This is a genomic window from Veillonella sp. R32, assembly GCF_010093125.1.
GTDB lineage: Bacteria > Bacillota > Negativicutes > Veillonellales > Veillonellaceae > Veillonella_A.
Genome location: NZ_NMZQ01000043.1, coordinates 1 through 43,973 on the forward strand (window position 1 = coordinate 1; position 43,973 = coordinate 43,973).

General features: G+C 38.2%; 52 protein-coding genes and 5 tRNA genes. 47 read left to right on the forward strand and 10 right to left on the reverse strand.

Annotated features, from left to right (window positions below; translation table 11 throughout):
- Positions 1-124: 124 nt before the first annotated feature.
- The 3 genes from VER_RS08470 to VER_RS08480 all read right to left on the reverse strand — a co-directional run bounded on the left by VER_RS08470 (position 125) and on the right by VER_RS08480 (position 2,048).
- On the reverse strand, positions 125-355 hold the full coding sequence (locus VER_RS08470) for a hypothetical protein (protein WP_162100402.1): 231 nt from the start codon (positions 353-355) through the stop codon (positions 125-127).
- Positions 356-376: 21 nt separating this feature from the next.
- Positions 377-1,153 (reverse strand): metallophosphoesterase, encoded by a 777-nt coding sequence (locus tag VER_RS08475; RefSeq protein WP_162100403.1) that lies wholly within the window; start codon positions 1,151-1,153, stop codon positions 377-379.
- 127 nt (positions 1,154-1,280) lie between these two features.
- A complete protein-coding gene (locus VER_RS08480; RefSeq protein ID WP_162100404.1) occupies positions 1,281-2,048 on the reverse strand; it encodes a DUF4931 domain-containing protein in 768 nt (255 codons plus the stop codon).
- A gap of 175 nt (positions 2,049-2,223) precedes the next feature.
- On the opposite strand from VER_RS08480, the gene VER_RS08485 reads away from it, so the two are divergent.
- From VER_RS08485 to VER_RS08530, 10 genes are all read left to right on the forward strand, one after another.
- Positions 2,224-2,754 carry an 8-oxo-dGTP diphosphatase gene (locus tag VER_RS08485; protein WP_162100405.1) on the forward strand — a complete coding sequence of 177 codons (531 nt, stop codon included), beginning with the start codon at positions 2,224-2,226 and terminating at the stop codon, positions 2,752-2,754.
- Positions 2,754-3,893 (forward strand): A/G-specific adenine glycosylase, encoded by a 1,140-nt coding sequence (gene mutY, locus VER_RS08490; protein ID WP_238390194.1) that lies wholly within the window; start codon positions 2,754-2,756, stop codon positions 3,891-3,893. The genes VER_RS08485 and mutY overlap by 1 nt, the downstream gene beginning before the upstream one ends.
- Before the next feature lie 57 nt (positions 3,894-3,950).
- Positions 3,951-5,138: a metallophosphoesterase gene (locus VER_RS08495; RefSeq protein WP_162100406.1), complete on the forward strand. Its 1,188-nt coding sequence runs from the start codon at positions 3,951-3,953 to the stop codon at positions 5,136-5,138.
- A gap of 177 nt (positions 5,139-5,315) precedes the next feature.
- Entirely contained in the window at positions 5,316-6,113 is a 798-nt protein-coding gene (locus tag VER_RS08500; protein ID WP_162100407.1) for an undecaprenyl-diphosphate phosphatase, read from the forward strand.
- Positions 6,114-6,421: 308 nt separating this feature from the next.
- Positions 6,422-6,497, forward strand: a tRNA-Thr gene (locus tag VER_RS08505).
- 11 nt (positions 6,498-6,508) lie between these two features.
- A tRNA-Tyr gene (locus VER_RS08510) sits at positions 6,509-6,593 on the forward strand.
- 5 nt (positions 6,594-6,598) lie between these two features.
- Positions 6,599-6,674: transfer RNA gene (locus tag VER_RS08515), tRNA-Met, on the forward strand.
- 14 nt (positions 6,675-6,688) lie between these two features.
- A tRNA-Thr gene (locus VER_RS08520) sits at positions 6,689-6,764 on the forward strand.
- A gap of 9 nt (positions 6,765-6,773) precedes the next feature.
- A tRNA-Met gene (locus VER_RS08525) sits at positions 6,774-6,850 on the forward strand.
- 80 nt (positions 6,851-6,930) lie between these two features.
- Complete coding sequence (locus VER_RS08530; protein ID WP_162100408.1) at positions 6,931-8,292, forward strand: amino acid permease; 1,362 nt, start codon at positions 6,931-6,933, stop codon at positions 8,290-8,292.
- Between the two features lie 166 nt (positions 8,293-8,458).
- Here the strand turns inward: VER_RS08530 and VER_RS08535 are convergent, their stop codons facing one another.
- The 5 genes from VER_RS08535 to VER_RS08555 form a co-directional block, all read right to left on the reverse strand.
- The gene (locus VER_RS08535; RefSeq protein WP_162100409.1) at positions 8,459-9,529 is read right to left on the reverse strand and encodes a site-specific integrase; all 1,071 of its coding nucleotides are present in this window, start codon (positions 9,527-9,529) and stop codon (positions 8,459-8,461) included.
- Positions 9,530-9,677: 148 nt separating this feature from the next.
- Entirely contained in the window at positions 9,678-10,958 is a 1,281-nt protein-coding gene (locus VER_RS08540) for an STAS-like domain-containing protein (RefSeq protein WP_162100410.1), read from the reverse strand.
- A 173-nt stretch (positions 10,959-11,131) separates the two neighbouring features.
- Positions 11,132-11,584 carry a hypothetical protein gene (locus VER_RS08545; RefSeq protein ID WP_162100411.1) on the reverse strand — a complete coding sequence of 151 codons (453 nt, stop codon included), beginning with the start codon at positions 11,582-11,584 and terminating at the stop codon, positions 11,132-11,134.
- A gap of 43 nt (positions 11,585-11,627) precedes the next feature.
- Positions 11,628-11,894, reverse strand: a complete 267-nt coding sequence (locus VER_RS08550) for an ImmA/IrrE family metallo-endopeptidase (RefSeq protein WP_238390195.1) — start codon at positions 11,892-11,894, stop codon at positions 11,628-11,630.
- Between the two features lie 6 nt (positions 11,895-11,900).
- Complete coding sequence (locus VER_RS08555) at positions 11,901-12,317, reverse strand: helix-turn-helix domain-containing protein (RefSeq protein ID WP_162100412.1); 417 nt, start codon at positions 12,315-12,317, stop codon at positions 11,901-11,903.
- 122 nt (positions 12,318-12,439) lie between these two features.
- On the opposite strand from VER_RS08555, the gene VER_RS08560 reads away from it, so the two are divergent.
- A complete protein-coding gene (locus tag VER_RS08560) occupies positions 12,440-12,631 on the forward strand; it encodes a helix-turn-helix transcriptional regulator (RefSeq protein ID WP_162100413.1) in 192 nt (63 codons plus the stop codon).
- 233 nt (positions 12,632-12,864) lie between these two features.
- Here VER_RS08560 and VER_RS08565 read toward each other — a convergent pair whose 3' ends face one another.
- Positions 12,865-13,155: a hypothetical protein gene (locus VER_RS08565; RefSeq protein WP_162100414.1), complete on the reverse strand. Its 291-nt coding sequence runs from the start codon at positions 13,153-13,155 to the stop codon at positions 12,865-12,867.
- A 51-nt stretch (positions 13,156-13,206) separates the two neighbouring features.
- On the opposite strand from VER_RS08565, the gene VER_RS08570 reads away from it, so the two are divergent.
- From VER_RS08570 to tuf, 36 genes are all read left to right on the forward strand, one after another.
- On the forward strand, positions 13,207-13,509 hold the full coding sequence (locus VER_RS08570) for a helix-turn-helix domain-containing protein (RefSeq protein ID WP_162100415.1): 303 nt from the start codon (positions 13,207-13,209) through the stop codon (positions 13,507-13,509).
- Between the two features lie 22 nt (positions 13,510-13,531).
- Complete coding sequence (locus tag VER_RS08575; RefSeq protein WP_238390197.1) at positions 13,532-13,693, forward strand: hypothetical protein; 162 nt, start codon at positions 13,532-13,534, stop codon at positions 13,691-13,693.
- Between the two features lie 80 nt (positions 13,694-13,773).
- Positions 13,774-14,715, forward strand: a complete 942-nt coding sequence (locus VER_RS08580; RefSeq protein WP_162100417.1) for a YqaJ viral recombinase family protein — start codon at positions 13,774-13,776, stop codon at positions 14,713-14,715.
- A 3-nt stretch (positions 14,716-14,718) separates the two neighbouring features.
- Positions 14,719-15,588, forward strand: a complete 870-nt coding sequence (locus tag VER_RS08585) for a recombinase RecT (RefSeq protein WP_162100418.1) — start codon at positions 14,719-14,721, stop codon at positions 15,586-15,588.
- 70 nt (positions 15,589-15,658) lie between these two features.
- Positions 15,659-16,561, forward strand: a complete 903-nt coding sequence (locus tag VER_RS08590) for a Lin1244/Lin1753 domain-containing protein (protein WP_162100419.1) — start codon at positions 15,659-15,661, stop codon at positions 16,559-16,561.
- On the forward strand, positions 16,542-17,150 hold the full coding sequence (locus VER_RS08595) for an ATP-binding protein (protein WP_162100420.1): 609 nt from the start codon (positions 16,542-16,544) through the stop codon (positions 17,148-17,150). Before VER_RS08590 ends, VER_RS08595 begins: the two co-directional genes overlap by 20 nt.
- Positions 17,147-17,533 (forward strand): single-stranded DNA-binding protein, encoded by a 387-nt coding sequence (locus VER_RS08600; RefSeq protein WP_162100421.1) that lies wholly within the window; start codon positions 17,147-17,149, stop codon positions 17,531-17,533. The genes VER_RS08595 and VER_RS08600 overlap by 4 nt, the downstream gene beginning before the upstream one ends.
- A 12-nt stretch (positions 17,534-17,545) precedes the next feature.
- Positions 17,546-17,884, forward strand: coding sequence for a hypothetical protein (locus VER_RS08605; protein ID WP_202922152.1), 339 nt, complete (start codon positions 17,546-17,548; stop codon positions 17,882-17,884).
- Between the two features lie 3 nt (positions 17,885-17,887).
- Positions 17,888-18,148 carry a hypothetical protein gene (locus VER_RS08610; RefSeq protein WP_162100422.1) on the forward strand — a complete coding sequence of 87 codons (261 nt, stop codon included), beginning with the start codon at positions 17,888-17,890 and terminating at the stop codon, positions 18,146-18,148.
- Complete coding sequence (locus VER_RS08615; RefSeq protein WP_162100423.1) at positions 18,129-18,329, forward strand: hypothetical protein; 201 nt, start codon at positions 18,129-18,131, stop codon at positions 18,327-18,329. The genes VER_RS08610 and VER_RS08615 overlap by 20 nt, the downstream gene beginning before the upstream one ends.
- Positions 18,326-18,745, forward strand: coding sequence for a dUTP diphosphatase (locus VER_RS08620; protein ID WP_162100424.1), 420 nt, complete (start codon positions 18,326-18,328; stop codon positions 18,743-18,745). The genes VER_RS08615 and VER_RS08620 overlap by 4 nt, the downstream gene beginning before the upstream one ends.
- A gap of 16 nt (positions 18,746-18,761) precedes the next feature.
- Positions 18,762-19,052 carry a hypothetical protein gene (locus tag VER_RS08625; RefSeq protein WP_162100425.1) on the forward strand — a complete coding sequence of 97 codons (291 nt, stop codon included), beginning with the start codon at positions 18,762-18,764 and terminating at the stop codon, positions 19,050-19,052.
- Between the two features lie 59 nt (positions 19,053-19,111).
- Positions 19,112-19,561 (forward strand): DUF3310 domain-containing protein, encoded by a 450-nt coding sequence (locus VER_RS08630; RefSeq protein WP_162100426.1) that lies wholly within the window; start codon positions 19,112-19,114, stop codon positions 19,559-19,561.
- A gap of 3 nt (positions 19,562-19,564) precedes the next feature.
- Complete coding sequence (locus tag VER_RS08635) at positions 19,565-19,990, forward strand: hypothetical protein (protein WP_162100427.1); 426 nt, start codon at positions 19,565-19,567, stop codon at positions 19,988-19,990.
- Positions 19,991-20,074: 84 nt separating this feature from the next.
- Positions 20,075-20,386, forward strand: a complete 312-nt coding sequence (locus VER_RS08640) for a hypothetical protein (protein ID WP_162100428.1) — start codon at positions 20,075-20,077, stop codon at positions 20,384-20,386.
- A 261-nt stretch (positions 20,387-20,647) separates the two neighbouring features.
- Entirely contained in the window at positions 20,648-21,103 is a 456-nt protein-coding gene (locus tag VER_RS08645; protein WP_162100429.1) for a helix-turn-helix domain-containing protein, read from the forward strand.
- Positions 21,104-21,431: 328 nt separating this feature from the next.
- Complete coding sequence (locus VER_RS08650; RefSeq protein ID WP_162100430.1) at positions 21,432-22,451, forward strand: hypothetical protein; 1,020 nt, start codon at positions 21,432-21,434, stop codon at positions 22,449-22,451.
- On the forward strand, positions 22,439-22,642 hold the full coding sequence (locus VER_RS08655; RefSeq protein WP_162100431.1) for a hypothetical protein: 204 nt from the start codon (positions 22,439-22,441) through the stop codon (positions 22,640-22,642). Before VER_RS08650 ends, VER_RS08655 begins: the two co-directional genes overlap by 13 nt.
- Before the next feature lie 247 nt (positions 22,643-22,889).
- A complete protein-coding gene (locus VER_RS08660) occupies positions 22,890-24,665 on the forward strand; it encodes a hypothetical protein (RefSeq protein WP_162100432.1) in 1,776 nt (591 codons plus the stop codon).
- Positions 24,666-24,867: 202 nt separating this feature from the next.
- Positions 24,868-25,770: a hypothetical protein gene (locus tag VER_RS08665; RefSeq protein ID WP_162100433.1), complete on the forward strand. Its 903-nt coding sequence runs from the start codon at positions 24,868-24,870 to the stop codon at positions 25,768-25,770.
- Between the two features lie 13 nt (positions 25,771-25,783).
- A complete protein-coding gene (locus VER_RS08670) occupies positions 25,784-26,764 on the forward strand; it encodes a N4-gp56 family major capsid protein (RefSeq protein ID WP_162100434.1) in 981 nt (326 codons plus the stop codon).
- A gap of 59 nt (positions 26,765-26,823) precedes the next feature.
- Positions 26,824-27,378, forward strand: a complete 555-nt coding sequence (locus tag VER_RS08675; RefSeq protein ID WP_162100435.1) for a hypothetical protein — start codon at positions 26,824-26,826, stop codon at positions 27,376-27,378.
- Positions 27,347-27,817: a hypothetical protein gene (locus VER_RS08680; protein WP_162100436.1), complete on the forward strand. Its 471-nt coding sequence runs from the start codon at positions 27,347-27,349 to the stop codon at positions 27,815-27,817. Before VER_RS08675 ends, VER_RS08680 begins: the two co-directional genes overlap by 32 nt.
- A gap of 1 nt (position 27,818) precedes the next feature.
- Positions 27,819-29,243: a hypothetical protein gene (locus VER_RS08685; RefSeq protein ID WP_162100437.1), complete on the forward strand. Its 1,425-nt coding sequence runs from the start codon at positions 27,819-27,821 to the stop codon at positions 29,241-29,243.
- A complete protein-coding gene (locus VER_RS08690) occupies positions 29,244-30,521 on the forward strand; it encodes a hypothetical protein (RefSeq protein WP_162100438.1) in 1,278 nt (425 codons plus the stop codon). It abuts the gene before it with no gap.
- A complete protein-coding gene (locus VER_RS08695) occupies positions 30,521-30,931 on the forward strand; it encodes a hypothetical protein (protein WP_162100439.1) in 411 nt (136 codons plus the stop codon). The genes VER_RS08690 and VER_RS08695 overlap by 1 nt, the downstream gene beginning before the upstream one ends.
- Before the next feature lie 12 nt (positions 30,932-30,943).
- Positions 30,944-32,494, forward strand: a complete 1,551-nt coding sequence (locus tag VER_RS08700) for a Hint domain-containing protein (protein WP_162100440.1) — start codon at positions 30,944-30,946, stop codon at positions 32,492-32,494.
- A gap of 2 nt (positions 32,495-32,496) precedes the next feature.
- On the forward strand, positions 32,497-34,098 hold the full coding sequence (locus VER_RS08705) for a hypothetical protein (RefSeq protein ID WP_162100441.1): 1,602 nt from the start codon (positions 32,497-32,499) through the stop codon (positions 34,096-34,098).
- A 12-nt stretch (positions 34,099-34,110) separates the two neighbouring features.
- Entirely contained in the window at positions 34,111-39,426 is a 5,316-nt protein-coding gene (locus VER_RS08710; RefSeq protein WP_162100442.1) for a phage tail tip lysozyme, read from the forward strand.
- A 10-nt stretch (positions 39,427-39,436) separates the two neighbouring features.
- Entirely contained in the window at positions 39,437-39,772 is a 336-nt protein-coding gene (locus VER_RS08715; protein ID WP_162100443.1) for a hypothetical protein, read from the forward strand.
- A complete protein-coding gene (locus VER_RS08720) occupies positions 39,769-40,086 on the forward strand; it encodes a hypothetical protein (RefSeq protein ID WP_162100444.1) in 318 nt (105 codons plus the stop codon). The genes VER_RS08715 and VER_RS08720 overlap by 4 nt, the downstream gene beginning before the upstream one ends.
- Positions 40,086-40,673 (forward strand): GH25 family lysozyme, encoded by a 588-nt coding sequence (locus tag VER_RS08725; RefSeq protein ID WP_162100445.1) that lies wholly within the window; start codon positions 40,086-40,088, stop codon positions 40,671-40,673. The genes VER_RS08720 and VER_RS08725 overlap by 1 nt, the downstream gene beginning before the upstream one ends.
- Before the next feature lie 9 nt (positions 40,674-40,682).
- Positions 40,683-41,255 carry a hypothetical protein gene (locus VER_RS08730; RefSeq protein WP_238390198.1) on the forward strand — a complete coding sequence of 191 codons (573 nt, stop codon included), beginning with the start codon at positions 40,683-40,685 and terminating at the stop codon, positions 41,253-41,255.
- Positions 41,256-41,336: 81 nt separating this feature from the next.
- Positions 41,337-41,561, forward strand: coding sequence for a hypothetical protein (locus VER_RS08735; protein WP_162100446.1), 225 nt, complete (start codon positions 41,337-41,339; stop codon positions 41,559-41,561).
- Positions 41,548-41,955 carry a DUF2335 domain-containing protein gene (locus VER_RS08740; protein ID WP_162100447.1) on the forward strand — a complete coding sequence of 136 codons (408 nt, stop codon included), beginning with the start codon at positions 41,548-41,550 and terminating at the stop codon, positions 41,953-41,955. Before VER_RS08735 ends, VER_RS08740 begins: the two co-directional genes overlap by 14 nt.
- A gap of 271 nt (positions 41,956-42,226) precedes the next feature.
- On the forward strand, positions 42,227-43,417 hold the full coding sequence (gene tuf / locus VER_RS08745; RefSeq protein WP_162100224.1) for an elongation factor Tu: 1,191 nt from the start codon (positions 42,227-42,229) through the stop codon (positions 43,415-43,417).
- 140 nt (positions 43,418-43,557) lie between these two features.
- Here the strand turns inward: tuf and VER_RS08750 are convergent.
- Positions 43,558-43,973, reverse strand: a 416-nt coding sequence (locus tag VER_RS08750; RefSeq protein ID WP_162100448.1) for a transposase, incomplete at its 5' end; no start/stop codon positions are given.

Below are 43,973 nucleotides of genomic sequence, written 5' to 3' on the forward strand. Positions count from 1 at the left end.
CATGGAATGAACTTCATCGGAGCACAGAATTTCCTACTTATTGGGATTAAAAACCAACACGTTTTGTCCTATAACCCTTTATTGTAAACACTTTGTGTTTATTTTTTGTTGGTTTCTGTTGTTTTTAAAAAGACCGTTTGCCTAATTTGGGATGGCTACAAGGCTTTAAGGTCAAGCGGTCGATAAGATGGGCCGCTTCGTCTAAATCTACGTCTTCATAGCTACCTTGCCGTTCTAGGACACACATAGGATGGTCCACACCGACTTCGCCGGCTGGCAGGTAGACATATTCTTCATTAGCAGTATCGCCAAAGATATAGCCTGCTTGCAAATGTTCTTTATGGATTCGACTCATACTTGGTTGCTCCTTGTAAGATTAGATAATTTGTTTCAATTTAAAATTCATAAAATCAGCCGATACTAAGTGTAATTGCGTAGCCCCAACGTGATCTGGAATACGTTCGAACGAAGATTTATCATGTAAATGACCAAAAATACAATGATCCACTTCGTATTTGGCTAATAAATCGGTGAAACCACTGGCTTCATTTTTATCATTGAAGGGTGGATAGTGCAATAATAAAATCCGTGTAGGCTTTGTTATTGACGAGCTGGGTAGGGATTCTATTGCTGGTAAGGCTGGTGAGGTTGAGGTTGGTAAGGCTATTGCCGTTTTTGGCAACGCCGCTTCCATTTCCTGCAAAGCTGCTTCCGTGCGCAGTAGTTCACGCGCATAAATAGAGGTATCCTTTGCTTCGTCAAAGGCTGTGTCGCGGGGACACAAATAGCCACGCGTACCGCCGAAGGCAATGTTGTTAATGGCGGTGCCATGACCTTGCAAAAAGGTTAGGCTATGTTGCATGGCCTGATTCATCTTGTTAGCACTGCTCCACCAGTAATCGTGATTGCCACGAATTAAGTAAATTTGCCCTGGTAAGTCAGCGATTGTTTGTAAATCAGGAAGGGCATCAGCTAATTTTAAAGCCCAGGAAATATCGCCCACAACAAAGACGATATCTTCTGGGCTTACTTGTTCACGCCAAGCTGAAATAATACGCTGGCGGTGATTCTGCCAATGGGCACCAAATACATCCATTGGCTTAGTAGGCGGTTCGCCTGAAAAATGAAGATCGCCAATGGCAAAAATTTTCATGGTATCTCCTTAACATAACTATTATAGGATATGGTTAAAACTCGTTACTAACAAACGGGTATTAGCGTTTATTGACTCACGCTACGTATTGCAAGCTTTTCATTTGAAGCGAGCCTTTTAAATTCCCTTATTTGAAAAAGTCTTGGTTTAACTCTTGCTTAACTTGTTCAATGCGCTCTTTATTGCTAATTTGACTAATTGTGTAGCCCACATAAAGTGGGGAAGTAATGTAACGAGGTACTATTTTAACATACTGTGAACTAGTATGTAAATCATAGAAAAATAAGTTGTAAGAGCCACTATGTTTTGAAAAGTCAGTCAAAATATAGCGCAATACTTGTTGAATACGACGACTTAATAAGGCCAAGGAGGTATCCTTGTTAAATTTCATATTAAATTCGAAAAAGCCGATAATGGGCTTATCTGACAAGGTAATGAGTAAGTTGTCCTCCTCTTTTAAAGTAAGACCTTCAAAATGCGCTTCTTTAATATCTTGGCGATAGTCATAGTCATATAGTCCGATGATTTGGCTATGGGGATGGCGAATAGAGCCACCAGACATAGGTCCAAAATTTTTAAAATATAAAACGGATTTGAAATCCTTACGGGCCATAGTTTCACGCCATTTGCGCAAAGAAAATTCGAGCACCTTTTCCGCTTGTTCAGGACTATACCGGGAAAATTCACTAAAACAATCATGCGTTTCAATGATGACGGTAGGCCAAGTGCGGTCCAGTACAGGGTATTTATTCATAAGCCAAATGATGTCGCCTTCGGTATCTAAAATATTAGTTAACTCATCGACAGCACAGAAGGGACAGGCTACTTCACGGTGGCGAATATTTTCAGGTTTACTCCGGCCCATAGCTATATTAAATGTTAGTGGTTCGTTCATAAGTACACCTCTCTTATTTAATACTATCACAGGTTGGACCTTTTGGGCAGTATGATATAATTAATTAGTGTAGATAATTTTAAAAAATTCTATATAGGAATATTATTGTTAAACATAGTCATAGAAATAGATACGGGCGTTGAAATAGATGGGGAGCGCCGAATAAGGAGTTTGTATGAAACCGACAACCTTGTGCTTAATTATAAATGATAAACATGAGATTTTATTAGGCCGGAAGAAGCGTGGCTTTGGAGCTGGCAAATATAACGGCTTTGGTGGCAAGAAACAGGATCAGGAAACCTTTCGTGAGTGTGCTGTACGGGAAGTGTTCGAAGAAGTATCCCTTGTGGTGAAACCAGAAGATTTAATTCCCGTCGGAATTATGAATTTCCAATTTCCTTATGAAGAAGCACTTAATCACTTGAATTATACATATATTATTAAGAACTACGAAGGGTTACCTATGGAAAGTGAAGAAATGGAGCCCCATTGGTTTGCTTTTGAAGATATTCCCTTTGAAATGATGTGGAAAGGCGACGATATGTGGATTCCGGAGGTATTGCAGGGCAAATTACTCCATACCTTGCTCATCTTTGGTAAGGATAATGATGAAGTGAAATTAGCTGAAAATACGTATGTGGCTAAGATTGAAGAGTTTGAAACGGTAGCGGACATAATGACTTGTTTGCGAAAGGAAACGAATTAGTGAGTGAGATAAAAATAGATGCGAACGCGTCTAAGTGGACGACTGAGTTATTACATTGGTATGATTTGAATAAGCGTGATTTGCCTTGGCGACAGACGAAAGATCCCTATTGTATTTGGGTTTCTGAAATTATGTCACAGCAAACTCGAATTGAAGCGATGAAGCCCTATTACGAAAATTGGATGATGCAATTTCCTACTAAAGAAGCGTTAGCTACGGCCGATGAAGATACGGTAGTGAAAGCGTGGCAGGGCTTAGGTTATTATTCAAGAGCTCGTAACTTGCGGTTAGGCGTGCAAGAAGTAATGACAAAATATGGTGGAGAAATACCCCGCACTCGTAAAGAAGTAGAAAGCCTAAAGGGCGTTGGTGCTTATACAGCGGGGGCTATTTTATCTGTTGCATTTAACCAGCGAGAAGCGGCTATAGATGGTAATGTGTTACGCGTCTATGCCAGATTGTATGCTATACAAGAGGATATAATGCGAACAGCTGGAAAAAAAGCGATTGCTGCTTTAGTGGAAGCTACGATGCCTTATGACCGGCCAGGCGATTTTAACCAAGCTTTAATGGACTTTGGCGCCCGCATATGCATTCCTAAGGCCCCACGTTGTGAAGGATGCCCGTTACGTCAGTGGTGCAAGGCTGATGCCTTAGGTATAGCTGCTGAGTTACCAGTGCGAATTGTCAAAAAAGCGATACCTATTATTTCCGTGATTACTGGATGTATTCAAAATGACGAAGGGGCCTATTTATTGCATCGCCGGCCCGCTAAGGGTTTGCTCCATTCTATGTGGGAGTTCCCTAATGTTGAAATTCCGCGCCATGCGTTAGTGCAAGATAAAAAGGAATTACCGTTAATCGGTGTGGCGCCATTAGTTTCACATTGGCAAGAACAAGGGGCGGTTATTAAGTGGCAAGAGGCTTGTATAACGACTTTGCGCCATGTATCTTCACATCGCTGTTGGGATATGGAAGCCTATGTGGGGCGGTGGGAGACTACCACTGATACAGTTAGCGTGGCGCTGGCTAGAGAGCTAGTAAATAATCCTGAGCAATGGCGCTGGGTAAAACCAGCGGATTTTGCAGAGTTACCCTGGGCAGGCCCACATGGCAAATTGACAGTATTTTGTAAGTAGTCATTGAATTGGTAAGATGTAATTAAACTAGCGAGTATTAGATAGGCAGGTGAGAGAATGTCCGCACGTTTTATGTTTTTGGCTATGACAACGCTCATTGTGCTACTGATTGTATTTGTAAATTCGTATTTAATTGTGCGAGTGACAAAAGTAGCTAAGCGTGCGTTATGGTTTTGGGGGTTAGTGGCAGCTCAAGTAGTGGCTATTGGCGGCACTACTTATTATCAGCTGGCGCAGGTACAAATTTTTGATACAGCCTTATATAGCTTCTGGAAAAGTTGGGCCATCGGTTCTTATGGCTTGCTACTAGGCCTAGGTGTTTGCTTTGCTATTATGATAGCCTTAGCGTTGGTAGTGGCGGCTGTTAATTGGAAGGCCCATACAACGACTGAGACTGAACAGCATAGTCGGCGCCAATTTTTACGGAATGCCTTATGGGCCGTGCCCGCAGTCACTGCTGGCGGTGGTGTAGTGCGAGCCTATGAAGGAGCTAAAGAACTTGAGGTTAATCATATTGATTTAGTATTTCGTAGTTTGCCGGAATATTTAAAAGGTTATAAATTGGCACAAATTAGTGATGTGCATATTGGTCCCTTTATAGATTTGCATGATTTTGATAAGATTACAGAAGCCGTGTTAGCTGAAAAGCCAGATCGTTTGGTAATTACAGGCGATTTAATTGATGAATTAGATTGGTTAAATCCCTTGTGTGGGCGTTTAGAAGAATTATTTCCTAAAATCCCTGATGGCATTGACTATATTTTAGGAAATCACGAGTATTTTAAAAACTTGCCCCTCGTATTAGAAGCATTTAGTAAAATTTCTATGCGCATGCATCGCAACTCGTCCTTGCGTTTAAGCGGCGGTTCGTGGCCGGTGTATTTAGCGGGGGTTGAATATTCCTTTGACCGTACTGGTGAACAGCGGGAAGTGTATCTAAAAGAGGCCTTAGCCAATGTTCCTTCGGAAGCCTTTGTTATTTTACTGGCGCATCATCCTGATTTTATTGAAAATGCCTTTGCCCATGACATTCCTGTGACTTTGTCAGGTCATACCCATGGCGGGCAGATTGTAGTGGGGGATACGCCATTAGTACCGGTTGGAACTCAGTACTTTAAAGGAATGTATCGTGACTCTTGGAAATATGGCTATGTGAACAATGGTACGGGCCATTGGTTTCCCGTTCGTTATAACTGTCCTCGTGAAATTACGATTTTCACCTTTAAAGAAGGCAAAGAGGCATAAAAACGGCGAAAAGGTAAACTTTTTTTAAATTATTGACCGTAAAATACAAATTAGCATTGTGAAAATCTAGTAAAAAGTCTATAATGAATGAGTTATCGCACAGCTATCCGTGTGATAAGCCAGGCCTTAGGTTAGGGCCTATGTATTGACTAACGATTTGGTAGTTGAGGTGAAATAATGGATCAAAATATTATTGCCTTTATACTTGGTATTGTAGAAGGGGCAACCGAATTTTTACCAGTCTCTAGTACTGGGCATATGATTTTAGTAGGCGACTTTTTAGGGTTTACTGGGGAACGAGCTAGCGTATTTGAAGTATTCATTCAGTTAGGTGCTATTTTATCGGTATTTATTTTTTACCGTGAAAAGTTTATGACTATGTTGCGCCGTGAAAACTGGGTGCGCACCAATGGCTTATCCTTAGCGCATATTTTCTTTGGTATGCTGCCAGCCATGGGGATTGGTTATTTAGGTCATTCTTTTATTAAAAATAACTTATTTTCACCAGGCACGGTTATTATTGGTTTAATTATCGGTGGTTTATTTATGTTGCTAGCAGAAAAATATCACCGCCCTATTAAAATCCACAATGTAGATAATTTGAGCATGTATCAATGTTTGTTGATTGGTTTATTCCAAGTCTTGTCCTTATGGCCTGGTTTTTCCCGTTCTGGTTCGACCATTGCAGGGGGCTTAATTTTAGGAGTTAGTCGTAAAGCAGCTGCTGATTTCTCTTTTATTATGGCCGTGCCAATCATGTTGATTGCATGTATTTATGATTTGTTAAAAATCATCGACCAGCTATATTGGTCAGACTTTATTATGTTCTTTATTGGCTTCGTAACGGCGTTCGTGTTTGCTTACTTGTCCATCGTATGGTTCTTGAAATTCTTGAACAAATCCTCTTTGGCAGGCTTTGCTTATTATCGTTTTGCTGTAGCTGTAGTGGCGTTGATCTATTTCTTCGTGTTCTAGAGGCTAGAAGCTAGCTTGAAAAAATAATAAGTTGCATCACATTAAGTTTTTGCTGAATGTAATGGCAATTGATTTAGTACAAATGACAGCTACTTACTTTGTTGTAAGTGGCTGTTCTTTGTTTTTTAGAAAGTTTATGATAAATTTTGAAATTTTATGAAAAAAGTACTTGCGCAAATATACGGCGTATGCTATTATAATAAAGCGCTATACGGTGAACGTAAGCGTGAACAAATTGTCAAACTGAGCTGAAAAAAATCTATTGACAAGATGTTCTGGAATATGTATAATATTCCTTGTCGTGGTACGCTGGCGTAGCTCAATCGGTAGAGCAGCTGACTTGTAATCAGCAGGTTGTGGGTTCAATTCCTATCGCCAGCTCCATTTTTATTCGTGGAGGGATTCCCGAGCGGCCAAAGGGAGCAGACTGTAAATCTGCCGTCTTCGACTTCGAAGGTTCGAATCCTTCTCCCTCCACCATTCATCGCGGGGTGGAGCAGTTGGTAGCTCGTCGGGCTCATAACCCGAAGGTCGCAGGTTCAAGTCCTGTCCCCGCAACCATCTTTTATACGTATGCTGGTGTAGCTCAGTCGGCAGAGCGTATCCTTGGTAAGGATAAGGTCACCGGTTCAATCCCGGTCACTAGCTCCATATACACATGGCGGCATAGCTCAGTTGGCTAGAGCAATCGGTTCATACCCGGTGTGTCCGCGGTTCAAATCCGTGTGCCGCCACCACTAACTTTTTGTTAGATACTCACATTTAAAATGTGGGTTATTTTTTTAAACTTTTTCGTATTTAGGAGGTGGACATTTGTATGTCTGAGAAAAAGGAGTTAGCTAGGGGGCTGAAAAATCGTCACGTGCAGTTATTGGCTATAGGGGGCGCCATCGGGACGGGTTTATTTTTAGGATCAGGTCGATCTATTCACTTGGCTGGTCCATCTATTTTATTTGCGTACATCATTACCGGGCTTATTTCCTTTTTCATGATGCGTGCGTTAGGGGAATTATTACTATCAAATACTGAGCATCATTCCTTTGTAGATTTTGTGCATGAGTATTTAGGGCCAGGGGCCGCGTTTCTTACAGGCTGGACTTATTGGTTTTGTTGGGTATCGTTAGCCATGGCTGACGTTACAGCCGCTGGGGTGTATATGCAATACTGGATTCCCAATGTGGAACCGTGGATACCCAGCTTATGCATTCTATTAATCTTATTTGCTTCCAATTTAATGGCTGTTAAGATTTTCGGGGAGTTAGAATTTTGGTTTGCTTTAATTAAAGTTATTGCCATTTTAGGTCTTATTATTGGTGGTTTGTATTTAGTATTTATTGGCTATCAAACGGATGTGGGGGCTGTAGGTTTTGCTAATTTATGGACTAACGGAGGCTGGTTCCCTAATGGTTGGGAAGGCTTTGCGTTATCCTTCCAAATGGTTGTTTTCGCTTTTACTGGGATTGAATTGGTTGGTTTAACTGCTGGTGAAACGGAAAATCCAAAGAAAGTTATTCCTCAAGCTATTAATAATATTCCAATTCGTATTATTATCTTCTATGTAGGCGCGTTGGCAATTATTATGAGCATCTATCCTTGGACTGCTGTAAATCCTAGTGCGAGTCCCTTTGTTCAAGTATTCAAAGCGGCTGGTATCGTTGCGGCGGCTGCCATCGTAAACTTTATCGTATTAACTTCGGCAGCCTCTGCTTGTAATAGTGGTCTTTTCAGTACTAGCCGTATGGTATATACCTTGGCTCGTGAAGGGAATGCGCCACGTCGTATGTTCCGCCTACGTTCCAATCAAGTGCCAGTTAATGCTGTAGTATTCTCGGCGCTCGTTATTTTTATGGCCGTTATTATGCAGTATATTATGCCTGAAAACGTATTTATTATTATTACAAGTGTATCTACGTTCTGCTTTATTTTCATTTGGGCTATCATTTTGGTATGCCATATGAAATATCGTAAATTGCATCCAGAACAAGTTAAGGTAAATCCATTTAAAATGCCTTTATATCCAGCTATGAATTACATTATTTTGGCATTCTATGCCTTTGTATTAGCTTCTTTGGCCTTTAATGAAGAAACCTTAATTGCGCTTCTATTTACGCCAGTTTGGTTCGGTATGCTATGGTGTTTCTATAAATTGCAGACTATTAAACAGAATTATGGTAACTAATTCAAAGGTAAATCACCAAAATCTCTTGTAGATTTTGGTGATTTTGCTATATATATTCTTTTCATTACTGATTTTTTGTATTATAATGGGCGTTTATAGGCTATAAGGCTACAAATGGCTTAATACTGTATTATTTTGCTTTAACGGCAAATATTCGTCAAAAAAATTAACCAAAAATATTAGCAACGTCATTAGCTGCCTTTTGTCTCATCTCGTCTGTATAGTGGATGTAATTTTTAATAACTGTTTGTACCGTATCGCCTAATAAGGCTGCTACAGTTTTTATATCGACTTTATTAGCGATAAGTTTGGTTGCATAGGTGTGCCTTAGGTCATGAAATGACTTGTTTTTTATAAATCGTCGTATTATCCTATTAATTGGCGCTGTATTTGACGATTTTTGCATAAACAGGAGTTGCATATCATTAACAGGGGCTAACGGGGCATACAGGCTCAATATGGCACTTAAAATAGGGGGTATTGGTATAGTGCGTATGCTGTTAGCAGTTTTTGTATCCTGTAATTTATATTTATTTTTGTCGTATTGGGCTAATTGCCGTTTTACAGTTAAGGTATTGCTAGTTAAATCTATATCAGCCCATGATAATCCCAAAACCTCTCCGTAGCGTAATCCAGTATAAGCACCTATAGCGCATTGTACATAGTATCTTAGATACTTTGGTTTTAGGCTACATAGTAAGAGTTCGATTTCTTGGTCTGTATATACTCTTAAATCTTTTTTTGTTCGTTGTTTATTGATTTTAATATCTATTAACGGATTAACAGCGATAATATTATATGGTTTAACAGCATAAGATAAGATTGTTTTTAACATTGATAGATATAATGTTTGGGTAGTGGTAGCTGATTTAGAGGATGTAAATTTTTGAGATATTTGTAATGCCGTTATCTCTTGTAAGGGGGTCTCTGCTATATCGCCTATAAATTTTATCGCGCTATCTACAGCTTGTAGTGAGTTATAGGTGAGCCTAGATTTATTATCACCCTTGTATATGTCGGTAAATTGTTTTAACGTAATACCTTTGTAGTCCGTGTTAAGTGCTGGCTCGTTTTTTATTTGCGCTATTAGATCGTCACCGTAGTTTTTAGCTACCCACTTTTCGGCAAACCCTTGTTTGGACTTTTGACGCCATTTACCAGAGGAGGTTTTATAGCTAATAATTACTTGCCAACCGTTGTCCTTTTTACGTAAGGTTTTATTATATTTTAGCTGCATAAAAAATCACGCTCCTGTCTAAAAATAGGTATGGTTAATAGACTTAGAGCGTGTTATAATTTAATTATCGAGATTATGGCGCTCTAAGTGCTGTATGATTGTGCCTCATCTGTTGGCGCAGGTGGGGGATTTTTTTAGGTTTTTAGATTTAGTCTCCAGTATAACTATCGAATATAAAGTCGATTGTTGAACGTATAGTTGAGTTAGCACCCACAATTTTAATCATTTTATAAGCTTTAATGCCAGTGTTACAAATAGGGGTAGCCAATAGAGCTACTAAAAAACTATGCGTTGCGGTTTCCGTATTAGTGAAATCGAGTATAACTGTTTTACCTTCAGCAAGAGCAGGTAAAATTTGCTTGTCTCTACGCTTTATAGCTTCATATTTTACTTCACAATTACTGCCAAAGTAGTTATACATATTGATAGTAACTTCTTGTGATACGGTTTTATCAGAACGGGCCTTGACTTCTGCTTTTGCGCGTTGGCGTAGGCGCTCCAATTCTTCGTTAATATCAAAGGTTTTGAACTTATCAAAACCAATGGTCATATATACAAATGTTCCTGGCCAAGGCTTTCTAAGGGTATCAGAGGTTAGGTCTGTAGGCGATATATGCAATAGGCCTTTGCCTGAAACGATATACATATCAGCTTCCAAGGTTTTTCCTATATTAGATGATAGATATAGCCCCATACCTGCATTATTTTGACCTTCGTATGGTTGTTTTGGAGCTCCGAATGTTCCAGATATTTCAGGCTTTATAGAAGCCTCTAATGCAGTCATATCAGATGTGAAAGTGGGATATGTTTTTTCTAAATGTGCTTTTATTCCTATACCCAAATCTGCAATTATAAATGATAGTTGTCCTTTATTTTTGTACCAGTTAAATTGTAATAGGGAAGGGATGTCTGGATTATAACCATGCTCTAAAGTGTTGTATAATAGTTCCGAAATGATGTAGCGTAACGTGCTTTCGTGCCCCGAAATTAAGTCCATTCTAATTCGAGTCGTATAATCTAATATTTGATTGAGAGCTGTTGGAATATCTGATGATTGGTTTCTGATTGCAAACATAGGTTTATCGTATATAAAACGAAAATTTTCATTACTATTATAGAGGACGTTATATGTTCCTGCGCCACCTAGTCTGTACCACATTCCACCTAGAGCTGAATCTTTGTTAAAAAATACCTTAACATAACAGCCTTTAGATTTTAAGAACCATATATACTGAATAAGTAGTGCTAGGGCTTGATAATTGGCATTTGTGCAACTAGTACCATCTATAATTAATTTAGCTCCATTAAAGTCCCAGTCAAAAATAGAAAGGTAGGTATTGAAATCAACTATATTTTTGTTTTTAAAAGATAGTGTTGTTGGTAATTTTAAAACAGCTGTACCTTTTTTTGTGTAAATAACCTTTGACATGTTACCTCCGTTCTTGGTATACTCTTCTTGTACAATAAATGCTTAGAGACATCTATGAGTATCTTACTCGTCTCGTAGGAATATTAAAGAGGAGAAAATATATGTTGTCTTTACTCCCTCTGTAGACCTTTGCGATATCGCAAAGGTCTTTTTCTTCTTTGTAGTCCATATTTTTAAACCAAATTAACCAATAACAAAACAATTGACCAAAAGATAATGCTTATACCTATGTTAATCATAACCTGGGTATAGTTTATCCTTTCAAAGTTTTTAACCCAACTTGGGTGGATTTCAATGCCTTTGTTTTGTAATTCTTGTTTTAGTTTTATATTATCGTTAGCAGTATCAGGCGATATGCCGTGGCGAGCTGCGACTTTGGAAAATGCTCCGTGTCTTTCTTTGATATTAGAAAATGATGTTAAATTTGGCGTATCAAAGTCTGATTCGGTATAAATAGGCGGTTTATAGCCAATTAATGCATAACCTAAAGGACGAGTTAGAACATTTCCATAGGCTCCGTGTTTTTCAGCTTTCCAGGGGAGATACAGTAGACATGCTAAGATTGATAATAACATTAAAATTATAACTATTTTATTTTTTTTGTTCATGGTTTTTAAACTTACCATAATTAATACTCCATTTAGGGTTAATATATTACTAATAAAATTTTTATATTTCATGAAAATAGAAGTCTATTCCTTCTAACTCATTATCTGAAACACTAGAGGTTCTTACCATTTTTTCAATTAAATTAACATGGAGATCAGAATAAAAGTCATCATGAATAATATGAGAAAGTTCGTGTTTTAACTCTTCTTTTGCCTTTACTGAAGAGAGGTTCTTTTTTATATAGACGTTATAGTGGAATGGGTCTTCCGTAGTTTCTGCATATGCATTCATATGAGGTAAATCACAGGAAATTACATTAATTGTCAATTGACATCATCCTTTATTTCTCGATTTTAAAAATTCAATATAATTTACAGTATCTTCCATTTGTTCTTTTGTTAAATCTTTACTTGCACTAAAAAGTGCTCTAGCACCAGGCTTATTACGTATCATTTCAGCGAATTCAGCAGCTTCTGGGTATGTATAATATTCATCATTTTTCTTGGTATTTACTGTTACAGGTTGGTCTGAGTCGAGTTGTTTTAATAAGTCATCTAAAGTAAGACCAACACCAATTGCTATTTGATTTAACTTATCTATTGATGGGCTAATAGGTTGATTAGTTTTTGGATTATATATTTTTTCTAACATACCAATATAAGCTTTACTTAAGCCCGTTAGATTACTAAAATCTTGCATGGATAGGTTATGTAACTCTCTATAGTTCTTAATAAATTCTCCGATATACATTTTACACCTCCTGTTAGGTATATTGTATAATATATTTTACAAAAATTCAAATATATTCGTCTAAAATATTTGACAAAATATTTTTGTCTGTTATAATAGACGATGAAAGGAGGTGAATGCCAATGTATAAAATAAAGGAGTTTAGGGAAAAAATGAAAATTTCTCAAGAAAGGTTGGCGGAAAAGGCTGGCGTTTCAAGAGCAACCATTGCCTCCTTAGAAGCACCAGATAGTGAAACGACTACAACAACTAGCACTTTGATTAAAATTGCATCTGCTTTAGAGTGTAAAGTTTCAGATATTTTTTTACCTTAATTGTCTATTATAATAGACGAAAGAAGCTTTACAAACTTAATTTAAAGGAATGTAAAAGAATAGAGGTGATTATATGAGCGTAACGTTAGAGGTTAATATCAAAGATTTAAATTTAGTAGTAAAAGAAAAAGAGCCCCGAGTTGACGAGGCTCTGGTTGCTAAAATTAGCACTTGTAAATATCACGAAAACTTAAGACCAATATATTTTATTGAATTGTCAGATGGACGATGTTTTAAATGCGAGGAATATGACCAAGGGCTGAATAATGTTCTATCCAGTCAATAACGTCTTGAGATAACCATCCTTGCAAAGGTTGGACTACTTGAACAATAAATAATCTATCGTTATTGTCAATTTTAGGTGCTAAATGGTTATATACAGTATTAGAAGAATCATTTGTTGCAATTAGCCATTGAGAGTTTAAACATTGGCAATAACTATTATAGCTTTTTATAGCTTTGATTAGGTCAGTATAATTTTGACCTTGTTTATTTAAATCATAACTAATTAAAAATACAGACATTATAATCACCTCCTTTCTAAGGTGATTATAACATAAAGCGAGGTGAGAATTATGGAATGTAGAACTTACGGTGTATCTGATGTAGCTAGAATGCTTGGTATTTCAGAAAAATCAGTATATGCAATGGCTGATAAGCGCATAATCCATCGGCTTAAAGATGTACCTAAAATGCGATTTAGCAAAAAAGAAATCGATGCATTATGTGGAATCGAAGATGAGTTTAACGTTTGGAATTATCGGTCAATCAAAGCTGACAATGAAAAACTTAAGCTAGAAAATCAAAAATTAAAAGAACTCATCAAAAAAGCAACAGCAGAGTTACTTTTGATGAGTAGTGGGTTAGTAGAGGAGTGATGATATGCGTGTAATTGATGATTTGATTAGACCCATCTTGTACAGCGTTACTGGCTTTGGCCTGATTGCCACAGTCGGCACTGTTGACGTTGGCCAAGCTGACGGTGTGACAATTTGGGCGGTGGTGGCAACATCCACAGCGTGTTACTTTGCTGCAGAATTGTTGGGTAAACGTCATGTATAAAAAAAGCCCCTCAACCGCTGGCACGGTTAAAGGGACACAGTAAAATTATCTATTTTTAGTATAACACAGGAGTAGTGAAAATGATATATAAAAAAGTGTTTGATGCTAAGATAGCAACCCACGAAGAGTGGTTAGCTTTTAGAAAGACTGGTATTGGTGGTAGTGACATGGCAGCCATTATGGGTCTTAGCAAATGGAAGTCACCATTGGATGTATGGCTAGAAAAAACTAGTAATGAGGTTAATGTGGAAGAAACTCGTTTTACATATTGGGGCACAAAGTTGGAAGCGTTAGTAGCTGAAGAATTTACTATTCAGACTGGATATAGTGTACGAAATAATAATTATACCTTGCAGTCTATTGAATATCCGTTTCTTTTAGCTAATATTGACCGAGATATTGTCGGGCTTGATGCAGGTCTTGAATGTAAAACGGCTAATGCATTTAAACGTGATGAGTGGGAAGGTGATCAAGTACCTGATGATTATTATATTCAGTGTCAACATTATATGGCGGTAACGGGTTATTCATCTTGGTGGATTGCTTGCCTGTGTGGTGGCAATGAGTTCTTTTATAAAGAAATACCTCGTAACGAAGAAGTCATTACGGCAATTATCGAGGCTGGTCGGGAGTTTTGGAATATGGTAGAGCAAAATATTATGCCAGCTGTTGATGATTCTGAGCGGTGCAATAAACTGCTTAAAGAATTACATAGTAAAAGTAATGGAAAATCTATCGAGTTACCAGACACGGCTAAAATTTACATTGAACAATATAACAAGGCTAAAGCTGATGAAACAGCAGCAAAAGCACGTAAGACAGAAGCACAAAGTCATTTATTTGAGTTATTAGGTGCTAATGAAAAAGGAATTATTGACCAATATACAGTCATATGGTCACCAGTAGCAGGACGTAAAAAATTTGATACAAAGCGATTTGAAAATGACCATCCACAGCTAGCTGCTGCATATACAGTGCAAGGACAACCAAGTCGTCGATTTGATATTAAAGGAGCGAAATAACTTATGGCAACAACAAATGGCATTACATTAAAAAATAATCATCTTAAACCAGCTACTAAAGTTCCAACTACATTAAGCGGGATGTTAGCTTCGGATGATGTAAAAAAGCGTTTTAATGAGTTATTGGGTAATAAAGCCCCAGGCTTTATTAGTAGTTTATTGTCGGTTGCTAATAACAATAAATTACTTGCTAAAGCAGACCCTAAAACTGTAATTGCAGCAGGATCTATGGCAGCTGCCTTAGATTTACCAGTTAATCAAAATTTAGGGTATGCCTATATTGTCCCCTATGGTAATGAAGCGCAGTTTCAGATGGGATATAAGGGGTATATTCAGCTTGCTATGAGAACTGGACAATACAAGACAATTAATGCTTGTGAAGTCTATGAGGGTGAAATTCGGGATACGAATCGATTTACTGGTGAGTTTGAATTTGGAGAACGAACTGGTGATGAAATTGTAGGGTATATGGCGTACTTTAAGCTTGTTAATGGGTTTGAGAAGTATATTTATATGAGTATGTCCGAAATGCAAGCACATGCTCGTAAGTATAGTAAAACTTATAAAGGTGGTACTGATAAATGGGGAATTGCAGATTTTCATAGTATGGCCATTAAAACAGTACTTAAACGTTTAATTCGTAAATATGGGATTCTATCTATTGAAATGCGTCTCACTAAAGCCATTGAAACGGATGGTGGCATTATTAAAGATCATGACGGCACACTGGAAGCTGATTTTGAAACAATTGAAGTAGATGGCACATATATTAATGCAGAAACGGGGGAAGTTATTGATGAAGCAGTTAATGATAATGAATTAACTGAAGAGGAGAAGGCCGCCATTTTAGCAGCTGAGCAACTCGAACAGTAAGGTAATTGGTAAATTAAATTAGCCAGCAAGTTACTAGTAGGTGGCTTGCTGGCATCCATAAGGAGTATCTATGAGTAGGCCAAGAAAGGCAGGGATTAGTTATTTTCCTTTGGATACGGATTTCTTTGAAAATAAAAAAGTAAGGCGACTTACTAGAGCATTTGGAGCAACAGCTGCCTCCGTACTAGTCAACCTGCTATGTACTATCTACAAAGATAAAGGGTATTACATGCGGTGGGATGATGATACGCTGGCTTTCGTGGCGGACGAACTCTGTCTAAAAGTTGGCACTGTGCGAGAGATTGTCGTAAAGGCGATTCAAGTGGGGTTCTTCAATGCGAATATGGCGAATCTATTTGGTACTGATGAAGGTCAGGCTAAAGGAGATTACAACGGCATACTTACTTCAGTAGCCATTCAAGAACAGTACTTTGATACTTGTAAACGGTCAAAAAGAAGTGAGGTATGTTATGACGCAAGATTTCTGCTCATTTCTATGAAACCGTATGAAAAAATAGTTAACTCTGGAGAAAACTTAGTTAACTCTGGAGAAAACCTAATAAACTCCGGAGAAAGTACACAAAGGAAAGTAAAGGAAAGTAAAGTATATACTACTACATCTACAGATGGACTGAATGATTTATTTAATGCATATGTTGAAAATGGATTTGGTACAGTATCAGGTCTTTCTAAAGATATGATACTTGATGATGTAGATACATATTGTAGTGAATGGTGTAAAGCGGCTATGGAAGTAGCGGTAACTCGGAATAAGCGGTCATGGTCATATGTAAGAGGTATTTTAAGGCGATGGCAAAGTGAGTATAGTCTAACAGATAAACCGTGGGAGGTTGAAGCAGTTGGAACACATAGGCAAAGCAATGAGCAATTTAAAACAGCGAATCGAGCAGTATCGACAAACAGCAATGGAGCGGGAGAGGTTGATTGGGCCAATGACCCCGACCATTTTTAAACCTATTAATTGGGAGTATTACGGCATCTATAAGCGTTATCAAAAAGTTACTTTAGAAGATATGACAGTATTAGATGAAAATAAAGAAGCTTTTGATGTTATTAAGGAGTACGCAGAACATGTAGTACATAAACTAGATGCAGGTTTAGGCTTGATTATTAAAGGACCTGTAGGAACAGGTAAAACGACAGCTGCAGTAGCGATTATGAAGGAGGCAATTCAGAATAAGCAAAGTCCGTATTTTATTTCTATGATTTCGCTGCTGGATAAACTTATGAGTTTTCGTGATCAAGAAGAGCGATATGAGTTTGAACAACGAATTAAAAATTGTGCGTTATTGGTTTTAGATGATTTAGGTGGCGAATATATTGGCAAAGATAAGGAAGAGAGCTTTATGCTAAAACGAATCATGTCAATTATTGCTGAACGTAATCAACGTTCTAAATCGACTATTATAACAACTAACCTGAAAATCAAAGAATTGAAGGAACGTTATGATGAGCGTGTTATTGACAGACTAGGTAGTACAAATCAGATTATTACACTATCAGGACCTAGTTTGCGTAAAGAGGAATGGAGGGAATTATGAACTCAGTACAGATATTAGGCAATTTAGCTCGTGACCCAGAAGTACGCTTTACTAAAACAGGTAAAGCCGTAGCAACATTTACAGTGGCTGCGACAAACACATATTTTGATTCCACAACCAATGAACAGAAGGAACAAACCTCGTTCATTAATTGTGTTGTATGGGGGAAATTAGGGGAGGCGGTTGGTAATCTTCGCAAAGGTAACCGTTGTTTCGTTGAAGGTCGTTTGAATACCCGTTCTTATGAAACTGCGGACGGTCAAAAACGCTATGTTACTGAAGTTATTGCTAACTTTGTAGGGCAGTCATTACAGGCACAGGCAAATGAGCCATCTAATTTTGATAGCTTTGGTGGCGGTAATGAAGAGAATATCCCGTTTTAGAAGGCAGGTGGCATGATGAATAGTCGTGATAAAGGCGCTCGTGGTGAACGTGAGTTTGCTGCTCTTTGTCGGGAACAGGGATTTGATAATGTAAAACGTATGCAGCAGTATTGTGGTAATACAGGAGATGCAGCAGATGTAAGCGGGTTACCCGGAATACATGCAGAGGTTAAACGAGTAGAACGGCTTAATATTTATGATGCAATTGGCCAAGCTAAACGTGATGCTAAAAAGCTTGGCCGTACACCAGTTGTATTTCATCGTAAGAATCGTTGTGAGTGGTTAGTTACTATGACGGCTGATGATTGGTTTAATTTATATCGTGAAAGTGAATTAAGTAATGGAGTATAAACTATGAATGCATATAATGAATTTATTCAAAAACAAGTTATGAAGTTAGATGCTGCGAATAGTCTTTTAAAAGAGGTACAGTCTAGTCTAATTAAAGCATCTTTAGGTGGTAAGTTAAAAGAAGAAATATTTGCAGAATTATTAGAAGAACATTGCATAAGTATATCTAAAGCAAGTAAACACATTTTAGAGCTCCAAGTATATTTATTGTGTCCAGAATTTAAAATGTTAAAGGAGCAAGGCGATGAAAAAATATTTATTTGATGTATGTCATTATATTGATTGTTTGTTTAGTTTTGTATTTATTATTGCCTTTTTACGGTGGATATTTGGGTATGTTGATAATTTATTAATCATGTATGTATCTTTGGCAGGAGTAATACTATGGCCAAATAAAAAATATTGGGCAAAATGGTTGGATATTGATTTGGAGGAGCAAAAATGAAAAGAGGGTTTATAGTTACCAATGATAGCGTAAGCAAACCAAAACGTAGCACATCTCGTAGCGCAGGATATGATTTTGTATCACCTGTCGAGGTATTAATAAAACCAGGTGACAAGGTAATGATTGATAGCTGTGTGAGAGTGTATTGCAATAAAAATGAGTATTTAGCTTGTCATATACGGTCTAGTTTAGGCAGTAGAGGTGTAACGCTTACTAATTGCACTGGGATAATCGACAGTGATTATTTTGACACGGGTAACACTATTAAAATGATGTTGGTTAATAACGGAGAGGCTCCTGTATTGATTGATAAGGGTGACCGTGTAATGCAGGGTATCTTTTGTGAGTATTTACTTGCTGATGACGATGATGTCACAGTAGAGCGTGTAGGCGGGATAGGTAGTACGGGCAATTAATAAAGGAGTGGTAGTAATGACGATTAATGCTAGCAATATGCAGGGGATTACTGCTAGGTATAAATACAAGGCTGCATGGATGGAGTATCGCAAAATTTTAAAACGCATCAAAGATGAGGCTAATCTTGGTCATGATTTTGTAGATTTGACAGTACGGCGTGATGTAGGTGATAGCTACATGCAGCGTATCCGTAATAAGTTAGACGATAAAGGGTTTATCACAGCGTTAAATAATTATAATCATTATTATTATTTTAGCGTTGCTTGGTGGACTAAGGCTGATAAGACAGTGGCAAGTAGAGTCTAGTATTTTGCGATTTTGTTGACGTCAACAAAATGGTGTACTCTTAGAAAGGAGAATTAATTATGTATGCTTTAGAAGTTTTGGATATCATTGATATGGTAATCGACTTTGATAAAATGCCCGCTGATAGCAATACTTTACGATTACGTCGTGCGGTAGCAGAGGCAGAGGATAGATACGATGAAAATGCAACCGAATTTAATCGGAATAAAGTAGAAAAAGCTGTCAAAGATTACCACCAATATTATTTAAATTGTAATAATCATGCGATTGCACAAAATAAAGCGAAAGTAGATATGGTGCATAGTCCTAGTCATTATAAGCTGCGTGGCTTAGACATCGAGAGTGTGGATGTGATTAGATCCGTATTAAGTGATGAGGAGTATAAGGGCTGGTGCAAAGGCAATGCCCTTAAGTATCTGTTTAGAGCGGGCAAAAAAGATGATGAGGTGCAGGATTTGAGCAAGTGCGATGTATATGTAAATTGGGCGATTAAAGCTATGGAGGTGTAAATTATGTTGGTACCTAGTGGCAAGTGGTCAGTCTCATTGAATGGAGAAAGATTTGGCGAAGCTGAATATAACTCTAAAGATGAAGCTATTGAAGCGGTTTTAAAGGGGTTAGAAAGTAAAGAGGGTTACTACTTTGAAGATGAGATTGATTTTGAGCCATTGCATAAGTCGGATGTGACTTATTTTTATGTAGGTCAAGCTTATTGTTTTGAAGCAAAAATTGATGTGGATGATGTCATTGAAAGACTACAAGAAGCGTGTTGTAATGAACTTGATGAATGGGGTGAAAGTTATTTAGAAGATTTGCCCGATTATAAAAAGACAGACTTGGAAAGTAGATTAAATCAAGCATTTAAAGAGTGGGTGCATAAATGGCATATGGCACATAATAGTTTCCTTGTAGATGATGTGGAAAGAGTATTGGTATGATGCACCAACTTGTGCAAATAATGCAATAGTTGAGAGGTGATTAATATAGACTTAAGCAAAATTAAAAATGAGGCGGAGTGGTATTTGTCCCATTATCAGCAAATTAATAGCTTAGTAGTACAATTGCCAGAAGATAACCGTTTAAAATCAATAAAGGTTTGTGACCGAGTGATTGTCAATCCTAAAGTAGTACTTAATGCTATTGATTTAGCGTTAGCTAGTGTTGATAGTGATTGTCGTCGTATTGCATTAAAGCGTTATATCGATGGCGAGTATTGGCGAGTAACAGCTAATGATGAGTGTATCAGTCACCAGACATACTATAGGCGACTTGATAGTGTTATTACGAGTATGGTACTACAATTAGTAGCAAAAAAAATAATAAATATTTATTAAGCAGAGGGCGTAGCTAATTAAAGTTGCGCCCTATTTTTCATGATGAGAATAGCAACTCTTGATTGCTAATATAATATAACCATAGGGGACATTGTAAGTTCTATTTTCCTTTGTGTAATTCCTTTCATGTGTATTCTTTACTATCCCCTTACTTGCGCTGGATGGGGCTAGCAACTATCATCCTCCTAACATTAAGAGCAAAAGGGTCCGAGAGGGCCTTTTTTGCTAACTAACATTATTTTTAAAACGAGAGGAGAGCCTATGGCAAAAGGTAAATATCAACAATGGCTTGAGCCAGATAATTTAACATTGCTCAAAGGCTTTGCTCGCAATGGGTATACCGATGAGGATATCGCTCAAAAAATGGGGATTAGTGCAGTCACTCTTTATGAGTGGAAAAAGCGGTTTCCACAGATAGCTAAGGCCCTAAAAAAGGGTAAAGACGTCATAGATGATGAAATTGAGGAAACTCTTATTAAATCGGCTATGGGATATAGCTATGACGAAGTAATTAAAGAGCTGCGTAAAAATGATGAGACAGACGAAGTTGAACTTGTTGTAACTCGTGTGGTACGCAAACATCAGCCACCTAATGTAACTGCATTAATCTTTTGGTTAAAGAATCGCAGACGTGAAAGCTGGCGTGACAAGATTAACAAAGAGGATTTACAAAGTCACAATGTGTTGTTGACAGTAGGTGATGTTAATGCAGAGTAAGCATATCAACTTGCTAAATGATGTAATCAATCCTACAGCTAGACAACGTGAGTTTATAAAATCAGTGCTTAACAACAAGTATATCTTGTATGGTGGTGCTGCAGGCGGAGGTAAATCGTATATATTGCGTTGGTCAATGGTATATCTATTGATTAATTGGTTTATCAAAACTGGTTTAAAAGGTATACGAGTTGGCATTTTTTGCGAGGACTATCCATCACTTAAAGATAGACAAATAAGTAAAATCCGAATGGAGTTTCCTTCATGGTTAGGGGATTATAAGACTACGGATCATGAGTTTGTCCTAAAGCCAGAGTGGGGCAATGGAGTGATATGTTTTCGTAATCTTGACCGTCCTGAAAAATATTTATCGAGTGAGTTTGCAGCAATTGCCATTGATGAAATGACACTTAATGAGCAAAATGTCTTTGATTTTTTGCGTATGCGACTTAGATGGACAGGAATTGAGGATACTAAATTTTTTGGAGGGACAAACCCTGGTGGCAAAGGTCACATGTGGGTGAAATCGCTTTTTATAGACCGTAACATCCCAAAAAACTTGCAACAATTTGCTGATAGGATAGCTTTTGTACAGGCCAAAGTTGATGATAATCCGTATTTAGCGACTACTTATATAGATAATCTTGATACACTGCCTGACAAATTACGTAAAGCGTATAAGGATGGCAATTGGGATATTTTTGAGGGACAGGTTTTTGAGGAGTTTGACCGAGATATCCATGTAGTTAAACCGTTTGATATACCTAGTAATTGGACTCGATTACGAGCAATGGATTGGGGGTTTACTAAACCATATGCAATATATGGAGCGGCAGTTGACCAAGATAACACGATATATATCACGCATGAGATATATGGGTGTAAACAAGGGCAACCGAATGTTGGCACGCAAGAAACAGCCCGTGAAGTCGCTCGTAAATGCAAGTTTATGAAAGATTGGTATGGTGTGGCTGACCCGGCTATTTGGCAACGAACTGGACACGATGGACCGACTATTCAAGAAATCTTTGCAACAGAAGGTATTGTGTGGGATAAAGCGGATAATGACCGCATTGCAGGTAAGATGCAAGTGCATGAAAGACTGCGACAACGGAAGGTAGTTATATTTGAGACTTGCCAAAATCTTATACGAACATTGCCAGCACTTACGTATAGTAAGCGTAATGTAGAGGATGTAGACACTGATCAAGAAGACCATGCGTATGATGCGTTTAGATACATGCTAATGAGTAGACCTATATCAGCGTATGATGTCAAAAAAGAATTTAACGATGGCTATAAATATGTTGATGGAGATAATGAGGAGTACAGTGCATGGGGCGTGTGATGAGTGATAGGGCGTTACGTGATTACGCCTATAAAGTGCTAAAAAGTGAGTATGGAGAACGGGTTGAAAATGGCATTGTAATTCCGGCTAAATTTACGGATGAGCAGTTAGCTGAATTTGCAAGTCATATGCCACAGTGGCAACTCGAAGAAATGTATCGCATGATTTACGGTTCTGAATTGGTTGAATAGGAGATGACTAATTATGTTTGATGTGTTAACTGCAAAAGAGAATGTAAAACGTGCATTAGTCATCAATGAGGACTGGCGAAAAGAGGCACACGAAGACTATGCGTTTGTTCAAGGCAAGCAATGGACTGATAGTGATAAGAAAATACTTAAAGATGCTAACAGACCTTGCATTACAATCAACCGCATCAGACCTGTAGTTAATCTATTGTGTGGTTATGCAGCTCAAAATGAAACTGAGCCGGATTTTATGCCTCGGTCAGAAGAGGATGACCGCATTAGCCGTGTTGCTAAAGGCATTACAAAATATGTGCTTGATAGGACTAACTATCAGCGTGAAAAGAAAAAGGTATTCCGTGACGTAGTGACGTGCGGATTAGGTGCGTATTGGGTATCGTATGACTTTGATTACGCTAAGATGGATGGACAAGTGCTGATTGAACGCATGAGCCCATTTGATGTATTTAAAGACCCTGAAAGCGTACGAGAAGACTTATCGGATGCTATGTTTTGCGGTCGTTATACGTGGGAAAGTAAAGAAAAATTAAAGCAAGTATATCCTGATAAGGCTGAAGAAATCGAACGTTTATATCACAAATATGATGATACTGAACAGGAAGTAACTAATGCATATCCTCGATGGTATGACAAAGACTTACAGAAGGTTAGAGTGGTTCAGTATTGGTATAAGGAATACACTACGAAGACTATTTATGTGACGTCAGATGGCGTAGTTGAGGAAAATAGCCCCTTGTATGGATTGGCCAAGGCGCTTGGTGTTAAAGGTCAAGAGATACCGGATGTAAAGATTAGATATGCCACTTTTGCAGATGATGTGTTATTAGAGGATAGCGAAAGTCCTTATAGTCATGGGCGATTTCCATTGGTTTTTCAATTTTGCTATTACAGCGGTGAAAATGCAGACGATGACCGATTAGAACCTGCAGGCGTTGTGCGTGATATTAAAGATGCACAACGTGAGCTTAATAAAAATCGTAGTCAGCGCATGCACATCGTTAATCAGCAAGCATTAGGCGTTAGAATGTGGCACGGCGTAACGGATGAACGCATTAAAAAGACGATTAAAGATAATATTACACAACCGGGCGCCAATATTTTCTTGCCGCCGGGAATAACGTACAATGAAGGCTTACCGGCTAATCAGTCAATCGGGAATATGGAGCTTGAGAACCAAGCCAATAGTGACTTCTATACGATAAGTGGTATTACGCCTGAGAGTTTAAGTGGCTCTATCGGTGCCATGAGCGGTAAAGCGATTGATTTAAGACAATCTGTTACAACAGTACAGACCGCAGATATTTTTGACAAAGCCAAAGAGTCAGAGCGTCAAATCGTGTTGATTTTGTGGGGTGAAAAAGGAAAAGCCGGATTAATACCTCAATATTATAATGAGCAGAAAGCAATGCGTATTTTAGGTGATGATGGCAAAGCAGAATTTGTTCATATTGAACCTAATCTTAATCAAGCAATGGTTGAACAACCACAAGTTGACCAATTCGGGCAGCAACAATATGACGAAGACGGCAATCCTGTTAAAAAAGTACTGTATGACTTGTCAGCATTTGATTTCGATATCACGATCATTACTAGTCAGGCATCCGCAACCGCACGCAAGGCAAGTCTTTATCAATTACTTGAAGCTAAACAAAGTGGTGCGGATATTCCAATGGAAATCATCGTTAAATACATGGATTTTCCAGACAAGGATGAGATGCTCCGAATGCTTAAAGAGCGTAGCAGTCAGCCAGCACAGCCTGATGTACGATTGAGTGCTAATGTAAAAGACTTACCTGCAGAAGCGTTAAGTGAATACTTACAGACAATTGGAGTAAATATATCACCTCAGCAAATTATGGCAGAACGGCTTGCAGCACAAGGCAGTAATGACCAATTACAAATTAATAGTGCGATGCAAGCGCAACAAGGATTTACACAACAGCAACTGCAAGAACAGGCAAAGCAACAACCGCAATTGCCACCACAAGGCATGCCGCCGGAAATGTAAATAAATTGTCCTGATCATGACGCTAAACTGATTTCCATGCGAATGCTTAAGCACGTAGCCTATCAATGATAGTGGACGGTTTAAGAATAGCTACTCCGTCTGATTATGACGATAACTAATCAATTCGACCTGCAATGTCGATAAACTGCGATTAATTTTCGTCCCGATTATTGACGATAAACTAATTAAAAAGGAGATAACTATGAACGATGATGTAAAAGATGTAGTGAATGCAGAAGAGTATGGTTTAACAGCTGAAGATTTAAAAGATGTAGAAATTGATGATAAGTCTACTGATGTTACCGATGAACCAACAGGTGAGCAATCAGACACCCCTCTTAACTCTGAGAGTGAGCCATCAAGTGAAGGAAATGCAGATGTAGAGGAATCAACCAATGCTACTGAAGAAAATCATGGCGATTTAAACAAGGCACTTGCGGCTGAACGAAAACGCCGTAAAGAAGCTGAGAAAAAACTAAACGAATTTAGGCAACAATCCGCACCAGTTACATTAACGGCAGAAGAAGTCTCTAATATTAATGAATTTGCAAAGAAAACTGCTATGCAACAACTCGGAATTGATAATATGGAAGACTTGATGTATACGGACCCCGAAAAATATGCTCAACTTTTGGAAGAGCAAGGGCGTATTAAGTATGTGGTGACTCAACAGCAACAACAGCGGATGGTGTTGCGTAATCAAAACATCGCTTTTATTCAGTCTATTCAGTCAGCAGATGATTTCCAAGACATGTTGGCAATAGCGCAAGATGAACTTAATGGAATGACACGTGCTGAGTCTAATCCGATTGATGCGGCATTTGCTCGAACCGGAGCAGGTGTAGGTACACAACAAGATTTTGAAGTAATTACAAAGTTTGTTGAACGATTGCGTGGCAAGCTCAATGAACAAGCCATACAGCCACCTATTAATAATCCGTTAGAAAAGGCATCAAATTTGCCAAAAGCGGATGCATTAGGCGGTGGCAACGGTAAAGCGTTGGGTACTATTACTGATGATGAATTAATAAAAATCGTTGCCGAAGGGCGTGAGGCAGAATTGCCAGAGAGCCTACAGCGACAGATTAAAGAGTTAATCGGATAAGGAGCGATAAATTATGGCAGATATGGCTAATCAATTGACAATCCCTACAAATCTCGTCCCTAAATTGTGGGCGCGAAAAGTATGGCATGAAGGAGTAAAGGATAGCTATTTTGAAAAATTCACATCTACGGATGGCAAGAATGTTGTACATAAAAATGCGGATTTAAAGAAAGTAAAAGGCGATAAAGTAACCTTTGGTTTAGCTATGAATTTAGCAGGTGATGGTGTAGTTGGTACACGTGCCACACTAAAAGGCAAAGAGGACCAGTTAAGCATTTATGATTTTAGCGTAACTGTTGACTTGATCCGTAACGCTGTTACTCGTTATGAGGCAGAGGACCAGAAAAGCCCTTATGATAACTTGCCACTTATTAAAAGTGCATTAACTCAGTGGTTATCCGATTATTTGGATAATACGCTTATGGCTAAATTGTCTGCTAATCCAACAGCAGGCGAAGTAATGTATGCTGCCACTGCTGGTACTGTGGCAGGCACTGCAGCTACTGATAAATTGACTTGCAGCTTAATTAGCGCTGCTCGCCGTAAGGCTAAAATGCATGCACCAAAAGTTAATCCGATTAAAATCGATGGTCAAGATAAATATATTATGCTTGTAAGCCCTTGGGCATCTCGTGATCTCAAAGAAGACCCTGTATGGCAAGCCGCACAGCAAAATGCTAATGTGCGTGGTGCTAAAAACCCTATTTTCTCAGGTTCTTTGGGTGAATATGACGGTGTTGTACTTTATGAATATGAACGAGTAGTAACATCTGATACGGGTGCTAGTGGAGCAACCATTAATCGCAACTTGTTATTGGGTACACAAGCTGCATGCTTTGGTGTAGCTAGTGAACCACGTCATATTGCACAAGATGATGATTACGGCAACGTACAGGGTAATGGTATCAGCATTATGGCAGGCATTGAAAAGTCAAAATACAATAGCAAGGATTATGGTGTTATTCAAGTCATCACCGGCGGCAAAAAGGATTAATTAGTGTTTTAACAAAGGGGGGAGTGTAACAACTCCCCTTTAATTGTAGGAGCGATTATATGATTATCAAAGAATTACTTAATCGTGCCTTTATGCAGATTGATGATACGGGGCACGAAACTTATACTCCGTATAAATTATTAGAATTCTACAATGAAGGCAATCACTTGCTTAATCATTTACTTGCTAGTGTGTTTCCATCATATGTAAAGCGGACATATATATCTACAGGCATTGGAAAAGTAGAGTTACCTACTAATTGTATTGCCGTGTTAAAAGTAACCGCTGATGGGCAAGAGATTGATGATTATACGGTAAGTCAACTTAAGAATATCGCTTTTGATGCAGATGCAGAAGAGACCATAGAAGTTGAGTATGTTCCGACCGTTGATTACATGATGTTAGATGGTGAGAGCGGTTATATCGCGGAGATTGAGACAATGTTAGTTGATTATATTGTGTATCGTGTGATGCAAATGGATATTAATGGATTGGTAGCTATGTGGCAAGCAAGATTATCAGAGTTAGCTAATCAAAGCGGTGGTAACACAGGTGTAGTAATGGCAAGGGGGTATTACGATTATGGTGGTCAGCGAACTGATTACGGAGATTAATCTTGAAAGTAATGAGATTTTAGACAATGAAAAAGAATATATCCCTTATATTAATGCAGCCATTGACCACTTATCTATGATATTAACTGCCATTAAAGATCGTGAAGTCATTAAGCGTAAATCTATTAATAATAACGATGTTATTCCTGTTGGATTTATGCAGTTTGTGCCTAAACAAGGATATCCTATTACTATTAACAATGGCTCTTTTGAGACGTACGGGCAAAAAGAAGTAAGAGATGTATATTATGCGGTGAAAAAAACACATATTGCTAATATGGCAGATAGTATTCCTTTTACAGAGTTATATACTCATTACTTAGTGCAGCTAGTTTCTTATTTGGTTAAGAAAAAATCATTGATGATTGAATATGCAGGATTTGATAAAGGGTTTATTGATAGCTTGACACAACTCATTCAACAATCAAGGGGGTATTAGCATGGGTGAGAAATTACTTGCTAGTACTCGTGGTTTTAGATTGGGCATTGATTGGTCAACGAGTCCAGAGAATATTGGTATTGAAAGTGTTGTGCAAGCCTTACAATGCGAATTTGACAGAACTGATGGTGCATTACGAACTGTGGCAGGTGTAAGAATTGCTTATGATGCAGGTATTGAAGTAGAAAGCTTGTTTTACGATATTAACCGTAAACGGTTTTATTTCAATAGTGGTAATAATCTTTATTATACTGACTTGCATACACATGAATTAATCGGGCAATTAACAGGTACAAAAAAGCCTAAATATCACATTTATGATGGCGATGTATTAATTGCTAGTGGTGGCAAGCTACAAGCTATTACAGGTAGTGGCACATTAATTACGATTGATGATAGTCCTGCTTGTGAATTTGTAAGCAGTTACAGTGGGCGTGTGATTGTATCAAGCATCTATGGTCATAGCGTGTACTGGAGTGCTATTGGTGATTATAAATCGTGGAAAAATAACACTAATGATGCATCGAGTGGTCAATATGTTGATGTGGGCTATAAAGACCAAGGAACGATTATTTCATTAGACTTTTTAGGTAAATCAATACTTGTTTACAAGCAGTATGGCAAGGTGTATCAGGTAGTTGGTGCTCCATCTGATGGTTATTTTAGTGTATTACCTTTATCGACTACTGGTTATTGCAGTGGTAGCGCAATTAACATTGATGACCGTAGCTATTATTTAGGCAATAGCGGTTTAATGTCATTTATGCCTACTAATACGTATGCCAACATACAACCTTTTGAAACTGGATTAAATATCAACGCTTATTTAATCAAAAATATCAAAGATACTTGCGAGATGTGGCACGTACCGAGTCGAAAACAGATTTGGATTAAGCCAGAAACAGGCAATCTTGTGTTTTTGTATCACTATATCCCTCGATATGAGGACGGACGGGGTGTGTTTACATCACGCAAATTAACACATAATTTACATGATGTCGTGGATTATAACAAAGACGTATATGTAGCGTATGGTACTAAAATTGGCGTGTTGGATGAGCGTTTAGATACTGACGATGGTAAGCAGTTACAAACATCGATTATCTCTGGCAATAGGCTGGCGACTAAACTCTTTATTTTATTAATGAATTATGACTTTGTAGCTCACAATATCATTGATGGATATGGCAATGTACAAATCAGTAATCGGACTCCAAAACAAATAAAGTTTGTATCTAAAGATGAGCGCTTAAACGATGAGGACGGCGTGTTATTACACGACTATAGTGATTTGTTATCTCAAGATGAGTATACCAAGGTTTATAAAATCGGTGGCGGTGCAAATCGTAATCTACAGATAAAGATATTTGTACAAAAGGGCGCTATATCTATTAGGCAGTTTGACTATAATTACGAGGAGGTTTAAATGTCATATCAAGAGATATATCCACTAAACGATAGTCCTAGTGGTGATACTAAGCGTGAGGCTATCCTTAAAAATCGGCAAGAGATGCTAAATATTGCTGATGAAATAGATAAAAAATCTAACGGCAATGGTAGCGGTGGCGGATTGCGCAATCGTGTTTTAAGCGGCAGCACATCAGGTGGCCAATATAACTATTTAAGCGGTGATAGTCTATCAGTGGCTATAGATGGCACAGTAACGCCTGTAGTAGTAACCTTTGCTAATGGATTTGATATTAATGGAGCTGTAGACTATGTTAAATCGATTACAGCAAGAGCGACTCCATGGGTAGTACCTGCAAATACAACGTCATATTTGTATCTTGATTATAATGTTGGGACGGGTGCAATTAATTATGGTAGTACAACTATTAAACCTGTTATTAGTAATACTCCACCAGAAAATGCAAGTACTAATATGCATTACTACAATGAGATGCTAGCTAAAACGTTTTATTATAACGGCATTCAGTGGGTTGATAAAGTGCGAGTGTTTATTGCAGCAGTCAAAACTACATCTACAAGCGTTTCTGACATTATTTATCTAGAACGTAGTGATAATACGATTACTAGCAAGCAAATTGGAAATAGTACGATACAAACAATCAATTTGTCTGATGACAGCATAACAACAACAAAGATTAAAAATAAAAGTGTAACTTTAGATAAATTAAGCGATGATGTCACAACGGCCATTAATACAGCTGTTAATAATGTGTTGGATAAAGTATATCCAATTGGATCTATTTACTGCAGTACTATTGCAACTGATCCTCATGAGTTGTTTGGGTTCGGCAAGTGGACATATATTGAACAAGGTAGAGTTTTATTATCGCAAGGAAGTAATTTCAAAGCAGGTACTATGGGCGGTGAGTCCATGCATACATTAACTCTTGAGGAAGCTCCTTGGCATAATCATAATGAATTTACGGACTCGAGTGGAGCACACACACATAATAGAGGCACTATGGAGATTGCTGGTAATGTTTGGGCAACAGTAGGTCCTGAGAATGGGGTGACAGGTGTATTTACTTATGATGCGGAAGGCCAAGGCTTCACTAATTGGACTAATCACTCTAAAGATGGTAGATTGATAAGTTTTTTAGCGTCTCGTAATTGGACTGGATTAACATCTGAGGAAGGCGAACATAGCCATAAAATTGCTGGAGACGGTGAGAATCAACCTCACAATAACATGCAGCCATACCTTGCGGTATATATGTGGCAGAGGGAGAGCTAATGAAGCTAAATAACCTTAAAGAAATGATTGAAGACTATGAACGATACACTCAAGAAGTAGTTAATCTTGATGGATTTTACTTTGATAAGGAAGACGGCTCATTTCATGATGACTATTACACCTATTTTAAATTTTTTGATAAACAAGGATTTTTATTTTGGTGTGTAAAGGAGATTGAGGGTCAAAAGTATATATGTTTGTTGCAAACCTATGGCTTTTTTAAGGCTATGGCACCTTATGTAAAAGAGGTTATGCGGTTAAACGGCATTAAGTATGTATTGACATTTACAACTCGTAATCCACGGGCACACATGCGTAAATGGCATATGCAACGGCTAGAGACAGAGGATTATGAGTATCGAGGTAAAAAATATTATGCGCTTATCGCCACATATGACGATGTGCATTAGAGAGGAGATACTATGTATAAATTTGATTTACAGTTATTTGGCGGTGGCAAGAATAAGAATAAATCATCTACAAAGGTTAATTTATTACCGTCAACACAAGAAGAACAAAAAGCATTAGCTAATCAGTTAGATTATATTAATCAAGCTAATCCGGCTGCTAAAAATGCTTTACAAATGGGTAATAATGCCATGAATGGAGCAAATGTAAATGTTGACTATCAAGGCTTGTATAATCGTTATTTGAATCAAAACAATCAGAACTTAAATAATGTTAACACTATGAGCGGTCAAACACAAAATGCAATGAAAGATAATGCTAGTGCTAACGCTCAGTACGGCTCAAGCATGGGTAATGCTATGGATAGCATGAACAATACAGCCAATACCCTTAATGAACAGTATAAAAATGCGTTATCAGATTTTAACAACAGTTATAGTGGTATTGCTAATGGTCAATTACCTACAGCGTATAGCGAAAATCGTGAAAAGGCGTTAAATAACTCACTTGAAAATACAGTAGGTAATACGTTATCAGGATTGGCTAGCCGTGGAGTGATTAACAGTAGTCAAGCGGATACGGCCTTTAATGGTATCAGTAAGAATGCAAGCGATACATTGGCTAATCAATATGCCAGTGATTTAGGACAGGCTGCACAATTGGCAAGTAATGGATTTGCTAATAATTTAAGCGGTATTAATGCTCAACAAGGATTATGGAATAATCAGTACAGCAATAATATGAATGGGTTGAATAATCAAGCTAATTTGGCTAATCAATCTTATTCAAATATTTTAAGTGGTATTAATACGGGCAGTGGATTAACTAACCAGGCAGAAACGATGGCTTATAATCCATTGCAGTATGGTGGCACAGCACAGCAAAATGCAGTACAGTATCCAACAAGTTTATATAGTTTAAGTGCGGCGTTAAATAGTCCAAATAGTAATTTATGGGAGGCAATGATGAGAGCAAGATATGGAGCAAGTAGTGGAAATACATCCTCAACATCACAACAAGGCAGTGGCAACTTTATTACAGGTCTTGTTGGTGGTTTTTGTTTTCCTGCAGGAACAGACATTGCAACACCTACAGGGGCAGTAAATATTGAAGTAGTCAATGATGGAGACCAAGTACTTACATTGGGCAATGTTATTAATGTTATTAAATTACATAACATGGGAACTAAACATATTTACACGTTAAAAACTACTCGAACCGCTGTTAATACAACAGAAACCGAGAAATTTAAAACTCGTGATGGATGGAAACTGCTCACAGAATTAGTTATTGGTGATGAAATTATGACAGTACATGATTATGATCGTGTGACTGAAATTGTTGATACAGGTCGTGACGATGAAGTTTATGTGCTTGAATGTGACGGAGATAATACATTCTATGCTAATGGTGTTTTAGCTGAAGGTCTGACGGACGCTGATAAAAAAGCAAATGAAGAAGTTGAAAAAGTGGTAGAAGAAAAGACCGCTGAAACGATAGAAGAAAAACCAAAAGCAAGACGTAGAAGTAAAAAAATGGTAGAAGCCGTAGAGAAGGAGGTTTAATTATGGGAATGACTGATGAAGCTTTAGGACGTTTAGCCGGCATGTGGCTTGGTCATCGTTGGAATCGAATTCAAGAAAATAATGCGGCTAAAGCGTTGGGTAATATGTATGGATATGATTATGATGCAGAGAAAGCAGCACAACAAGGTACACAGCAAGCGATGCAACAAGATGCTAATAGTAATCTTTGGAATCAAATACCTAATGTACAAAATAATATTGCACAATATACACACCCCACTAACCAAGTAGCATTTAATTTGCCGAATAACACTCAGGAGAATCTTTGGCAGACAGATTTAACGCAGTATACTCGCCCACAACAAAGCAATAATAATGTGTGGCAAACAACACAACAACCGACGATTGCTAATGGAGCTTTAGAGGCTAATCAGAATTTATGGCAAACAATGCAAAAGCCACAGCAATCACTGCTTAATCAATCCAATAACAATAGTTTATGGAATTTTACGCAACAACCCAATTCAGGACAAGCATTTGGACAATTTGTAAACCCGCAAGCAACCTCATTAAACGGCGCTAGTGTTAATGAGGGAAGACATAATCAAGCTAGCGCTTTACCGGATATGCATAAACCATTGGCAGAAACTAATGGGATGGGAATCCCAGACCGCAATGCGATTACAACTAATTATCAGAGGCAGTTTGGTAAGGATGTTGTAGCATTGGTTAAAGGTGGCATGAATTTGAATGATGCAAAAGCATATGCAGCAAATCGGATGCAAAGCAACATCGATAGAGCATATGGAGATTATGTTTCTAAATTTACTGATGATGTGCTTGAACCAATGCGACAGGATATTGTTAATAACCTCATGTATACCACTGATAAAGATGGTAATACGGTGGTAGATACATATAACAGCAGTAAGGTTAAAGGCATGTATAGTGCAGTTACACGCTATAACGCACTTGCCCAAAAGGTAGGGGCGCAACAAATTGATATGAATAATCTAGCTAGTGCCGCGGCTATTAATAAACCTAATATTAAATACCAAACGATGCCTAATGGTTATCTTGTTGGGTTTGATGGTGATACGGGTGAAGTGCATAATGTTGGTAACTATGGCAAGGTTTCCCTTTATGGGGCACAAAACGGTCATATTATTACGCATGATGATAGTGGCAACATTAAAGATATTGGTGGTTATGGTGCCGTAAAATTACAACAACTTGATGATGGTACAACTTATCTTGTAAGCGCTGATGGGCAGAAGCAACTTGTTGGTAAATTCCCTAAATTTGGTAGCGGTGGTATCGCTTCCGGTGGCACGAGTGGGTTACAAGCACAACAGTTGCGTACATTAGCTTCATTGCATACAACTTGGATGAAACAGCATTTAGATGCGGATGAAAGCGAAAGCCCGTACTACAATGATTTGCAAACTGCTCTAGCAAATGGCGTTGGTGGCAGTAAAGGTGCCGCATCAAGCGATGACCATGCAGACTTAAAAGGTCAGGATAAGGCTGTTGCCGATTTAATCGATAAAAAGCGAATGAACGGTGAAAGCCCTGAGCAAATTAAAGCGGAGCTTGAGGAAGTTTTTGGCAAAGGAAACTATTATATTAATTGGATTTGGTAGAAAGGATTAATTATGAATAGTTTTAGCGATATTAAGAAGAAATATGACAGTGAAGGTAGCTTTAATAGCTTTTCCGAAATAAATACAGCTTTCAATGGAGAACCTCAGCCGAGTATGCTCGACAATATCGCTAATGTTGCAAGCTCTGCGGTAGATGGGGTGCGTGAATTTGCTAGTGGTGTTGGCGATTTTGCGACTAATACAGTAAAAAGTATTGGCGATTGGTATGACAATAGTAAGCAAGCACTATCAAATTATTATGATGCGGCTAATAAAGGGCTTGCTGATGGGACAATGATTAATACTGGAGACGGTTATATTATTAACCCTGATAAAAGCGATACATCAGAAGCCGATGAATTGCGTAGCCTCGGAAAACAAGCTTATGATACAACGATTGGACATCCAGCAATGTATGCTGCAATGACTCCATATATGCCAGCCCCCATTAAAGCGGCGGCAGGGCTTGCAACCTTACCAACACTGGCTAGTGATGCAACTCAAGCGTATGATAGCAACATGCAAACTGCCGATGCAACTGGTGGTTCATGGATTGGTGCTGTAGGTAATACAGCTAAAAATTTATTGATTGACCCACTTGTAGAACCGGTTGAAAAGTGGATTGAAAACCCTGCTAGTCAAGTTGACGCAATTCGTCAAGGCGGTTTAGGTGCCGCTTATGACAATGTATTAATGCCATTTGAAGGTGCAAGGGGGGCTTATCATTTAGGCAAGGCAGTTACCCCTAAATCAGCAAAAGCTAAAGTGGGGGATGTCATTGATAATGTAAAATCACAAGCATACGATAGCTTTAAGGATATTAGCGATAAATTTAATAAAAGTGTAAAGCCTATTTCTGATGGAGATAGTTTTGCAAGCATTAAAGAAAACTTTGTATCAGAGCCAATTCAAGCCTTGAAATCATTTGATGAGAATATCAGTGAATGGAATGCTGATACACCGACTGATATGCAACGGGCTATATACGACAGATTAAGAAGTGATGGCTTTTTTACTGACACTGAAGCGGCTGCAATTACAGGTAATATTGCACAGGAAAGTACATTTGATAAATTTGCTAAAAGCAGTGATGGGAATAATTCGGAGGGGCTTGCTCAGTGGACTGGCTCTCGGTTAGATGACCTCAAGCGGTTTGCGGCTGAGAATAATAGTGATCCGTACGACTGGAGAACTCAAGTTGATTTTATTAAGTATGAAATGCAAAATAAAGAATCTGCTGCATTGACAGCCATGCGGGAAAATCCGAATGCTACTCCGGAAGAAATGGCAGTTATCGTACGGGAAAAATATGAGCGTCCTGACCCCACCGCTGCTAATGATGCCAGACGTATGCAAGCAGCAAGAGAGGTATATGATGGTCAATCTAGCCCGCATAATAATACTCCGAATATGGCAGATGGTAACAATAATCGATTCATAACAGAAACGTTTAAAGAAGAGCCATATAATCCGAATACTATTGATTTTAGTAATGAAAATAGAATTGGTACTGTTGAAGTTGGTAATGAAAAACCAAATTTGAACTTATTTGAAAAATCTGCTGACCAAGCTGAAGTTATGAATAGGGCAGAGCATAATCTGAATATGTTTGACAAAACGAAGGTTAATCCTGAACAAACAAATCCTTATTCTGATATAAAGCCTGCTGAATTGGCAGAAAAGATTAAATCTAAAGAAATCGACCCTAAATTCAGAGAGTATGATGCAGAAAAATTGGCTGAATATGAGAAGTATTCAGAAAAAGAGTTGTTTGAAAAAACTCGTGACAATGTTATTCAGCTTAAAGAAGGTGTTACAGATCCTTTAGGTAATACTGTAAAAGTAATGTATGACGAATCAAATAAACATGCGATAGACCAAATAGCTAATTATTTTATGCGAGGGCATAGTGATGGTAAGATAAGCAAAAAACGTGCATTTGCTACAACGTTAATTAAGGAGACCGCTAGCAATCCTGATTTGATTTTGAGACAGGCTAATGGACGAAATGCATATGTTAGCTATTTTAAGGGAATTGATAATATAACTCATCAGGTCATTGTAAGTCTTGACGAAGCTGATAGAGGAAAAATTATATCGTCTCATGTAGCTGCGGATATGCAGAGAAAACGTCATAATGCCATAAAAAAACTCATTTCAGATACTAAAAAAGCCGACGCAATTGTATACGTCAGCGATAGTATTAGAAATGAGTTAGAAGGTGGCCTGTCGCAGTATCACCGACCCCCAACTAGTGATAGGGGTTCAACACTGGATACTCAGCTCCACCCATCTAGTAATTTAAATATAACAGATGTGGTGGAAAAAGTAAAGCCAAATGATGTGCAGTACTTTTCAGATAATCCCCAATCACCTTATCGATATGTTGAAGGTGAAGAGAATTTAACATCCGATAAACCTGTAAACCGTCAAGAGATTTTTAATGCTATTGATGAGAATTTTAAATCAATTAGACATGGGCGTATTGGGAGAAAAGGTGTTTTAGGCTTTTTCAATACTAAAACTGATGCGGTCAGAGTAAGAAATTATGGCGATTTTGAAGCAGCTGCTCATGAATTGGGGCATTATTTGGATAAGTATTTTGGATTTACTACCAAAGAACACCAAGCTGAGCTAGTAAAAAATGTTCATCGTAGGTTTGGCGGTAGATATGACAAATTGGATTCTACAGGGCTAGCAAAAAAAGGTTTTGCTGAATTTTATCGCGATTATACAACTAATAGAGCTAGGGCTAAGGCAGATTTTCCCGAATTTTATGATGAATTCACTAGTAGATTGAAGGCGGCGCCGGAGCTAAATGCACGAGTTGAAAAGGTAAGTGCAGTAATGCATCAGTGGTATCGACAAGATCCTCATGAGCGTATTAAAGGCTCAATTACGTTTGGTAAAAATAATTCCTTAATGGGCGATGTAATTAATAATCCAAAAGAAACAGTTACTCGATTTTTGGATGATGCGTATACACGAGCTATTGATGAACTCCATCCATTAGAAAAGATAGTTAGTGAAGTGGAAGATATTACTGGCAAAAAATTAAAATTTGCAGATAATCCATTTATGCAAGCATGGGTATCTCGTGGCTGGGTAGGCAAGGCTGAAGCTTTATTAGAACATGGCCCAGGGTCATTTAAAGAAGCTGTTGCGGATATTCCCAATAATTTGCACGAAGATTTTTCAGCATATCTTGTAGCAAAACGGCAGATGGATATTTTGCGGTGGAATAAGGCGCATCCGAATGAAGCAATATATACTGATAAATCAATTAAAGATGTTATTGCAACCATAGGACACTATGAAAGAACTTATGGCAGTAAATTTATTGATGCGCAGCAAAAAATTGTATCTTACAGTAATAAATTATTGGATTTAATGCGTGATGCGGGGTTAATCAGTCAAAAGGATATTAATGCAATGCGTGCTAAATATCCAAACTATGTGCCATTTATCCGTGATTTTGGCGAAGCCGGAATTGATAACTTTGGCAGTAAGGGTGACGGATTTATGAATGTTCATGCGCCTATTAAGAAGATGAAGGGGAGCGGGCGTGATATTGTTGACCCGCTCGAAAGTATCATTAAAAATACCTATGCTACGATTAATGCCATTGAAAGAAACAAAGTTGCACAGTCGTTCGTTAAAATTTCAGAACAAGAAGGTATGAGTGATCTTGTTGAACGGGTAACAGGTACACCTTCAGCTAAAGACTCTACTTTTTATGTGATGAAGGACGGTAAAAAGACCGTTTATCAAACAACACCGGATATTTATCAAGCCTTACAATTTACAAATGCTGAAAGTGTCAAATGGTATGTAAAGGTAATGAAAACTCCAGCAGGATGGCTGAGAGCTGGCGCTACGCAATTAAGTCCAGAGTTTATCTTGCGAAATCCTGTACGAGATATGATTGGTGCAACAATATATAGTCAACATGGCTTTATTCCTGTTGTGGATACATTGAAGGGCATTATGCATTATCTCAAAAAAGACAATGTGTACTGGGATTATAAGAAGAGCGGTGCCGGCAACAGTGCAATGGTAAGTCTTGACCGTAATTATCTTCAAAATTCTATTCGAGATATTTTAAAACAACCGAGTGTGATGCGGAAAATTGCTACCTCTCCACTCGATGTGATTAGAGGGCTAAATGAAGCAACAGAAATGGCAACACGATTGGCTGAGTTTGATAATGCACGCAAGGGCTATACAGGCATTATGAACCGCTTAGCTGGCGGTAAAAGAAAGCCGTTGAGTAGTGCAGAGGCTGCGATTCAAGCACGTGATGTTACGTTAGATTTTAGCCGTATTGGTAAAAATACCAAAACATTCAATAAAACGATTGCATTTTTTAACGCATCATTACAAGGTACTGATAAGATGATACGTTCATTTCGTGAAAATCCGGCTGAAATGACGTTTAAAACAGCTGCATTTATTACCTTACCGAGTGTGGTATTGTGGTGGCTTAATAAAGATGACCCTCGTTATCAGGAGTTACCACAATGGGAAAAGGATATCTTTTGGATCATACCAACAGAAGACACACTGATTAAAATCCCTAAACCATTTGAGTTGGGCATTTTATTTGGCACAGCTCCAGAGCGTGCACTGCAATATGCTTACGATAAGCAAAGAAATGTAAACGGCAGAGGCTTTGAAGGCTTAGGCACAATGGCTATGGACAACATGATGCCATCGCTTATGCCTACTGCTGTAATTCCTTTATTGGAATGGGCAACAAATTATAGCTTTTTTATGCAGAGGGATATTGTACCTCAAAGCATGACTAAATTACCTGACCACTTACAATCTGATTGGCGTACATCTTATATCGGGAATCAGGTAGGCAAAGCATTTAATGTATCACCTATGTTAGTAGACAACACCATTAGAGGGTATGGTGGTGGATTTGGTTCTTTGATTATGGATATGACAGACCGCATGAGTGGGGTTGCTGATACACGTCCTGCTAAAAAATGGAATGAGCAACCAGTTATTAAAGGTTTTACCGAGACCCCTTATAAATCGAGCGACAGCGTGCAACGATTATATGATGAATATAACAAGCAAGAAGGATTACTTAAGGCTATGCAGTTAACTGGCGAAAAGCAAGAGGGGTTTGACGCTAGGTCCTATAATATGATGAAACAAGCGCATAAACAATTACAGCAATTGAATAAAGCGTCTAAACAGATTAGGGAGAGTAAAAGGCTCTCAAGTCAGCAAAAGAGGGAAAAGCTCGACATGATTGATTTTCAAAAAGTTAATGTAGCTAGGAGAGGGCTAAGCTTACGACCTATTACAAAGTAAAGGAGTAAATATGGAAACTAATCCAATGTATGACCTCGCCTGGTGGTCGTCCTTAGTTGGCGTTGTACTAGGTGTAGCAACGATTTTAGGATGGTTTATTAAGACAGTGATATTTGATAGGTGGGAGGCTAAACAGTCTGTAACCGAGGTTAAACGCCTTAAAACTGACGAGGCGGTGAGTGACATTAAATCTGTTACGCAAACCACATCAGCCGATGTACAAAAGATTTTGTTAAGTGTGGAACGCACCAATGCGACATTAACCGAGCATAACCATCGCTTAGAGTCGCAAGAGGAGCGTATACAACGCCTTGAAAATAAAATTTTGTGGGGCGATAAATCATGAAATGGATAAATCGCTTAAAAGATGTATATAAAACAATAAAGGCTGCCGACCTAAAAATCGGCAACCTGCTGTTTTATGAAGTTGTGATTGGCATATCTCTATTACCACTGATATTTGTAGTGTTTTCACTATTATATATATGGTTTGCACACATTACGGACGATTGGGCATTTAAAGTGGTTGAATATGCGATTAAGATTATTAATGCTATCCTTACAGGTCAAGTGATGGCTTGCATTATTGCGTATGGGGCAAAGTTACGTGATAGCGATAATAACGGTATCAGTGACGATGATGAGAGGAGTAATAAATAATGCAGATTGTAGATGTATCTGAGCATAATGCTAATGTTGATTTCGGGGCATTAAAGGCAGCAGGAGTAGATGGTTGTATAGTGCGCCTTGGATATGGCAAAAGTGGATTAGATAGTAAGTTTTACGAGTATATCAATAAAGCTGTTGAGGCAGGTATGCAGATTGGCGTATATCATTACTCATATGCGCTTGATGAGGCTGCTGCTGAGATTGAGGCACAGTTTATCATCGATACACTCAGACAAAGTGGACTCACACCAGACCGCTTAGAGCTTGGCGTATGGCACGACATGGAAGATGGCGACGGATATAAGGAGCGCCACGGTATGCCGACTAATCAAACACTAACTAATATTGCTAGCATCGTAATCAATCGATTATGGCAAGCTGGATATAGCAATGCTGGTTTGTATGCAGCATATGACTATATAATAAATAAGTTATATATGGATCAATTAGGTTGCGATATTTGGTACGCTCAATATAACTATCAGATGGATTGGCAGGACCCACGTGTTAAACTTTGGCAATACACAATGTCCGCTAATATTAACGGTCAATTATACGACATGAGTCGCACTGTGTGAGGTGATTGTATGAGCAAGGTTAAATTATACCTAAGCCAACATAAAAGCGCTGTGACAGTGATTATAGGCGTTATAGCAGTAGTGTTAATTGTGCTAGTTGTGGGATACAAGCAATCAGGTGATAAACAACAGCCTAAAATAGTTACTACCGATACTATCAATAATGCCCAAGCCTTATCTAAGAGCATCAATGTAACACCTGATACGGCAGTGCAAATACAGCGTGAGATACAGCACACAAAAGAGCCTGCAGCTACATATTATCTGCAAGCATCTGATGTTAAAACTGCTGCCAAGCAGACTCAACAGTCTATAAACAATAATAGTAAGACATTGCCTACGGTCGTAACAGAAAAATCAGATAGAACTGCAGTTGTAGCTAATGAGCAACAACAAAAGGTTGATGTTTATAAAATCAATCTCAATAAGGCACACAAGATTAAAGCAGGGATAACGGTGATTGACGATAAATCATATGCTACTGTTGGCTATCAGGCAGGGCGCTTTGAGGGCATGGCACATTTTAAGTCAGATGGCAAGATTAAAGGTGCAACTGCTTTATATACAGTTGCTGAATGGTAAGAAATTTCAGCAAATGACAAATGAAAGTTGATGATAATATATTTTTAAGGTATAATTGGAATACAGATAGGAGGTGCTTTTATGAAGGAAAAAGGAGTAAGAAAAAATAAATATTCTTTTTGGGCAAATTTATTTTTATGCGGAGTATCTATGATTTCTTTATACCCTACAATTCATTATAAATCACCCATTAGTCATAGTTCTGCCGACATAGTTGAAAAGGCTTGGGAAATGACAGGAAATAGTATGTATTCTGCAGTTGATAGAGTAGGGGGAAGATTAGGGATAATTCATGGAAGAAGATAAGCTTGAGAAGAATGAAAACCATAACTCTGTTGAAGTAGAAGAAAAACCTGAGGTAAAAACAGCTATTCGTGAAGTGATATCGGCTACGTATAAAGGACCTTTGCCACCGCCTAATATTATGCGAGGTTATGATGATATATGTCCTGGTGCAGCTAAAATGATTTTAGATGAATTTCAAGCTAATTCTGAGCATGTGCGAGAAATGGAAAGAATGACTCGACAAAAAGAGCTGGATATGGCTAGTCGAGGTCAAATTATTGCTACAGTATTTGGTGGTGTTTTATTTGCTATTGTAATATGGTCTTTAGTTTCAGGTTGGTTTTGGATAGCAGGCGCAGGTATTATTACAGCGTTAGTTTCTGTGATAACTGCGTTTTTGAAAAGAGAAAATTAGAATAATGAAAGCACTCACAATAGTGGGTGCTTTTTAGTGATTAAAATGTTCTACAAAATTAAAGGAGTGACAGCTGTTTTGCTTTGACGGCAAAAACACGTCAAAAAATATACAGAAATTAATCTTTTTTTATAGACTTTAAATCAAGATATAAAAGATGGCCAATACGCAATATTACTCATTTTTATAAAAAAGTAGACAAACAAAATCGTTACGGAGTATAATGGGCGTATATAGGTTTTTATTTTTGTGAAGGAGGCTCATTACTTCAATGGCAAAAGCAAAATTTGAACGTACTAAACCACATGTTAATATCGGTACTATCGGTCACGTTGACCATGGTAAAACAACTCTTACGGCAGCAATCACTAAAGTATTGGCTGAAGAAGGTAAAGCTCAGTTCCAAGACTACAGCATGATTGACAAAGCTCCAGAAGAACGTGAACGCGGTATCACAATCAACACGTCCCACGTTGAATATGAAACTGAAAACCGTCACTATGCACACGTTGACTGCCCAGGCCATGCTGACTATGTTAAAAACATGATCACTGGTGCTGCTCAGATGGACGGCGCTATCTTGGTTATCGCTGCAACTGACGGCCCTATGGCTCAGACTCGTGAACACATCCTTCTTGCTCGTCAGGTAGGTGTACCAGCTATCGTTGTATTCTTGAACAAAGCTGATATGGTTGACGACGAAGAATTAATCGAATTAGTAGAAATGGAAGTTCGTGAACTTCTTTCCACTTACGAATTCCCTGGCGACGAAGTACCTATTATCGTAGGTTCCGCTTTGAAAGCTTTGGAAGGCGACGCTAAATACGTAGAAAAAATCAAAGAATTGATGGCAGCTGTAGACTCCTACATCCCAACTCCAGAACGTGATACTGACAAAACTTTCTTGATGCCAGTAGAAGACGTTTTCACAATCACTGGTCGTGGTACAGTAGCAACTGGCCGTGTTGAACGTGGCGAAGTTAAAGTAGGCGACACTGTTGAAATCGTTGGTCTTAAAGAAAAAGCAGAAAGCTATGTAGTAACTGGTCTTGAAATGTTCCGTAAAACTTTGGACTCCGCAGTAGCTGGTGACAACGTTGGTGCGCTTCTTCGTGGTGTAGATCGCAAAGATATCGAACGTGGTCAAGTATTGGCTAAACCAGGTTCCATTCACCCACACACTAAATTCAAAGGTGAAGTTTACGTATTAACTAAAGAAGAAGGTGGCCGTCATACTCCATTCTTCTCCAACTACCGTCCACAGTTCTACTTCCGTACAACAGACGTAACGGGCGTTATCGAACTTCCAGAAGGTACTGAAATGTGTATGCCTGGTGATAACATCACTATGAGCATCGAATTAATTACACCAATCGCTATCGAAGCTGGTCTTCGTTTCGCTATCCGCGAAGGTGGCCACACAGTAGGCGCTGGTGTTGTTACTGAAATCATCGAAGGCTAATTTGGTGATTTTACACAACGAGTATACCTAGTATAGTCGATAATAATTGAAGAGACACCGCTTGAGGGTTACCTTGGGCGGTGTTTTTGATTATTTTAAATTTTTCTGGCTCTTTGTCAAATTTTGGGGCGCTAAAGAGATTATGCACTCTTAGGAAGGACATGCGACGTAATTGTTGCGTGTCCTTTTTTAGCATTAATGAATAAAATCCGATTACGAAAGCGTTCGAAGTTTTGTATTCCAAACGCACAACGTTTCAGTGCTTTTATTTTATTGTTACAACCTTCTGTAAAGCCGTTAGAGTACGGTAATGTTAGGGCATTCACTATCTCTTCCCGCCAAAATTTAAAGGTCTTTAGAAGTGATTTAAATTCAGGTAGTTCAGAGCTGGCTACTAAGGAAAGCCATTGATCAATGGCCCATTGGATATTTTCTTTATCTTTAAACATTAAAACGCGTGAAAATGCTTGTTTTAATACATAGGCACGGTGTAATCTGGAAGAATAATGGAACATATCCATAAGTTTTGTGAATTCTTTGTCTGTTAGTGCTTTAA

Bases quoted from the DNA above. Each gene is read 5' to 3' on its own strand.
- VER_RS08470 (WP_162100402.1), bottom strand. From the start codon at position 355: ATGAGTCGAATCCATAAAGAACATTTGCAAGCAGGCTATATCTTTGGC.
- VER_RS08475 (WP_162100403.1), bottom strand. From the start codon at position 1,153: ATGAAAATTTTTGCCATTGGCGATCTTCATTTTTCAGGCGAACCGCCT.
- VER_RS08480 (WP_162100404.1), bottom strand. From the start codon at position 2,048: ATGAACGAACCACTAACATTTAATATAGCTATGGGCCGGAGTAAACCT.
- VER_RS08485 (WP_162100405.1), top strand. From the start codon at position 2,224: ATGAAACCGACAACCTTGTGCTTAATTATAAATGATAAACATGAGATT.
- VER_RS08495 (WP_162100406.1), top strand. From the start codon at position 3,951: ATGTCCGCACGTTTTATGTTTTTGGCTATGACAACGCTCATTGTGCTA.
- VER_RS08500 (WP_162100407.1), top strand. From the start codon at position 5,316: ATGGATCAAAATATTATTGCCTTTATACTTGGTATTGTAGAAGGGGCA.
- VER_RS08530 (WP_162100408.1), top strand. From the start codon at position 6,931: ATGTCTGAGAAAAAGGAGTTAGCTAGGGGGCTGAAAAATCGTCACGTG.
- VER_RS08535 (WP_162100409.1), bottom strand. From the start codon at position 9,529: ATGCAGCTAAAATATAATAAAACCTTACGTAAAAAGGACAACGGTTGG.
- VER_RS08540 (WP_162100410.1), bottom strand. From the start codon at position 10,958: ATGTCAAAGGTTATTTACACAAAAAAAGGTACAGCTGTTTTAAAATTA.
- VER_RS08545 (WP_162100411.1), bottom strand. From the start codon at position 11,584: ATGGTAAGTTTAAAAACCATGAACAAAAAAAATAAAATAGTTATAATT.
- VER_RS08555 (WP_162100412.1), bottom strand. From the start codon at position 12,317: ATGTATATCGGAGAATTTATTAAGAACTATAGAGAGTTACATAACCTA.
- VER_RS08560 (WP_162100413.1), top strand. From the start codon at position 12,440: ATGTATAAAATAAAGGAGTTTAGGGAAAAAATGAAAATTTCTCAAGAA.
- VER_RS08565 (WP_162100414.1), bottom strand. From the start codon at position 13,155: ATGTCTGTATTTTTAATTAGTTATGATTTAAATAAACAAGGTCAAAAT.
- VER_RS08570 (WP_162100415.1), top strand. From the start codon at position 13,207: ATGGAATGTAGAACTTACGGTGTATCTGATGTAGCTAGAATGCTTGGT.
- VER_RS08580 (WP_162100417.1), top strand. From the start codon at position 13,774: ATGATATATAAAAAAGTGTTTGATGCTAAGATAGCAACCCACGAAGAG.
- VER_RS08585 (WP_162100418.1), top strand. From the start codon at position 14,719: ATGGCAACAACAAATGGCATTACATTAAAAAATAATCATCTTAAACCA.
- VER_RS08590 (WP_162100419.1), top strand. From the start codon at position 15,659: ATGAGTAGGCCAAGAAAGGCAGGGATTAGTTATTTTCCTTTGGATACG.
- VER_RS08595 (WP_162100420.1), top strand. From the start codon at position 16,542: ATGACCCCGACCATTTTTAAACCTATTAATTGGGAGTATTACGGCATC.
- VER_RS08600 (WP_162100421.1), top strand. From the start codon at position 17,147: ATGAACTCAGTACAGATATTAGGCAATTTAGCTCGTGACCCAGAAGTA.
- VER_RS08605 (WP_202922152.1), top strand. From the start codon at position 17,546: ATGATGAATAGTCGTGATAAAGGCGCTCGTGGTGAACGTGAGTTTGCT.
- VER_RS08610 (WP_162100422.1), top strand. From the start codon at position 17,888: ATGAATGCATATAATGAATTTATTCAAAAACAAGTTATGAAGTTAGAT.
- VER_RS08615 (WP_162100423.1), top strand. From the start codon at position 18,129: ATGAAAAAATATTTATTTGATGTATGTCATTATATTGATTGTTTGTTT.
- VER_RS08620 (WP_162100424.1), top strand. From the start codon at position 18,326: ATGAAAAGAGGGTTTATAGTTACCAATGATAGCGTAAGCAAACCAAAA.
- VER_RS08625 (WP_162100425.1), top strand. From the start codon at position 18,762: ATGACGATTAATGCTAGCAATATGCAGGGGATTACTGCTAGGTATAAA.
- VER_RS08630 (WP_162100426.1), top strand. From the start codon at position 19,112: ATGTATGCTTTAGAAGTTTTGGATATCATTGATATGGTAATCGACTTT.
- VER_RS08635 (WP_162100427.1), top strand. From the start codon at position 19,565: ATGTTGGTACCTAGTGGCAAGTGGTCAGTCTCATTGAATGGAGAAAGA.
- VER_RS08645 (WP_162100429.1), top strand. From the start codon at position 20,648: ATGGCAAAAGGTAAATATCAACAATGGCTTGAGCCAGATAATTTAACA.
- VER_RS08655 (WP_162100431.1), top strand. From the start codon at position 22,439: ATGGGGCGTGTGATGAGTGATAGGGCGTTACGTGATTACGCCTATAAA.
- VER_RS08660 (WP_162100432.1), top strand. From the start codon at position 22,890: ATGCCTCGGTCAGAAGAGGATGACCGCATTAGCCGTGTTGCTAAAGGC.
- VER_RS08665 (WP_162100433.1), top strand. From the start codon at position 24,868: ATGAACGATGATGTAAAAGATGTAGTGAATGCAGAAGAGTATGGTTTA.
- VER_RS08670 (WP_162100434.1), top strand. From the start codon at position 25,784: ATGGCAGATATGGCTAATCAATTGACAATCCCTACAAATCTCGTCCCT.
- VER_RS08675 (WP_162100435.1), top strand. From the start codon at position 26,824: ATGATTATCAAAGAATTACTTAATCGTGCCTTTATGCAGATTGATGAT.
- VER_RS08680 (WP_162100436.1), top strand. From the start codon at position 27,347: ATGGTGGTCAGCGAACTGATTACGGAGATTAATCTTGAAAGTAATGAG.
- VER_RS08685 (WP_162100437.1), top strand. From the start codon at position 27,819: ATGGGTGAGAAATTACTTGCTAGTACTCGTGGTTTTAGATTGGGCATT.
- VER_RS08690 (WP_162100438.1), top strand. From the start codon at position 29,244: ATGTCATATCAAGAGATATATCCACTAAACGATAGTCCTAGTGGTGAT.
- VER_RS08695 (WP_162100439.1), top strand. From the start codon at position 30,521: ATGAAGCTAAATAACCTTAAAGAAATGATTGAAGACTATGAACGATAC.
- VER_RS08700 (WP_162100440.1), top strand. From the start codon at position 30,944: ATGTATAAATTTGATTTACAGTTATTTGGCGGTGGCAAGAATAAGAAT.
- VER_RS08705 (WP_162100441.1), top strand. From the start codon at position 32,497: ATGGGAATGACTGATGAAGCTTTAGGACGTTTAGCCGGCATGTGGCTT.
- VER_RS08710 (WP_162100442.1), top strand. From the start codon at position 34,111: ATGAATAGTTTTAGCGATATTAAGAAGAAATATGACAGTGAAGGTAGC.
- VER_RS08715 (WP_162100443.1), top strand. From the start codon at position 39,437: ATGGAAACTAATCCAATGTATGACCTCGCCTGGTGGTCGTCCTTAGTT.
- VER_RS08720 (WP_162100444.1), top strand. From the start codon at position 39,769: ATGAAATGGATAAATCGCTTAAAAGATGTATATAAAACAATAAAGGCT.
- VER_RS08725 (WP_162100445.1), top strand. From the start codon at position 40,086: ATGCAGATTGTAGATGTATCTGAGCATAATGCTAATGTTGATTTCGGG.
- VER_RS08730 (WP_238390198.1), top strand. From the start codon at position 40,683: ATGAGCAAGGTTAAATTATACCTAAGCCAACATAAAAGCGCTGTGACA.
- VER_RS08735 (WP_162100446.1), top strand. From the start codon at position 41,337: ATGAAGGAAAAAGGAGTAAGAAAAAATAAATATTCTTTTTGGGCAAAT.
- VER_RS08740 (WP_162100447.1), top strand. From the start codon at position 41,548: ATGGAAGAAGATAAGCTTGAGAAGAATGAAAACCATAACTCTGTTGAA.
- tuf (WP_162100224.1), top strand. From the start codon at position 42,227: ATGGCAAAAGCAAAATTTGAACGTACTAAACCACATGTTAATATCGGT.